At 66.8% G+C, this 49,035-nt stretch carries 51 protein-coding genes, 3 tRNA genes and 2 rRNA genes (1 of these 56 only partly in view); 34 read left to right on the top strand and 22 right to left on the bottom strand.

Going from position 1 to position 49,035, the window contains the following annotated elements; translation table 11 throughout:
• The 3 genes from M9978_RS19720 to M9978_RS19730 all read left to right on the top strand — a co-directional run.
• Positions 1-1,902 (top strand): 23S ribosomal RNA (locus M9978_RS19720) (it extends 890 nt beyond the left edge of the window).
• Positions 1,903-2,001: 99 nt separating this feature from the next.
• Positions 2,002-2,116: ribosomal RNA gene (rrf, locus tag M9978_RS19725) — 5S ribosomal RNA — on the top strand.
• A gap of 130 nt (positions 2,117-2,246) precedes the next feature.
• Positions 2,247-2,323, top strand: a tRNA-Met gene (locus M9978_RS19730).
• A gap of 100 nt (positions 2,324-2,423) precedes the next feature.
• On the opposite strand, the gene M9978_RS19735 is transcribed toward M9978_RS19730, so the two are convergent.
• The 3 genes from M9978_RS19735 to M9978_RS19745 all read right to left on the bottom strand — a co-directional run bounded on the left by M9978_RS19735 (position 2,424) and on the right by M9978_RS19745 (position 3,908).
• Positions 2,424-2,921 carry a Dps family protein gene (locus M9978_RS19735; protein WP_254296255.1) on the bottom strand — a complete coding sequence of 166 codons (498 nt, stop codon included), beginning with the start codon at positions 2,919-2,921 and terminating at the stop codon, positions 2,424-2,426.
• A gap of 96 nt (positions 2,922-3,017) precedes the next feature.
• Positions 3,018-3,584: a TMEM165/GDT1 family protein gene (locus tag M9978_RS19740; protein ID WP_254296256.1), complete on the bottom strand. Its 567-nt coding sequence runs from the start codon at positions 3,582-3,584 to the stop codon at positions 3,018-3,020.
• Positions 3,585-3,590: 6 nt separating this feature from the next.
• On the bottom strand, positions 3,591-3,908 hold the full coding sequence (locus M9978_RS19745; RefSeq protein WP_254296257.1) for a hypothetical protein: 318 nt from the start codon (positions 3,906-3,908) through the stop codon (positions 3,591-3,593).
• 168 nt (positions 3,909-4,076) lie between these two features.
• On the opposite strand from M9978_RS19745, the gene rpmG reads away from it, so the two are divergent.
• Positions 4,077-4,244 carry a 50S ribosomal protein L33 gene (rpmG, locus tag M9978_RS19750; protein ID WP_066571778.1) on the top strand — a complete coding sequence of 56 codons (168 nt, stop codon included), beginning with the start codon at positions 4,077-4,079 and terminating at the stop codon, positions 4,242-4,244.
• A gap of 85 nt (positions 4,245-4,329) precedes the next feature.
• On the opposite strand, the gene M9978_RS19755 is transcribed toward rpmG, so the two are convergent.
• Positions 4,330-4,692, bottom strand: coding sequence for a response regulator (locus M9978_RS19755; RefSeq protein WP_254296258.1), 363 nt, complete (start codon positions 4,690-4,692; stop codon positions 4,330-4,332).
• Positions 4,693-4,731: 39 nt separating this feature from the next.
• Here M9978_RS19755 and M9978_RS19760 point away from each other — a divergent pair, with 39 nt between their 5' ends.
• From M9978_RS19760 to M9978_RS19775, 4 genes are all read left to right on the top strand, one after another.
• The gene (locus M9978_RS19760; RefSeq protein ID WP_254296259.1) at positions 4,732-5,004 is read left to right on the top strand and encodes a DUF3572 domain-containing protein; all 273 of its coding nucleotides are present in this window, start codon (positions 4,732-4,734) and stop codon (positions 5,002-5,004) included.
• The gene (locus tag M9978_RS19765; protein WP_254296260.1) at positions 5,001-5,645 is read left to right on the top strand and encodes an HAD family hydrolase; all 645 of its coding nucleotides are present in this window, start codon (positions 5,001-5,003) and stop codon (positions 5,643-5,645) included. Before M9978_RS19760 ends, M9978_RS19765 begins: the two co-directional genes overlap by 4 nt.
• Positions 5,645-6,103: a RidA family protein gene (locus M9978_RS19770; RefSeq protein WP_254296261.1), complete on the top strand. Its 459-nt coding sequence runs from the start codon at positions 5,645-5,647 to the stop codon at positions 6,101-6,103. The genes M9978_RS19765 and M9978_RS19770 overlap by 1 nt, the downstream gene beginning before the upstream one ends.
• 216 nt (positions 6,104-6,319) lie before the next feature.
• Positions 6,320-7,048 (top strand): TorF family putative porin, encoded by a 729-nt coding sequence (locus M9978_RS19775; protein WP_254296262.1) that lies wholly within the window; start codon positions 6,320-6,322, stop codon positions 7,046-7,048.
• A gap of 224 nt (positions 7,049-7,272) precedes the next feature.
• Here the strand turns inward: M9978_RS19775 and M9978_RS19780 are convergent, their stop codons facing one another.
• The 4 genes from M9978_RS19780 to M9978_RS19795 form a co-directional block, all read right to left on the bottom strand.
• Positions 7,273-7,734, bottom strand: a complete 462-nt coding sequence (locus M9978_RS19780; protein WP_254296263.1) for a DUF3035 domain-containing protein — start codon at positions 7,732-7,734, stop codon at positions 7,273-7,275.
• The gene (gene lspA, locus M9978_RS19785) at positions 7,727-8,245 is read right to left on the bottom strand and encodes a signal peptidase II (RefSeq protein ID WP_254296264.1); all 519 of its coding nucleotides are present in this window, start codon (positions 8,243-8,245) and stop codon (positions 7,727-7,729) included. Before lspA ends, M9978_RS19780 begins: the two co-directional genes overlap by 8 nt.
• A gap of 8 nt (positions 8,246-8,253) precedes the next feature.
• The gene (ileS, locus tag M9978_RS19790; RefSeq protein ID WP_254296265.1) at positions 8,254-11,124 is read right to left on the bottom strand and encodes an isoleucine--tRNA ligase; all 2,871 of its coding nucleotides are present in this window, start codon (positions 11,122-11,124) and stop codon (positions 8,254-8,256) included.
• 467 nt (positions 11,125-11,591) lie between these two features.
• Positions 11,592-12,533: a bifunctional riboflavin kinase/FAD synthetase gene (locus M9978_RS19795; RefSeq protein WP_254296328.1), complete on the bottom strand. Its 942-nt coding sequence runs from the start codon at positions 12,531-12,533 to the stop codon at positions 11,592-11,594.
• Positions 12,534-12,641: 108 nt separating this feature from the next.
• Here M9978_RS19795 and M9978_RS19800 point away from each other — a divergent pair, with 108 nt between their 5' ends.
• On the top strand, positions 12,642-13,004 hold the full coding sequence (locus M9978_RS19800) for a hypothetical protein (protein ID WP_254296266.1): 363 nt from the start codon (positions 12,642-12,644) through the stop codon (positions 13,002-13,004).
• 10 nt (positions 13,005-13,014) lie between these two features.
• Here the strand turns inward: M9978_RS19800 and M9978_RS19805 are convergent.
• Positions 13,015-13,090 (bottom strand) — tRNA-Val (locus M9978_RS19805).
• 74 nt (positions 13,091-13,164) lie between these two features.
• On the opposite strand from M9978_RS19805, the gene gltX reads away from it, so the two are divergent.
• The 9 genes from gltX (at position 13,165) to M9978_RS19850 (ending at position 19,865) form a co-directional block, all read left to right on the top strand.
• Entirely contained in the window at positions 13,165-14,496 is a 1,332-nt protein-coding gene (gene gltX, locus M9978_RS19810) for a glutamate--tRNA ligase (RefSeq protein ID WP_254296268.1), read from the top strand.
• Positions 14,497-14,640: 144 nt separating this feature from the next.
• On the top strand, positions 14,641-15,303 hold the full coding sequence (locus M9978_RS19815; protein WP_254296270.1) for an energy transducer TonB: 663 nt from the start codon (positions 14,641-14,643) through the stop codon (positions 15,301-15,303).
• 55 nt (positions 15,304-15,358) lie between these two features.
• Positions 15,359-15,727: a hypothetical protein gene (locus M9978_RS19820; RefSeq protein WP_254296272.1), complete on the top strand. Its 369-nt coding sequence runs from the start codon at positions 15,359-15,361 to the stop codon at positions 15,725-15,727.
• Positions 15,728-15,756: 29 nt separating this feature from the next.
• A complete protein-coding gene (gene ribD, locus M9978_RS19825; protein ID WP_254296330.1) occupies positions 15,757-16,701 on the top strand; it encodes a bifunctional diaminohydroxyphosphoribosylaminopyrimidine deaminase/5-amino-6-(5-phosphoribosylamino)uracil reductase RibD in 945 nt (314 codons plus the stop codon).
• A 13-nt stretch (positions 16,702-16,714) separates the two neighbouring features.
• A complete protein-coding gene (locus tag M9978_RS19830; protein ID WP_254296274.1) occupies positions 16,715-17,335 on the top strand; it encodes a riboflavin synthase in 621 nt (206 codons plus the stop codon).
• Positions 17,310-18,467, top strand: a complete 1,158-nt coding sequence (gene ribB / locus M9978_RS19835) for a 3,4-dihydroxy-2-butanone-4-phosphate synthase (protein WP_254296276.1) — start codon at positions 17,310-17,312, stop codon at positions 18,465-18,467. Before M9978_RS19830 ends, ribB begins: the two co-directional genes overlap by 26 nt.
• Positions 18,467-18,886: a 6,7-dimethyl-8-ribityllumazine synthase gene (gene ribH, locus M9978_RS19840; RefSeq protein ID WP_254296277.1), complete on the top strand. Its 420-nt coding sequence runs from the start codon at positions 18,467-18,469 to the stop codon at positions 18,884-18,886. Before ribB ends, ribH begins: the two co-directional genes overlap by 1 nt.
• Positions 18,883-19,425 carry a GNAT family N-acetyltransferase gene (locus M9978_RS19845; RefSeq protein ID WP_254296278.1) on the top strand — a complete coding sequence of 181 codons (543 nt, stop codon included), beginning with the start codon at positions 18,883-18,885 and terminating at the stop codon, positions 19,423-19,425. Before ribH ends, M9978_RS19845 begins: the two co-directional genes overlap by 4 nt.
• Entirely contained in the window at positions 19,422-19,865 is a 444-nt protein-coding gene (locus M9978_RS19850; RefSeq protein WP_254296279.1) for a hypothetical protein, read from the top strand. Before M9978_RS19845 ends, M9978_RS19850 begins: the two co-directional genes overlap by 4 nt.
• On the opposite strand, the gene M9978_RS19855 is transcribed toward M9978_RS19850, so the two are convergent.
• Positions 19,850-20,941 carry an alkene reductase gene (locus M9978_RS19855; RefSeq protein ID WP_254296280.1) on the bottom strand — a complete coding sequence of 364 codons (1,092 nt, stop codon included), beginning with the start codon at positions 20,939-20,941 and terminating at the stop codon, positions 19,850-19,852. The genes M9978_RS19850 and M9978_RS19855 overlap by 16 nt on opposite strands.
• Positions 20,942-20,999: 58 nt before the next feature.
• Here M9978_RS19855 and M9978_RS19860 point away from each other — a divergent pair, with 58 nt between their 5' ends.
• The 7 genes from M9978_RS19860 (at position 21,000) to M9978_RS19890 (ending at position 29,216) form a co-directional block, all read left to right on the top strand.
• A complete protein-coding gene (locus M9978_RS19860; RefSeq protein WP_254296281.1) occupies positions 21,000-21,935 on the top strand; it encodes a DMT family transporter in 936 nt (311 codons plus the stop codon).
• Entirely contained in the window at positions 21,932-22,591 is a 660-nt protein-coding gene (locus tag M9978_RS19865) for a COQ9 family protein (RefSeq protein WP_254296282.1), read from the top strand. The genes M9978_RS19860 and M9978_RS19865 overlap by 4 nt, the downstream gene beginning before the upstream one ends.
• Positions 22,592-22,601: 10 nt before the next feature.
• Positions 22,602-25,358: an ATP-dependent DNA helicase gene (locus M9978_RS19870; protein ID WP_254296284.1), complete on the top strand. Its 2,757-nt coding sequence runs from the start codon at positions 22,602-22,604 to the stop codon at positions 25,356-25,358.
• Positions 25,355-25,897, top strand: a complete 543-nt coding sequence (locus tag M9978_RS19875; protein ID WP_254296287.1) for a SixA phosphatase family protein — start codon at positions 25,355-25,357, stop codon at positions 25,895-25,897. Before M9978_RS19870 ends, M9978_RS19875 begins: the two co-directional genes overlap by 4 nt.
• A gap of 69 nt (positions 25,898-25,966) precedes the next feature.
• Positions 25,967-26,434, top strand: coding sequence for a (2Fe-2S)-binding protein (locus M9978_RS19880; protein WP_254296288.1), 468 nt, complete (start codon positions 25,967-25,969; stop codon positions 26,432-26,434).
• Positions 26,431-28,575, top strand: a complete 2,145-nt coding sequence (locus M9978_RS19885) for a xanthine dehydrogenase family protein molybdopterin-binding subunit (RefSeq protein ID WP_254296290.1) — start codon at positions 26,431-26,433, stop codon at positions 28,573-28,575. Before M9978_RS19880 ends, M9978_RS19885 begins: the two co-directional genes overlap by 4 nt.
• Positions 28,572-29,216 carry an Isoquinoline 1-oxidoreductase subunit gene (locus tag M9978_RS19890; protein WP_254296292.1) on the top strand — a complete coding sequence of 215 codons (645 nt, stop codon included), beginning with the start codon at positions 28,572-28,574 and terminating at the stop codon, positions 29,214-29,216. Before M9978_RS19885 ends, M9978_RS19890 begins: the two co-directional genes overlap by 4 nt.
• Here M9978_RS19890 and M9978_RS19895 read toward each other — a convergent pair.
• Positions 29,213-29,725 (bottom strand): rhodanese-like domain-containing protein, encoded by a 513-nt coding sequence (locus M9978_RS19895; RefSeq protein WP_254296294.1) that lies wholly within the window; start codon positions 29,723-29,725, stop codon positions 29,213-29,215. The genes M9978_RS19890 and M9978_RS19895 overlap by 4 nt on opposite strands.
• A gap of 117 nt (positions 29,726-29,842) precedes the next feature.
• Between M9978_RS19895 and M9978_RS19900 the strand changes: the two genes are divergently transcribed.
• Both M9978_RS19900 and M9978_RS19905 read left to right on the top strand, forming a co-directional pair.
• Positions 29,843-31,243 (top strand): amino acid permease, encoded by a 1,401-nt coding sequence (locus tag M9978_RS19900; RefSeq protein WP_254296296.1) that lies wholly within the window; start codon positions 29,843-29,845, stop codon positions 31,241-31,243.
• A gap of 116 nt (positions 31,244-31,359) precedes the next feature.
• The gene (locus M9978_RS19905; protein WP_254296298.1) at positions 31,360-32,226 is read left to right on the top strand and encodes an S-methyl-5'-thioadenosine phosphorylase; all 867 of its coding nucleotides are present in this window, start codon (positions 31,360-31,362) and stop codon (positions 32,224-32,226) included.
• Here the strand turns inward: M9978_RS19905 and M9978_RS19910 are convergent.
• From M9978_RS19910 to M9978_RS19930, 5 genes are all read right to left on the bottom strand, one after another.
• Positions 32,223-34,778 carry an HWE histidine kinase domain-containing protein gene (locus M9978_RS19910; RefSeq protein ID WP_254296299.1) on the bottom strand — a complete coding sequence of 852 codons (2,556 nt, stop codon included), beginning with the start codon at positions 34,776-34,778 and terminating at the stop codon, positions 32,223-32,225. The two genes, M9978_RS19905 and M9978_RS19910, sit on opposite strands and share 4 nt — an antisense overlap.
• Entirely contained in the window at positions 34,768-35,322 is a 555-nt protein-coding gene (locus M9978_RS19915; protein WP_254296300.1) for a biliverdin-producing heme oxygenase, read from the bottom strand. Before M9978_RS19915 ends, M9978_RS19910 begins: the two co-directional genes overlap by 11 nt.
• A gap of 27 nt (positions 35,323-35,349) precedes the next feature.
• The gene (locus M9978_RS19920) at positions 35,350-35,568 is read right to left on the bottom strand and encodes a DUF1289 domain-containing protein (RefSeq protein WP_254296301.1); all 219 of its coding nucleotides are present in this window, start codon (positions 35,566-35,568) and stop codon (positions 35,350-35,352) included.
• Positions 35,565-36,983, bottom strand: a complete 1,419-nt coding sequence (locus M9978_RS19925) for a DEAD/DEAH box helicase (RefSeq protein WP_254296302.1) — start codon at positions 36,981-36,983, stop codon at positions 35,565-35,567. The genes M9978_RS19920 and M9978_RS19925 overlap by 4 nt, the downstream gene beginning before the upstream one ends.
• A 92-nt stretch (positions 36,984-37,075) precedes the next feature.
• On the bottom strand, positions 37,076-37,552 hold the full coding sequence (locus tag M9978_RS19930; RefSeq protein WP_254296303.1) for a hypothetical protein: 477 nt from the start codon (positions 37,550-37,552) through the stop codon (positions 37,076-37,078).
• Positions 37,553-37,629: 77 nt separating this feature from the next.
• On the opposite strand from M9978_RS19930, the gene M9978_RS19935 reads away from it, so the two are divergent.
• Together M9978_RS19935 and M9978_RS19940 are read left to right on the top strand one after the other, a co-directional pair.
• Positions 37,630-39,075 (top strand): FAD-binding oxidoreductase, encoded by a 1,446-nt coding sequence (locus M9978_RS19935; protein WP_254296305.1) that lies wholly within the window; start codon positions 37,630-37,632, stop codon positions 39,073-39,075.
• A 30-nt stretch (positions 39,076-39,105) separates the two neighbouring features.
• Positions 39,106-39,888, top strand: a complete 783-nt coding sequence (locus M9978_RS19940; RefSeq protein WP_254296307.1) for a SapC family protein — start codon at positions 39,106-39,108, stop codon at positions 39,886-39,888.
• Positions 39,889-40,286: 398 nt separating this feature from the next.
• Here the strand turns inward: M9978_RS19940 and M9978_RS19945 are convergent, their stop codons facing one another.
• Entirely contained in the window at positions 40,287-41,129 is an 843-nt protein-coding gene (locus tag M9978_RS19945) for an N-formylglutamate amidohydrolase (protein ID WP_254296309.1), read from the bottom strand.
• 101 nt (positions 41,130-41,230) lie between these two features.
• Between M9978_RS19945 and cpdR the strand changes: the two genes are divergently transcribed.
• Together cpdR and M9978_RS19955 are read left to right on the top strand one after the other, a co-directional pair.
• On the top strand, positions 41,231-41,608 hold the full coding sequence (gene cpdR, locus M9978_RS19950; protein WP_254296311.1) for a cell cycle two-component system response regulator CpdR: 378 nt from the start codon (positions 41,231-41,233) through the stop codon (positions 41,606-41,608).
• A gap of 76 nt (positions 41,609-41,684) precedes the next feature.
• Positions 41,685-41,759, top strand: a tRNA-Val gene (locus M9978_RS19955).
• A 150-nt stretch (positions 41,760-41,909) separates the two neighbouring features.
• Here M9978_RS19955 and M9978_RS19960 read toward each other — a convergent pair.
• The 3 genes from M9978_RS19960 to M9978_RS19970 form a co-directional block, all read right to left on the bottom strand.
• On the bottom strand, positions 41,910-42,941 hold the full coding sequence (locus M9978_RS19960) for a hypothetical protein (RefSeq protein WP_254296314.1): 1,032 nt from the start codon (positions 42,939-42,941) through the stop codon (positions 41,910-41,912).
• Positions 42,942-43,447: 506 nt separating this feature from the next.
• Complete coding sequence (locus M9978_RS19965) at positions 43,448-43,771, bottom strand: hypothetical protein (RefSeq protein ID WP_254296316.1); 324 nt, start codon at positions 43,769-43,771, stop codon at positions 43,448-43,450.
• Positions 43,772-43,878: 107 nt separating this feature from the next.
• A complete protein-coding gene (locus M9978_RS19970) occupies positions 43,879-44,406 on the bottom strand; it encodes a hypothetical protein (RefSeq protein WP_254296318.1) in 528 nt (175 codons plus the stop codon).
• Between the two features lie 597 nt (positions 44,407-45,003).
• Here M9978_RS19970 and M9978_RS19975 point away from each other — a divergent pair.
• Entirely contained in the window at positions 45,004-45,390 is a 387-nt protein-coding gene (locus M9978_RS19975; RefSeq protein WP_254296320.1) for a nuclear transport factor 2 family protein, read from the top strand.
• A gap of 46 nt (positions 45,391-45,436) precedes the next feature.
• Here M9978_RS19975 and M9978_RS19980 read toward each other — a convergent pair whose 3' ends face one another.
• Together M9978_RS19980 and M9978_RS19985 are read right to left on the bottom strand one after the other, a co-directional pair.
• A complete protein-coding gene (locus M9978_RS19980) occupies positions 45,437-45,886 on the bottom strand; it encodes a globin domain-containing protein (RefSeq protein ID WP_254296322.1) in 450 nt (149 codons plus the stop codon).
• A 54-nt stretch (positions 45,887-45,940) separates the two neighbouring features.
• Entirely contained in the window at positions 45,941-46,630 is a 690-nt protein-coding gene (locus M9978_RS19985) for an alternative oxidase (protein WP_254296324.1), read from the bottom strand.
• Positions 46,631-46,765: 135 nt separating this feature from the next.
• Between M9978_RS19985 and M9978_RS19990 the strand changes: the two genes are divergently transcribed.
• Both M9978_RS19990 and fixJ read left to right on the top strand, forming a co-directional pair.
• Complete coding sequence (locus tag M9978_RS19990) at positions 46,766-48,274, top strand: PAS domain S-box protein (protein ID WP_436977206.1); 1,509 nt, start codon at positions 46,766-46,768, stop codon at positions 48,272-48,274.
• The gene (fixJ, locus tag M9978_RS19995) at positions 48,264-48,875 is read left to right on the top strand and encodes a response regulator FixJ (protein WP_254296326.1); all 612 of its coding nucleotides are present in this window, start codon (positions 48,264-48,266) and stop codon (positions 48,873-48,875) included. The genes M9978_RS19990 and fixJ overlap by 11 nt, the downstream gene beginning before the upstream one ends.
• The last annotated feature ends 160 nt before the right edge of the window (positions 48,876-49,035 follow it).

The raw sequence follows: 49,035 nt of genomic DNA on the forward strand, positions 1-49,035 counted from the left end.
GTAGAGCACTGGATGGTTGCGGGCTGCGCGAGCGGTACCAATACTAACCAAACTCCGAATACCTAGGAGTACTATCCAGGAGACAGACGGCGGGTGCTAAGGTCCGTCGTCAAAAGGGAAACAGCCCTGACCTACAGCTAAGGTCCCCAAGTCATCACTAAGTGGGAAAGCATGTGGGAATCCCAAAACAGCCAGGAGGTTGGCTTAGAAGCAGCCATCCTTTAAAGAAAGCGTAACAGCTCACTGGTCTAAATAAGGGTTCCTGCGGCGAAAATGTAACGGGGCTAAAGTGATGCACCGAAGCTTAGGGTGTGTAGTTTACTACACGCGGTAGCGGAGCGTTCCGTAAGCCTGTGAAGCGATCTGGTAATGGGTCGTGGAGGTATCGGAAGTGCGAATGCAGACATGAGTAGCGATAAAGAGGGTGAGATGCCCTCTCGCCGAAAGACCAAGGGTTCCTGCTTAAAGCTAATCTGAGCAGGGTGAGCCGGCCCCTAAGACGAGCCCGAAGGGGGTAGTCGATGGGAACCACGTTAATATTCGTGGGCCTGGTGGTAGTGACGGATCCCGTGTGTTGTATGCCCTTATCGGATTGGGTGTGCTTCGAAGGGGTTCCAGGAAATAGCTCCACCGTATAGACCGTACCCGAAACCGACACAGGTGGTCAGGTAGAGTATACCAAGGCGCTTGAGAGAAGTGTCCTGAAGGAACTCGGCAAATTGCCTCCGTACCTTCGGAAGAAGGAGGCCCCACATTTGGGCAACCATTTGTGGGGGGCACAGGCCAGGGGGTAGCGACTGTTTAGCAAAAACACAGGGCTCTGCTAAGTCGGCTTCAAGACGACGTATAGGGCCTGACGCCTGCCCGGTGCCTGAAGGTTAAGTGGAGGGGTGCAAGCTCCGAAACGAAGCCCAGGTAAACGGCGGCCGTAACTATAACGGTCCTAAGGTAGCGAAATTCCTTGTCGGGTAAGTTCCGACCTGCACGAATGGCGTAACGACTTCCCCACTGTCTCCAGGACATGCTCAGCGAAATTGAATTCTCCGTGAAGATGCGGAGTACCCGCGGTTAGACGGAAAGACCCCGTGCACCTTTACTGCAGCTTCAGAGTGGCATTAGGAATTAATTGTGTAGCATAGGTGGGAGGCTTTGAAGCATCGGCGCCAGCTGATGTGGAGCCTACGGTGAAATACCACCCTGTTGATTTCTGATGTCTAACCTCGAACCGTTATCCGGTTCAGGGACCCTCTGTGGCGGGTAGTTTGACTGGGGCGGTCGCCTCCTAAAGAGTAACGGAGGCGTGCGAAGGTTGGCTCAAGACGGTTGGAAACCGTCTGTTAGAGTGCAATGGCATAAGCCAGCCTGACTGCGAGACTGACGAGTCGAGCAGAGACGAAAGTCGGTCATAGTGATCCGGTGGTCCCTCGTGGAAGGGCCATCGCTCAACGGATAAAAGGTACGCCGGGGATAACAGGCTGATGATTCCCAAGAGCTCATATCGACGGAATCGTTTGGCACCTCGATGTCGGCTCATCACATCCTGGGGCTGGAGCAGGTCCCAAGGGTTTGGCTGTTCGCCAATTAAAGTGGTACGTGAGCTGGGTTCAGAACGTCGCGAGACAGTTTGGTCCCTATCTGCCGTGGGCGTCGAAATTTGAGAGGAGTTGACCCTAGTACGAGAGGACCGGGTTGAACATACCTCTGGTGTACCTGTCGTTCCGCCAGGAGCGCAGCAGGGTAGCTATGTATGGACGGGATAACCGCTGAAAGCATCTAAGCGGGAAGCCTCCCTCAAGATAAGATTTCTTAGGACGGTGGTAGACCACCACCTTGATAGACTGGATGTGGAAGCGTGGTAACATGTGGAGCTAACCAGTACTAATTGTCCTATTCGCGCTTGATGAGTCCCACCATCAATGACAGCTCTGCTGATCATTGAGGTTGTTACTCGAAACCTTGGTGCACGCATCGATTTGAAACCCAATTACACCTGCTTCATTGCTTGGTGACCATAGCGTCAGTGACCCACCCGATCCCATCCCGAACTCGGCCGTGAAACCTGACTGCGCCGATGGTACTATTGCTCAAGCACTGGAAGAGTAGGTCGTCGCCAGGCATTGAAGCCGGTGTAGTTGGAAAAACCCATTCACAATGTCAGATACGCAAAACGCGCGTCGCGCTTTACGGCGCGGCGCGTTTTGCTTTTTTGAGGCGTCCGGCCTTTTGGATTGGGACGCCGCGATTGGCGCGGGGTGGAGCAGCCCGGTAGCTCGTCAGGCTCATAACCTGAAGGTCGTTGGTTCAAATCCAACCCCCGCAACCAATCCTATTCGCAAGCCGTCCCAGTGGGGCGGCTTTTTTGCGTTTTGGCTCGCACGGAAACGGCGCCACAAACCCGCGGCGCCCTGTCGTCTTCCGGAACGTCAACCCTTGCGGCTGCTCTCGAACAGGAACCAGGCGCGCTCCTCTGCCTGGTCGGTCCATTCGTCGAGAATGCCGCTGGTGGCATTGTCCTTCGCCTGGTCGACGATCTCCTTGGCCTCGCGCAGCAAGGCGACGAGCTTGAGATTGTCCTCGCGCAACTCGGCCAGCATGTCGGCGGCCGAGACGAAGTCGGCGTCATTGTCCTTGATCGTCTGATGCCGCGAGATGTCGCCGACCGAGCGCAACGTGGTGTTGCCAGTCTTGCGCACGCGCTCGGCGATCACGTCGGTCGTGGCGAGGATCTGTGCGGCCTGATCGTCGAGCATCAGGTGATAATCGCGAAAATGCGGACCGGAAACGTGCCAGTGGAAGTTCTTGGTCTTGAAATATAGCGCGAAGCTGTCCGCCAGGATGCCGTTCAGCGCCTGCGCGACGGTCTTGGTGTCGTTGCGGTTGAGGTCGGTCGGCGTCTTCAGCGCCGCATTCGGATCGGCCATCTTGTTCCCCATCGGTTGGATCGCAGTTGAAACGATCCCTTGCCAGATCGGGTCCGCGCCGGCTTGCGGGAAAATCGGATCAGAATGATCGAGCGGCTAGATCAGCTGCAGCGCGCTCACGCCGAGCACTGCGCCGCCGCCGAGCGCCAGCACGCCCACGCCGACGCGAATGCGGTGCAAGGGAAGCCGCCGCCAGCTCGCCTCGCCCATCAGTGCAGCGATCAGATTGACCGCGAAGGCCGCGACTGTCGCGCCGACCACCGCCGTCCAGGGCGAGGGGCCGCGCGCCGCAAAGGCGAAGGTGAAGAATTGCGTGGTATCGCCGAGCGCGAGGATGAAGATGCCGAGGAACGCGGTCAGCCACGACCCCAGCCGCCATCGCTCGAGCCGATCAGGCGCCTTGAGCCGCCACAGGGCGCCCGATGCGGCGAAGATCAGCGCCAGTGCGATCAGCAACTGCTTGGCATTGGGCGTCAGCATGGGCGCGATCAGCGCGCCGCCGGCACCCGCGATGGCATTGCCCGCGGCATGCGCGAACAGGGCGGCGAGCGCGATCGTGAACGGTTTGCCGTAACGGTCCGCCAGAATCGCCACGAGCCAGGGCGAACGGTCGCCGATCTGCGCCAGCAATGCCGCGACGAAGGCGGGAACCAGCGCTTCCAAACGGGGTCAGCCGGCGATGCGCAGGCTGCAGGCGGCGGCCGCGAACACCGCGCCGCTGCGGGCATCGTCGCCGCATCGCACCGCGTCGCGCAGCAGCGCCAGGCCGCTGCTTACCGCAGGACCGCGCTCGCCGCGCCCAAGCGCTGCTTCGAGTGCATGGACGACCGGCGAGACCGCGCCGAAGCCGTTCGCAGCGGCCAGCCGCCGAATCGCATCGAGATCAGCCGCCAGTTGCGCCGCGTGCACGCGCGCCGCGCCCGCATCGAGCGCATCGATTCGCTGGCTCAGTTGCGCCATCACCGCTTCTTTCGTGCCGTTCGCCATCGCGACCTCCCCGAAATCCGCGTGCAGCGTGCGCCTGTCATGGTTAACGCACCCCTAATCGTGCCCGAGCCTTGACATTGGCGCCCTTGCGGGGCATGCGCCCTTCCCTGACAGCGGCCTGCCAGCGCGCGGCCGCTTTATTGTTTTACGAATTGCAGGAACCGGGCGATGGCCAAGCCGACTACCGTCAAGATCAAGCTCGTCAGCACGGCTGACACTGGCTTCTTCTATGTCACCAAGAAGAACCCGCGCACGCAGACCGAGAAGCTGAGCTTCCGCAAGTACGACCCCGTCGTGCGCAAGCATGTCGAGTTCAAGGAAGCGAAGATCAAGTAAGCTTCGCGGGAGCGAAGGTTACGCCGTTCCCGCGAAAGCGGGGACCCAAGGCCGCGAGCGATCCGCTCCGCGGCCTTTCGCATGTCTAGAGCAGCGCCTGCACCTCTTCCACGAAGCGCATCACCGAGATGGGCTTGGTGACATAGGCATTGGCGCCCGCGGCGCGGATGCGCGCCTCGTCCTCCTGCCCGGCATAGGCGGTCACCGCCATGATCGGCACCGACCGCAGCGCCGGATCGCCCTTCATCCGGCTGATGATGTCGAGACCCGAGATATGGGGCAGCTGGATGTCGGTGATCAACAGATCGGGGTTGAACGCCCGCGCCGTCGCCACCGCCTCGCGCCCGTCACGGACCGGTGAGGTTTCATAGCCATGGGCGCGCAGCAGGTCGCAGAAAAGCTTGAGGTTGAGTTCGTTGTCCTCGACAACCAGCACCCTTTTTGCCACGCGCACCTTTCGATCAACAGGACAGTGACGCTCTAGGCGATGCAGGCGGATGAGACAAATGCGACGCCGATGACCTTGGCGCTGGCTGCGCTGGGCTGGACGGTGTCCGATCCGGTGCGTGCGCGGCGGCTGCTCGACGTCACCGGGCTGGACCCGGACGATCTGCGCGCGCGGGCGAGCGATCCGGCGGTGCTGAGTGCGGTGCTGCGCTTCCTCGAATCGCACGAGCCGGACCTGATCGCGTGCGCCGAGGCGATCGGCTGCAAACCGGCGGCGCTGGTCGCGGCCCACGCTGCGCTGGAGCGCGAATGAAACCGCTGCTGATCACCGATTGCGACGAAGTGCTGCTGCACATGGTGCGGCATTTCGGCGTGTGGCTCGACGAAGCGCACGACATCGAGTTCGATCTGTCAAATCACGACTGGAGCCGCGCGATGCGGCCGCGTGATGAACGCGCCCTGACGCCAGAGGCGATGTGGGGCTATCTCGACGGCTTCTTTCCGGCGGAAATGGCGCGGCAGACGCTGGTGCCGCATGCACGTGAGGCGCTTGCCGCACTGGCCGAGGTCGCGGACATCGTCGTGCTGACCAATTTGCAGGATCATTGCCAGAGCCATCGCGTCGCGCAGCTCGCCGAGCATGGCATCGTCCACCGCGTCGAATGCAACCAGGGCGGCAAGGGGCGGCCGGTCGCCCGACTCGCGCAGGAACATGGTGCGAGCGTCGTGGTATTCGTCGATGACTTGCCGCAGCATCACGAATCGGTCGCGCGCGCCGCGCCACAGGTGCACCGGCTGCACATGGTGTCCGAACCGGCGATGGCACCGCACGTCCCGCCCGCGCCGCACGCGCATGCCCGAATCGACGACTGGCGTGATGCGCGGGCGTGGATCGAGGCGCGCTTTGCCGCCGGTCAGCCTGCCACTGAACTCGAAACCCTGGGAGACTCCTGATGTCCGACGTCCACGCCAAGCTCGCCGAACTCGGTCTGATCCTGCCAGAGGCCGCGGCACCGGTCGCCGCCTATGTTCCCACGGTCGAGGCCGGCGGGCTGCTGCACATTTCCGGGCAGCTGCCGTTCAAGGACGGCGTCGTGATGACCGGTCGCCTCGGCGAGGACCGCGACCTTGCCTACGGCCAGGAGGCGGCACAGCGTTGCGGACTGATGCTCGCCGCGCAGATCGACAAGGCGCTGGGCGGGTTCGATCGCATGGTGCGGATCGTCAAGCTGGGCGTGTTCGTCAACTCGACGCCTGACTTCACCGATCAGCCGCTGGTCGCGAACGGCGCGTCCGAGCTGATGGAGCAGCTGTTCGGCGAAGCCGGGCGCCATGCCCGCAGCGCGGTCGGCGTAACGGTGCTACCGCGCGGCGCGGCGGTCGAGATCGACGCGATCGTCGCGATCCGCTGACCGTCGCAATTGTGACAATGCTGTTGCGCCACCGCAACAGCATTTCAGCTAAAACCATGCCGCAGCGCGAAAGGTAATTGTGCAGCGCAGCGAGTTGGTGCAATTAATCCATATCGACGTGGGACCAGCCGGGCCGGGGCGTTCGCCTTAGAGCCAATCGGCATATCCGTCGCTGCAGGATGGGACCGAAATCGCACGCAAGACGAAAGGGATCCCATGCGTATCACCAAGCTCACCCTCGGCGCGCTCATGCTCGCCGGTACCGCCGCCCCCGCGTTCGCGCAGGAAGCCGAAGCGCCTGCCGATCCGATCACGATCACCGGCAGCGCCACCGTCGTCAGCGACTATCGTTTCCGCGGCTTTTCGCAGTCGAACGAGGAAGCGGCGATCCAGGGCGGCTTCACCGTCGCGCATGACAGCGGCCTGTACATTGGCACCTGGGGCTCGAGCATCGGCTTCAACAACGGCACCGAGATCGACGTGTTCGCCGGTTTCGCCAAGGAAGTCGCGTCGGGCCTGACCGCCGATGTCGGCGCGACGCTGTACCTCTATCCCGGTTCGACCGACACCTCGGTGATCGAGCCCTATTTCGCGCTGACCGGCACCGTCGGTCCGGCGACGATCAAGGGCATGGTTGCCTGGGCGCCCGGCGGCCAGGACTCTCTCGGCGACGCCAGCGCGGTGTACACCTCGGCCGACCTCGCGGTCGCGATCCCCGAGACGCCGCTCAAGCTGAAGGCGCATGTCGGCCATTCGTGGAGCGACAGCTTCCTCGGCGGCTATGACGGCAACGGCAAGGTGCTCGACTATTCGGTCGGCGCGGAAGTCACCTGGAAGGTGCTGACGCTGGGCGTGTCCTATGTGAACACCAACGAGCGCAACCCGTTCAAGGAAGCGTTCGGCGCCGACGGCGCGGTGCTGTTCTCCCTCGGCGCGGCGTTCTAAGCCGGCTGTCAGCGACAAAGACGGGCCGCGAAACTCCGGTTTCGCGGCCCTTTTCTTTGTCGTCGCGGGAAGCGGCGTCCAACTGCAAAAGCCGACGGGCGATGCGGTTCGCACGAGCCGACGGCATTTCGTCCGACCGTTATCAAAGAGCGGCGAACGATGTCCGCCGGGACGGTCAAGCAGGCGAAATCCTACATTGCAACCGCCGCGGCGTCCTTTTTAAGTCAATTCTGCGGGGTCGGCGAGGGGGCCGGCGCCGGGGCGGGGGCGCTGCCCGCGCCGGTCTGCGCGTCGCGGCCGTCGCCCTGCGGTGCGGCGACGATGTCGCGGGTGGTGCTGCCCTTGTCGACGACATTGGTATCGGGGCTGCCTGCCGAGGAGCGGATGCCGGCATCAGCCGCGCTGGCACCACCGGCCGACTGGACCGCGGCCGCTTCCGAAGCGCTGCGCGGGGCCGAGCCGCCGAACAGCGCGTCGAGCGCCTGCTGCGACGGGCCGCCCGAATCCTGCGGACGCGGCGCGCCGGGCTGGGGCGGGCGCAGCGCGAAATCGGGCGGGATCACCAGCGGCGCCTGACGCGCGACGGCGAATTCGTCGGGCCGCTTGCGGTCGAGCAGGCCGCCCTGACAGCCGGCGAGCAGGATCGCCGAGCCGCTCATGGCGGCAATCAGCACAGTCTTACGCATTTGCATTCTCCACAGGGGCAGCTTCCGGCTTTTGCTTCTCACGCACGAACAGCGCCCGGATGAGCAGGATCACGACGCCGATGGTAATCGCAGCATCGGCGACATTGAAGACCAAAAAAGGGCGCCATTCGCCGAAGTGCAGATCGGCATAGTCGACGACATAGCCAAAGCGCATGCGATCGACGATGTTGCCGAGCGCGCCGCCCAGCACGAGGCTGAGCGCGAGCATGTCGTGCCTGTTCTTCTCGCGCACCATCCACCAGGCGACGCCCGCGGCGATCACGCCGGTGAGGCCGACCAGCAGCCAGCGCATCGTCGCGGTTTCGGCGGGCAGCAGGCCCAGCGACACGCCGATATTCTGCACGAAGCGCAGGTCGAAGAACGGCAGCACTTCGCGGACCGCGCCGGGATAGGACAGGCCGAGGCCATCGACGATCCACGCCTTGATCGCCTGATCGGCGATGAAGATCAGCGCGGCGAGCGCGAAACCGAGCGAACGAGTGCGAGTCATGGAATCCATCAAGAAACAACGTCGTCGCAGCGGTGGCACAGCGCGCCGTCGGCTTCAACCTCGGGCAGCAGCCGCCAGCAGCGGCCGCATTTGGCGTGATCGGTGCGGGTGACCGCGACCTCGCCTTCCGCGAGCTTGACGTCGGCGACGATGAACACTTCGGCCAGCTCGGCGGCAGGGCGCAGCATCTCGGGCACGGTGACGTTCGCCTCGAGGCTCGAGCGGATCGTCTTTTCGCGGCGATAGGGCTCGATCGCCTCGGTCACCTTCTCGCGCAGCGCGCGGATATCGGCCCATTCGGTCGAGATCGCGTCGTCGCCGGGCAGTGCCGGCAGCTGCGGCCATTCGAGGAAATGGACCGAGCTGTCCTCGGACGGATAGCGCGCCTGCCACACTTCCTCGGCGGTGAAGGCGAGGATCGGCGCGGCGTAGCGGACCAGCGCGTGGAACAGGATGTCGAGCACCGTGCGGTAGGCGCGGCGCTTGGCGCTGTCCGGCGCGTCGCAATAGAGGCAGTCCTTGCGGATATCGAAGAAGAAGGCCGACAGGTCCTCGTTCATGAAATCGCTGAGCGCGCGGGCATAGCGGTTGAACTCGAACGCCTCCGTCGCCGCCTTCAGCTCGACGTCGAGCGCGCCGAGCTTGTGGAGGACGTACAGCTCGAGCTCGGGCATCTTGCCGACCGCGATCTTCTCGGTATCGCTGAAGCCGTCGAGCGCGCCGAGCAGGTAGCGGAAGGTATTGCGGATCTTGCGATAGGCGTCGCCGGTGCCGCCCAGCACTTCCTTGCCGATGCGGACATCGTCGAAATAGTCGGTCTGCGCGACCCACAGGCGCAGGATGTCGGCGCCGGATTCGTTGATGATCTTGAGCGGATCGACGACATTGCCGAGCGACTTGGACATCTTTCGACCCTGCCCGTCGAGCGCGAAGCCGTGGGTGAGGACGGCGTCATAGGGCGCGCGGCCGCGGGTGCCGGCGCTCTCCAGCAGCGAGGACTGGAACCAGCCGCGATGCTGGTCGGACCCTTCGAGATAGAGGTTGGCGCGCGCGCCCTCGCCATAGCGTTGCTCGACGACGAAGCTGTGCGTCGAGCCGCTGTCGAACCACACGTCGAGGATGTCGTTGACCACCTCATAGTCGGCCAGCGCATAGTCGGGACCGAGCAGCGCTTGATGGTCGGCGCCGAACCACGCATCGGCGCCGCCCTGACGGAAGGCGTCGAGGATGCGCGCATTGACGCCCGCGTCGCGCAGATAATCGCCGCTCTGGCGGTTGACATAGAGCGGGATCGGCACGCCCCAGGCGCGCTGGCGGCTGATCACCCAGTCGGGGCGGCCTTCGACCATCGAGCGGATGCGGTTGATCGACCGCTCGGGCACCCAGCGCGTGCGCTCGATCGCGTCGAGCGCGAGGCCGCGTAGCGTCGGGGCGTTGTGCGGGGCGAGCGGCATGAAGCCCGCAAAATCGGCGGCCCCGGCGGCGGATTCGTCCTCGGCCGCGGCGACGGCGCCGGCGGGGCGGTCCATCGGGATGAACCATTGCGGGGTGCAGCGGAAGATGATCTTGGCCTTGGACCGCCAGCTGTGCGGATAGCTGTGCGCGAAATCGTCCGAGGCGGCGAGCAGGCCGCCCGCTTCGCGCAGGTCCGAGCAGATCGGGCCGTCCGAAGCCACGAACTTCTTGTTGATGACCGAGCCTTGGCCGCCGAGCCACAGCCAGTCGGGGCGGTACATGCCGGCGTCATCGACCGCGAAGACCGGGTCGATGCCATGCGCCTTGCACAGCAGGAAATCGTCCTCGCCATGGTCGGGCGACATATGGACAAGGCCGGTGCCGGCGTCGGTGGTGACGAACTCGCCGGGGAGGAAGGGGCGGGGTTTCGCGAAAAAGCCGCCGAGATGGTGCATCGGGTGGCGGGCGACGGCGCCTTCAAGCGCGCTGCCCTCGTAGTGCCCGAGAATTTCGCTGCTGATCACCGTCGGCCCGGGAATAAATCCCAAGCGTTGAAGCAGCGAAGTGCGCAGAGTGCCTGCGTAGAGAATTGTTAGGGTTTTGCCCCCGACCAAGTCAAAGCGCTCTGCCTGATAAACAATGTCAGGCCCATAGCTCAGCGCTTGGTTCACCGGGATCGTCCACGGTGTGGTCGTCCAGATCACCGCATGCGCGCCGACCAGCTCGGGGGCGTTGGGCGCGTGCGTGATCTCGAACGCGACGTCGATCTGAGTCGATACGACATCCTCATATTCGACCTCGGCCTCGGCCAGAGCGGTCTTTTCGACCGGGGACCACATCACCGGCTTCGCGCCGCGATAGAGCTGGCCGCTCTCCGCGAATTTGAGCAATTCGCCCGCGATCGTCGCCTCGGCGTCGAACTTCATGGTGAGATAGGGATCGTCCCAGTCGCCCATCACGCCCAGCCGCTCGAACTGCTCGCGCTGCACGCCGACCCATTTGGCCGCATAGGCGCGGCATTCGGCGCGGAATTCGGCGGCGGGCACCTCGTCCTTGCTCTGCTTCTTGGCGCGGTAGGCTTCCTCGATCTTCCATTCGATCGGCAGGCCGTGACAGTCCCAGCCGGGCACATAGGGCGCGTCCTTGCCGAGCAGCGACTGCGACCGCACGATGATGTCCTTGAGGATCTTGTTCATCGCATGACCCATGTGAATGTCGCCATTCGCATAGGGCGGGCCGTCATGCAGGATGAAGCGCTCGCGGCCCTTCCGCTGCTCGCGTAGCCGGTCATACACGCCGATCTTCGCCCAGCGTTCGAGGATCGCCGGTTCCTTGGCGGCGAGGCCCGCCTTCATCGGGAAGTCGGTCTTCGGGAGGAAGACGGTGTCGCGGTAGTCGCGCTGGGCGTTGGTGTCGTCGGTCATTTGGCGGCGGGGATTAGCTGGTGTGGGGCGGTGGGGGAAGGTCGATTCGCGCCGGGCGTGGCGGGGACGCGGTTGACGAAGTTGACAGTCCGAGCGGGGTGCCGGGCGGAAGCGACCGCGAAGCGACGGGTTCGGGCCGGGAAAGCGACGTGTTTGCGACGGTGACGCGACACCTGCGCGACGCGGACGCGACAGTCACGCGCCACCGGCGCGACAGGTGCGCGACGGTCATGCGACGGGTTCAGGCGGCTTCGCGACGGGCGCGCGACGCCAGTGCGACAGGGTGGATTTGGGCTGGGCTCCATCGGCTCGACTGGAGCAGACGAAATCCAACATTGGAAGTACTCACGTCGTCACCCCGGCCTTGTGCCGGGGTCCACGGCGCCTCGGTCGATGCCGCGCCGGCTCCTGTTCAACGCGTGCCGCCCGGTGGACCCCGGCACAAGGCCGGGGTGACGGCAAATGGCCTAAACCCGCAACACCGCCCGCGCCGCGTCGCAATCGGCGGCGATCTGGGCCTTGAGCGCGTCGAGCGAGTCGAATTTGGCCTCGTCGCGCAGGAATTCGATCAGCTCGACCTCGATCGTGCGGCCGTAGAGATCGCCGGTGAAGTCGAAGAAATAGGGTTCGAGCAGCTCGACCGGCGGCTCGATCGTCGGGCGGATGCCGAGGCTGGCGACGCCGTCGACGGTCTGGCCCCCATAGGAATTGTTGGCGTGCAGCCGGCCGCGCACGGCATAGATGCCGTAGCGCGGGCGGAGATAATTGCCGAGGCGCAGATTGGCGGTGGGATAGCCGAGCTCGCGCCCGAGTTGCGCGCCGGGTTCGACCGTGCCCTGGATGGTGAACGGGCGGGTGAGCAAGGCGGCGGCGGCGCGCGGCTTGCCGGCCTGAAGCGCCTCGCGGATGCGGCTGGACGAGATCGGACCTTCGCCATCGCTGACCGGGGCGACGGTGTCGGCGGAAAAACCGAGCTCGCCGCCCAGCGCCGCGAGCGCCGTGACATCGCCGCCGCGATCCTTGCCGAAGGTGAAATCGGCGCCGGTGACCACGCCGGCGGCGCCGATCCGCCGGACCAGCCGTTCCGCCGCGAACTCGCGCGCGGTGAGGCTGGCGAGTGCCGAATCGAAGCCGAACACCAGCATCGCGTCGGCGCGGGCCGCTTCGAACAATCGCTGGCGCTGGTCGAGCGTGGTCAGGCGGAAGGGCGGCGTGGCCGGCTGGAAATAGCGCATCGGGTGCGGGTCGAAGGTCGCGACGATCGCAGGCCGGCCCTCGGCATGGGCGCGCGTGACGGCGCGGCTCACCACCGCCTGGTGGCCCGCGTGAAACCCGTCGAAATTACCCAGCGCCACGATCCCGCCGCGAAGTTGCGCCGGAACCTCGGCCGCCCCGTCGAGCCGCTCCATGCGGGCGCCATAGCTGGCGAACCCCTGTGTTTCAAACAGTCGCTGCACGCTTGCGAAGCCATGAGCACAGGCGCATGATCGTGCGGCGTTCCTTAGGGGAGGAAACCAATGCGTACCATCATCGCGCTCGCCGCGCTGACCCTTGCCGCCGCGCCCGCGCTGGCGGAGGACTGGGACTTCGTGCTGATCAACGGCGCGGGCAAGCCGATCAAGACGATCGAACTCGCGCCCGCCGGCAGCGGCAACTGGATCCCCAACAAGGTCGATCCCGAGATGAAGCGCGAAGGCACGACCAAGGCGGGCGGGCGCACCACGGTGCATTTCGACAAGGCCACCGGCCAGTGCCGCTATGACATCAAGGCGACGTTCGAGGACGCGACCAGCCAGATCTGGACCGCGGCGAACATCTGCGACAACAGCTTCATCACGGTGAAGCTGGCGGGCGACAAGGCGACGATCAGCGCGAGCTGAGATTGGTCCATGGTGGGCGCTGACGGGTTCGAACCGCCGACCTACTCGGTGTAAACGAGCCGCTCTACCAGCTGAGCTAAGCGCCCTTCCCTTTGGACGGGAGCTGGCCGATAGCCCGCGGAGCGTTTCGCGTGAAGCCGAAATCGGCTAGCGGGCGCGGATGACCGTCGTCACCCGCTTCGCGCCGAGCCCTACCGGGCGGCTTCATATCGGCAATATCCGCACCGCTCTGCACAACTGGATGTGGGCGAAAAAGGCGGGCGGGACCTTCCTGTTGCGGATCGACGACACCGATGCCGAACGGTCGCGCGAGGAATATGTCGAGTCGATCCGGGCGGACCTTGATTGGCTGGGGCTGACGCCCGCGGGCGAGGCGCGCCAGTCGGCGCGCTTCGGCCTTTATGAAACGCGGTTTGCCGAGCTGGTCGCGGCGGGGCGGGTTTATCCGGCCTATGAGACGCAGCAGGAGCTGGAGCTGCGGCGCAAGGTGCTGCTCGGGCGCGGGCTGCCGCCGGTCTATGACCGCGCGGCGCTGAAGCTGAGCGAGGCCGAGCGCGCGACGCTGGAAGCAGACGGCGTGCGGCCGCACTGGCGGTTCAGGCTGGATCATGCCGCGGCGATCGAATGGACCGATCTGATCCGCGGGCCGCAGAAGTTCGACCCCGGGACGATGAGCGATCCGGTGGTGCGGCGCGCGGACGGGTCGTGGCTGTATCTGCTGCCCTCGGTGATCGACGATATCGACATGGGCATCACGCATGTCGTGCGCGGCGAGGACCATGTCTCGAACACCGCGGCGCAGTTGCAGATGTTCGCGGCGCTGGGGGCCGAGCCGCCGGCATTCGCGCACGAGGCGCTGCTGACCGGGAGCGAGGGCAAATTGTCGAAGCGGCTGGGGTCGCTGGGGGCCGATCATTTCCGCGAGGCGGGGATCGAGCCGCAGGCGATCGTCGCGCTGCTGGCGCGGTTGGGGACGAGCGATCCGGTGGAGCCGCTGGCCGACGCCGCGCCGCTGATCGCGAGCTTCGACTTCGCGCGGTTCGGGCGCGCGCCGGCGCGATTCGACGAGGCCGAGCTGGCGCAGGTCAATGCGCGGATCGTGCACCAGCTTGGGTTCGAGGCGGTGGCGGAGCGGCTGCCGGCGGGAATGGACGCGGCGGGCTGGGACGCGATCCGGCCCAACCTGTCGAGCATCGCCGAGGCAGCGGACTGGTGGCAGGTGGTCGAGGGACCGGTTGTGGCTGCGGCGGATGTCGAGGATGCCGAGTTCCTGCGCGCGGCCGCTGACGTGGCTGCGACGCTCGATTGGGCGGGCGATCCCTGGCACGCGCTGACCAGCGCGCTGAAGGAAAGCACCGGGCGCAAGGGCAAGGCGCTGTTCCTGCCGCTGCGGCGCGCGCTGACCGGGCGCGACCATGGGCCAGACATGGCGGCGCTGCTGCCGCTGATCGGGCGCGAGCGGGCAATCGAGAGACTGGCGCGCGGCGGATAGCGGCGGGCGCGCTTCGCGCGCGCCCACCCCCGCCCCCTCCCTCGCACGGAGGGGAGCCATGCATCGAATCCAGCTTTTCGCGTTGAATGATATGGTGTAACATTACTCTCATCCGGCTCGAACCGGAGCGATAGGAGAGTGCCCATGTACGCCAATCGATATGACCATTCCCGCGCGTCGCGGCCGGTCAGCGCCGGCGCCGCGCTGCTCATCAACGGAGCGCTGATCGCCGGGCTGATGTTCGCCGCGCCCGAGATCATCCCCGACGACAAGCCCGACATCTTCACCGGCACCGCCGTCCCGATCGATCCGCCGCCCGATCCCGAGCCACAGCCGGAAAAAAAGCGGATCGCCAAGACGCCGACCGCCCGGCCGCTCCACCAGCCCGAGCCGCGCGTGCCAACGCCGCCGACCGGGCCGGTGTTGGGTGCGACGCGCGACCCGGTGCCGCCGAGCTATGACCCGCCGGTCGGTCCGAGCGGCGCGGGCACGGTGGTGATCGATCCGCCGCCGCCGCCGGTGCTGGTCGATGCGACGGTCGACTCGCGCTACGCCGGCAGCTTCCAGCCCGACTATCCCGGCCCGGAGCTGCGCCAGGAGAAGGAGGGGCTGGTCAAGGTCCGCGTGCTGATCGGCGTCGATGGCCGGATCAAGGCGATCGAGCAGCTGGCGAGCCCCACGCCCGGTTTCTTCGAGACGACGCGGCGGCACGCGCTGAGCAAATGGCGGTTCAGGCCGGCGACGCGCGACGGCATCCCGGTGGAGAGCTGGAAGGTGATGACCGTGCGGTTCCGGATCACCACCTGACGCCGGCTAGGCCCCTCCCTTGCCGGGAGGGGCTAAAGGTCTAGCCCCGGACGGCTTGCGCCCCTATCTGGACGCGATGAAGGTTCTGAAGTTCCTGTCCCCGCTGCGGGCGGTGCGCGATCTGCGCGGGTTCCTGAAGCTGCGCCACCGTTATGAGCTCGGGTTCATGCTCGCCGCCTTCTTCGTGACCGTGCTGATCGTCGCGGCGCTGTTCAAGGACAGCTATTTCGAGAAGCAGTACAAGCGCGAGATCATCTTCGTGCAGAACTGGCGCGCCGACCGCACGCTCAACGAGATCATCGCGCAGCAGAAGATCGACGAGGCCAAGCGGCTCAAGCGAGAGGCCGAGTTCAAGAAGAAGGCCGACGAACGTCAGCGCCAGTGGAAGAAGATCGATGACGGGTTGAAGGAGTGGGGCATCTGATCGCCTCGACTCCCGACGATCTGCGCTGGATGGCGGCGGCGCTGGCGCTCGCCGAGCGCGGGCGCGGACGCACGGCGCCCAATCCCAATGTCGGCTGCGTGATCGTGAAGGATGGCGTCGTTGCCGGACGCGGCTGGACTCAGCCGGGCGGGCGCCCGCATGCCGAGGCGATGGCCTTGGCGCAGGCCGGTGGGGCGGCGCGCGGCGCGACTGCCTATGTGACGCTGGAGCCGTGCGCGCACGGGTCGGCGCGCGGCCCGGATTGCAGCGGAGCGCTGGCGCAGGCGGGCATCGCGCGCGCGGTGGTCGCGCTGACCGACCCCGATCCGCGCACCAACGGCAAGGGCATCGCACGGCTGCGTGCCGCCGGGGTCGAGCTCGAGACCGGCGTGCTCGAGGCGGAAGCGCGGCGGTCGATGGCGGGATTCCTGACGCGACGTGCGCTCGGGCGGCCGCAAGTGACGCTCAAGCTCGGCCTGTCGCTCGACGGCTGTATCGCGCTGGCCAATGGCGAGAGCCGCTGGATCACCGGGCCACAGGCGCGCGCGCACGCGCATCTCGAACGCGCGCGGCACGAGGCGATCCTGATCGGGCGCGGCACGCTCAGGGCCGATGCGCCGACGCTCGACGTGCGGCTGGCGGGGCTCGAGGCGCGCAGCCCGCGCCGCATCCTGCTGTCGCTGCACCCCGAATCGGGCTGGACCAGCATTCCCGCGCCGGTGAACATCGCCTCGCTCGCCGGGGTCGATCACCTGCTGGTCGAGGGCGGGGCGCAGGCGGCAGCCTCGTTCCTGCGCGCCGATCTGGTCGACCGGCTGCTGCTCTACCGTGCGCCGGTGCTGCTGGGGGGCAAGCCGGGGCTCGCCGGTCTTGACCTGACGTCACTGTCAGACGCGCATGGCCGCTGGCGGCTGCTCGATTCGCGCATGCTTGGCAGCGACCGCGTCGAGGTCTACGAGCGCGCCAGAAGCTAGAGTCGGGCGGCATATGTTCACCGGAATCGTAACGGACGTCGGCAGCATCACCTCGGTCGAGGACCGGGGCGACCTGCGCGTGCGCGTCGCGACCGCCTATGACACCGCCAGCGTGGATATGGGCGCCTCGATCGCCTGTTCGGGCGTGTGCCTGACGGTGGTGGACAAGGGCCCCGGCTGGTTCGCGGTCGACGTGTCGGGCGAGACCGTTTCGCGCACCGCCGAGCAATGGGGCGCGGGCCGCAAGCTCAACCTCGAACGCGCATTGAAGCTCGGCGACGAGCTGGGCGGGCATATCGTCACCGGCCATGTCGACGGGGTCGGTACGGTGCTCGGCATCTGTCCCGAGGGCGAGTCGAAGCGGATCGGCTTTGCCGTGCCCGCCGCGCTTGCGCCGTTCATCGCGCCCAAGGGCTCGATCACGATCGACGGCGTGTCGCTGACGGTCAACGACGTCGCCGACCAGGCCGACGGCACCGCGCATTTTTCGATCAATCTCATTCCGCATACCCAGGCCGTGACCACCTTGGGCGATCTCGCCCAGGGGCAGGCCGTCAACCTCGAGATCGACGTCCTCGCGCGCTATCTCCAACGCATGGAGGCCTATCGTGGCCACGTCCAACAAAAGCCCTGACGTCGCGCGGCTGCGCCACGCTTTCCTCTCCTCGCCCGAGGAGATCATCGACGAGGCCCGCAACGGCCGCATGTTCATCCTGGTCGATGACGAGGACCGCGAGAATGAAGGCGACCTCGTCATCCCGGCGCAGATGGCGACGCCCGACGCGATCAACTTCATGGCCAAGCACGGCCGCGGACTGATCTGCCTCGCCATGACCAAGGCGCGAGTCGACCAGCTCGGGCTGCAGCCGATGACGCGGCGCAACGGGACGAGCATGGGCACGGCGTTCACCGTCTCGATCGAGGCCAAGGAAGGCGTCACCACCGGCATCTCCGCCGCCGACCGCGCGCGCACCGTCGCCGTCGCGGTCGATTCGTCGAAGGGGCCGGCGGACATCGTGTCGCCGGGCCATGTCTTTCCGCTGGTCGCGCGCGAGGGCGGCGTGCTGCTGCGCGCCGGCCATACCGAGGCAGCAGTGGACGTGTCGCGGCTGGCCGGGCTCAACCCGTCGGGCGTGATCTGCGAGATCATGAAGGACGACGGGACGATGGCGCGGCTCGACGATCTCGTCGCCTTCGCCCAGCTGCACAACCTCAAGATCGGCACGATCCGCGACCTGATCGCCTATCGCCGCCGCCACGACCATCTGGTCGAACGCCGCGCGGAGTCGAGCTTCACCAGCCGCTGGGGCGGTGAGTGGCGCGTGATGACCTTCTGGAACAAGGCGTCGGGCACCGAGCAGATCGCGATGATGAAGGGCCGCGTGGACCCCGACAAGCCGACGCTGGTGCGGATGCACGCCATGTCGCCCTTTGCCGACGTGTTCGGCGAGGACAGCGACCGCGGCCGGCTGTTGCAGCGCTCGATGGAGATCATCGGTGAAGAGGGCGCCGGCGTGATCGTCGTGGTCAACAAGCCGCGGCCCGACGGCTTCACCATGGCGGTCGAACGTCAGGCCGGCAAGCGTACCGACGCCGACATGGACGAGCTGCGCGACTATGGCAGCGGCGCGATGATCCTGACGGAACTCGGTGTCGAGGAGATGGTGCTGTTGACCAACACGCATCACACGCTGGTCGGGCTCGACGGCTATGGCCTGTCGATCGTCGGCGAGCGGCCGATCGACGGGCTGGGGGGTGCCGCCTGATGGCACGGGTGCTGATCGTCGAGGCGCGTTTCTACGAGCATCTCAATGACATGCTGCTCGCCGGCGCGCGCGCGGCGATCGAGGCGGCGGGGCATGTTCACGAGACGGTGACGGTGCCGGGCGCGCTCGAGCTGCCCGGCGCGATTTCGCTGGCGGTGGAGAGCGGGCGCTATGACGCGTTCGTCGCGATCGGCGTGGTGATCCGCGGCGAGACCTATCATTTCGAGATCGTCTCCAACGAGAGCGCGCGCGGCATCATGGCGCTGACGATGGACGGCATTGCGATCGGCAACGGCATCCTGACCACCGAGGACGAGGCGCAGGCGATTCGCCGCGCCGATCCCGCCCAGCTCGACAAGGGCGGCGGGGCTGCCGAGGCGGCGCTGGCCATGCTCGCGCTGCGGGAAAAATTTGGGTGAACGGGCCGGTTCTCTTCACCGAGCGGCTGCTGTTGCGCCGCCCGATGGCAGAGGACCTGGATGCGTGGGCGGCGTTCGACGCCGATCCGGTGGCGATGACTCATCTGGGCGGGGTGATCGAGCGCAGCGTCGCGTGGCGGCAATTGTGCGCGATGTCGGGCGCGTGGGACATTCGCGGCTTCGCGATGTTCAGTGTGATCGAGCGCGCGACCGGCAAATGGGTCGGGCGGCTGGGGCCATGGCAGCCGGAGGGCTGGCCCGGAACCGAGGTCGGCTGGGGCGTGGCGCGCGCGTTCGAGGGCACCGGCTATGCCTATGAGGCGACGGTCGCGGCGATGGACTATGCCGTCGATGTGCTGCGCTGGGAGACGGTGATCCACACGATCGCGCCCGACAATGTGCGCTCGTGGAAGCTCGCGCAACGGCTGGGGTCTTACAAGATGGGGCCGGTGACGCTGCCTGCCCCGCTCCAGCACGAGCAGGTCGATGCCTGGGGGCAGACCGCAGCCGAGTGGCGCGCGAACCGGAGTGCGCGGTGACCGACGCGCCCCCAACCCGCTATCGCGTGGTCGAACGCGGGCGGCGGCTGGTGGTGATCGATACGCTGACCGGGCAGCCGGCGACGCGCGAGCTGGCGGCGCACGAGAGCAAGGCGGTGGCGCCGGCAACGCGGCCGGTCGAGGCGAGCGCGCCGAGCGCAGTCGATGACCGCAGCGGTCATGCCGTGCTCACGACCTCGCGCTTCTACGACCTCAAGGCGCCGCGCCGGATCGTGATGACTCCGGCGTTCAACGAGCGCTTCGGCAAGGCCGCGCGCGGCTGGCTGATCGCAATCGTCGTCATCGGGACGGTGGCGACGTTGTTTTTCCCGATGCTGTGGCTGCTGGTCGCGGTGGCGCTGATCCAGCCCAAGCTGCGCGGCGGGCTCCGGTCATGGATCACCGCGCGGCTGGACGAGGCGGATCAGGCGGCCTCCTGACTGCGCAAGACCGGGTAATCGACATAGCCTTCGCGGCCCTGGCTGTACCAGCTGGCCATGTCCGAATCGTTGAGCGGCGCGCCGGTGCGCAGCCGTTCGGGCAGGTCGGGATTGGCGAGGAAGGCGCGGCCGAAGCTCACCGCATCGGCGACGCCGCTGTCGAGCGCGGCCTGCGCCGCGTCGCGGGTGAAATAATCCGAATTGACCACCAGCGCGCGGGTGAAGACCTGACGGATCGCGGGGCTGAGCCGGGGCACGTCGGTCTTGCCGAAGCTGCCGTCGGGGCCGGGTTCGCGCAGCTCGAGGAACGCGATACCGAGTTCGGACAGGCGGCGGGCGGCGGGGACGAACACGGCGTGCGGGTCGCTGTCGTCGACGCCTTGGGACTCGCCATTGGGCGAGAGGCGCACGGCGGTGCGATCGGCGCCGGCGACCGAGATCACGCGCTGCGTCACCTCGTCGAGCAGGCGAATGCGGTTCTCGACGCTACCGCCATAAAGATCGGTGCGCAGGTTGGCGCCGTCGCGCAGGAACTGGTCGATGAGGTAGCCATTGGCGGCGTGGATCTGGACGCCGTCGAACCCGGCGGCGAGCGCATTTTCGGTGGCGCGGGCGTAGCTGTCGATCACGCCGGGCAGATCGTCGAGGTCGAGCGCGCGCGCCTGTTCATAGGGCTGGCGGCCGTCATAGCTGTGCACCTTGCCGGGGCTGGTGGTCGCCGAAGACGACACCGGCTGCTCGCCGGTGACCGAGCTGTGGACCTGCCGGCCCATATGCCAGAGCTGCGCGACGATGCGGCCGCCGGCTTCGTGCACGGCCTGCGTCACCGGCTTCCAGCCCGTCACTTGCTCGGCGCTCCACAGGCCAGGGGCGAACGGCCAGCCAAGGCCCTGACGGCTGATGCCGGTGGCTTCGGTGATGATGAGGCCGGCGCTGGCACGTTGCGCATAATATTCGGCCATCACCGGCGTCGGCACCGCGTCGCGGTCCGCGCGGCCGCGGGTCAGCGGCGCCATCAGGATGCGGTTGGGCGCCGAAATCGCGCCGAGATGGATGGAATCGAACAGGTCGGGCATGGAAAATTCTTCCCCCAATCGGGTTGCATATTGCAACACATAGGTGGCTAAGGACGCGATGCACGAGGCGGCCGCCCCAACAAAAACTGCGCCTGCGCCAAGCGCGACTGCGCTGCCCTTCGCCGCGCTGATCCTCGGCAATATCGCGCTGGCGTTCGGGCCGTGGTTCGTGCGCGCGGCGGATGTCGGGCCGGTGGCGGCGGGATTCTGGCGGCTGGCGCTGGGCGTGCCGGTGCTGCTGGCGATCGTCGTGGGCCTCGAAGGCAATCCGCTCCGGCGAGCGCGCGGGCTGGGGCCGATCCTGCTGTTTGCGGGGATCGCCTTCGCGGCGGACCTGGCGGCGTGGCATCTCGGCATTCTCCAGACGACGCTGGCCAATGCGACGCTGTTCGGCAATTCGGCGACGCTGATGTTCCCGGTCTGGGGATTCCTGGTGGCGCGCGCCTGGCCGACGCGGCAGCAGGGGATCGCGCTGGCATTGGCGGCGGCGGGTGCGGGGCTGCTGCTCGGGCGGTCGTACAGCCTGTCGCCCGACCATCTGCTCGGCGACCTGCTGTGCCTGCTCGCGGGGGTGCTCTATACGGTCTATTTCATCCTGATGGCGCGTGCGCGCGAGGCGATGACGCCGCTATCGGCGCTGGCGGCGTCGAGCATCGCCGGGATCGTGCCGTTGCTGATCTTCGCCTGGGCGCTGGGCGAGCAGATCTGGCCGCAGCAATGGGGCGTGCTGATCGGGCTGGCGCTGGTCAGCCAGGTCGTCGGACAGGGGCTGATGATCTACGCGCTGGGGCACCTCTCGCCGCTGGTGGTGGGGATCGCGCTGCTGTCACAGCCGGTGATCGCGGGAACGGTCGGCTGGATCGTCTATGACGAGCGGCTGGGCGTGCCGGACTTGATCGGCGCCGCGCTGGTCGCGGTCGCGCTGGTGCTGGTGCGCCGCGAAGGCAAGCCGCCGGTTGCAAGTGCGCCGCATGAGGCTAAACCGGGAACATGACCGCCGTTGCCGACATGACGCTGGACGAGCTGCGCGAGGCGCTCAGCCCCCATCTCGCGCCCAATGCGGCGTTCGACGGGTGGGGGGCGAAGACCGTCGAAACCGCGGCGGACGCGATCGGCGCCGACCGCGACGTGGCGAAGCTCGCGGTGCCGGGCGACGCAGCCGGCATGATCGACCTGTGGTTTGCGCAGATCGACCGGCGCATGGCCGCGGCGCTGCCGCCCGAAACGCTGGCAGCCATGAAGATCCGCGAAAAGATCACCGCGCTGGTCGAGGCGCGGCTGGACGCGTTGGCGCCCGACCGCGAGGCGCTGCGGCGCGCGGTGGCGATCCTGGCGATGCCGCAAAATGCGGCGCGCGCGGCGAGGCTCGGCTGGCGCTCGACGGATGTCATGTGGCGGCTCGCCGGGGACATGGCGACGGATTACAACCACTATACCAAGCGCGCGATGCTCGCCGGCATCTATGCCGCGACGATCGCGGTGTTGCTGCAGGACCAGAGCGAGGGGCAGGCCGAGACGCGCGCCTTCCTCGCGCGGCGGATCGACAACATCATGGAATTCGAAAAGGCCAAGGCCAAGCTGGCGGGCCGCAGCGATCATCGCTTCAGCCTGTCGCGCTTCGTCGGACGGCTGCGCTATCACGCCCGATGATTCCGGGCTGGTGAGCGCGCTCCCCTACCCCGCCCTCCACGCCAGCCATGGCGGCATCTGGATCGCCACCGAAGACGGCGTGCGCAGCGTCGGGCGCGGCGAGGCGGTGCGGCTGGCGGCGGATACGCCGATGCTGCTGCTCAACGCGCCGCTGGCGGCGCAGCGGCTGGGCTATCCCGAATTGTCGGGGCTGGACCTGCTCGAGCTGTTCGCCTTCCTACATCCCGCGCGCTTCATGGTGCCGACACCGCGTGGCCTCGCCAAGACGCTGGGGCTGATCGAACCGGCGAGCGATGCGCAGGTCGCGCCGTTCCTGCGCGAGGCGGCGGCGGCGATGCTGGCGATCACGCAGCTTGATGCGCGCGAGCGCGGCGGCGACTGGCCCGAGCGCGAAGGCGCGTGGCATGCCGCGCAATCGCTCGCGAGGTTGCGCTGGAGCTGGGCGCCGGTGGTGACTCAAGCTATCGCCAAGCCCGAAAAGGCCGAGCGCTGGCTGTTTTCGCGCCTGCCCGAATGGACCGAAGGCGCGCCGCGCACCCCGCCGCGCACCGTGTCGCTCGAAGCCGAGGAAGTGCGCGAGCGGCTCGACGCACTGACCGGGCATGGCGCCGAGGCGCGCGAAGGGCAGCGGCTCTATGCCGAGGCGGCGGCGAGTGCGTTCGCGCCGCGGACGATGCGCGATTCGCCCAATCTGGTGCTGGCCGAGGCCGGGACCGGGATCGGCAAGACGCTCGGCTATTTCGCGCCGGCCTCGCTCTGGGCGGCGAAGGCGGACGGGGCGGTGTGGGTGTCGACCTTCACCAAGGCGCTGCAACGGCAATTAAGCCACGAGGGTGAGCGACTGTTCGCCGATCCCGAGCTGCGCAAGAAGCGCATCGTCACGCGCAAGGGGCGCGAGAATTATGTCTGCCTGCTCAACCTCGAGGATGCACTGCAAGGCGGGTTCGCGGGACGCGCGGCAGTGCTGGCGCAGCTGGTGGCGCGCTGGGCGGCGTATAGCGCGGATGGCGACATGGTCGGCGGCGACCTGCCCGGCTGGCTGCCGGTGCTGTTCCGCCGCAACGGCTCGACCGCGCTGACCGACCGGCGCGGCGAGTGCGTCTATGCCGGCTGTCCGCATTACCGCAAATGCTTCATCGAGCGCGCGGCGCGGGCGAGCGCGGACGCCGATCTGGTGATCGCCAACCATGCGCTGGTGATGGTCAATGCGGCGCGGGGCCGGGAGTCGCAGACGCGGCCGACGCGCTATGTGTTCGACGAGGGGCATCATCTGTTCGATGCGGCCGACGCGATGTTCGGCGTGGCACTTTCGGGGCAGGAGACGATCGAGCTGCGGCGCTGGGTGACCGGGCCGGAGAGCGGATCGCGCGGGCGGCGGCGCGGCCTCGCGGCGCGGCTGTCCGATGTCGCAAGCTATGACGAGGCTGGCGCGCAGGCGATCGCCGAGGCGGTCGATGCGGCGCGGGCGCTGCCCTCGGACGGCTGGTTGCAGCGCGTGGCGGAAGGGCAACCGTTCGGGCCGATCGAGCATCTGCTCGGTGCGGTGCGCGGGCTCGTCTATGCGCGCGATAGCGACGGCTCGGGCGAGGCGGGCTATGGGATCGAGACCGAGCTGGCCGAACCCGATCCGGCGTTGATCGACGCGACCATGCCCGCCGCGGCGGCGCTCGAACGGCTGTTGCGGCCGATGATGGCGCTCGGGCGGCGGCTGGAGGCGGTGCTCGACGAAGGCCCCGACTGGATGGACGGGCAGGCGCGGGCGCGGATCGAGGGGGCGATTGCCTCCTTGGGCTGGCGTGCCGAGACGGTGGCGGCGTGGCTGTCGCTGATCGCGCGCATCGGCGGCCCGGCGACCGAGGAGTTCGTCGACTGGCTGGCGGTCGAGCGCATCGAAGGCCGCGAGATCGATATCGGCATCCATCGCCGCTGGCTCGATCCCAGCAAGCCGTTCGCCGAGACGGTGCTCAAGCCCGCGCATGGCGCGCTGGTCACCTCGGCGACGTTACGCGCGGGCGGTGACTGGGACGTGGCCGAGGCGCGCAGCGGGGCGCAGCATCTGCTGCATCCGGCGGCACGGTTCGAGGCGGCGTCGCCATTCGACTATGCCGGGCGGTCCGAGGTGATCGTGGTCACCGACGTGAAGCGCGGCGACATGGCGGCGCTGGCGGGCGCCTATGGCCGGCTGATCGTCGCGGCGCAGGGCGGGACGCTGGGGCTGTTCACCGCGATCCGGCGGTTGCGCGCGGTGCATGCGCGGATCGCCGACCGCTTGGCGCGCGAAGGTCTGCCGCTTTACGCGCAGCATGTCGATCCGATCGATACCGGGACGTTGGTCGACATCTTCCGCGACGATCCGCGTGCCTCGCTGATCGGCACCGACGCCTTGCGGGACGGTGTCGACGTGCCCGGCCATTCGCTCCGGCTGGTGGTGATGGAAGGCGTTCCCTGGGCCAAGCCGAGCGTGCTGCACGCCGCGCGGCGGCTGGCGGGCGGGGGCAGCGCCTATGATGATCGCATCGTGCGGGCGCGGCTGGCGCAGGCGTTCGGACGGCTGATCCGGCGTGCGGACGATTCGGGCGCGTTCGTGCTGCTGTCGGCGGCGATGCCGTCGCGGCTGCTCGGCGCGTTCCCGCCGGGCACGCCGGTGTCGCGCATCACGCTCGACGAGGCGGTTTCCCGCGTGGAACGTCTTTCTTCTGTCGCGGGCTTGGGGCAGAAGGCCGCCGCGCCCGCCCCATCCTGGCCTGCCGATCCGGAGTTCCGATGAAGACGCTGACGTTGCTGCGCCACGCCAAGTCGAGCTGGGACGATCCCGTGGCGCGCGATTTCGACCGGCCGTTGAATGCGCGCGGGCAGAAGGCTGCGGTGACGGTCGGGCGGCATATGCGTGGCGAGCGGCTCGCCTTCGACCATGTCGTCGCCTCGCCCGCGGTGCGGATCGTCGAGACGGTCGAGCAGGTCGAGGCCGGTTATGGCAGCGAATTGGCGCCGGCGTGGGACCGGCGCGTCTATCTCGCCTCGGCGTCGAGCCTGCTCGATGTCGTGCACGAGCTGCCGGAGGGGGCCGAGAGCGCGCTGCTGATCGGGCATAATCCGGGGCTGGAGGATCTGATCCTGCTGCTGATCCCCGACCGCGCGGGCGACCTGCTGCGCGATTCGGTCGAAGAGAAGTTCCCGACCGCAGCGCTGGCGGTGATGACCTTTGATGTCGAGCGCTGGGACGCGGTGAAGGCCGGCGGGGGCGCGCTGGTAAGCTTCACCCGGCCGCGTGATCTCGATCCAGCGCTCGGCCCTACCGCGGACTGATAATCCGTTTCGCGGAACAACCAATCTCGGTTATCGTTTCGCCCGTGACCTCTTGCGGAGGGCGTTTTCATGACCACCAGTTTTCAGCTCAACGGCAAGCCTGCCGCGTTCGACGGCGATCCCGAGACCCCCTTGCTGTGGGTGTTGCGTGATCATCTCGGGCTCACCGGCACCAAATATGGCTGCGGCGTCGCGCAGTGCGGCGCGTGCACCGTGCATCTCGACGGCAAGAACCGGCGCTCGTGCGTGACCCCGGTGGGGATGGTCGCGGGCAAGGCCGTGACGACGATCGAGGGCGTCGCGGGCAAGACCGCCGAGGCGGTTAAGGCCGCCTGGGTCGCGATCGACGTGCCGCAATGCGGCTTCTGCCAGTCGGGGCAGGTGATGTCCGCGATCGGGCTGCTGACCGCCAAGCCCAGGCCGAGCGATACCGATATCGACAACGCCATGGCCGGCAATATCTGCCGCTGCGCGACCTATGTCCGCATTCGGCAGGCGATCAAGGACGCCGCCGGCGTGAAGGGAGCACGGGCATGACCGCCGTCGCGAACCGCCGCGCCTTTCTCGCCGGGACGGGCGGACTGACGATCGGATTGACGCTGCCGCTGGGCGGCGCGCGGGCGCAGGCGATGAGCGCGCCGCTCCAGCCCAACGCGTTCGTGCGCGTCGGCACCGACGGGCTCGTCACGGTGATCCACAAGCATGTCGAGTTCGGCCAGGGGCCGGCGACCGGGGTGACGACGATCATCGCCGACGAGATGGATGCGGCGTGGGACCAGATGCGCATCGCCTTCGCGCCGGCCAACGACCCGCTCTACAAGAACCTCGCCTTCGGTACGATGGGCGTCGGCGGATCGAGCGCGATCCGCGAGAGCTGGATGCAGATGCGCATGGCGGGCGCGGCGGCGCGTGCGATGCTGGTCGAGGCGGCGGCGAAGCGCTGGGGCGTGCCGGCGAGCGCGGTGAGCGTGGCGAACGGGGTGGTGAGCTCGGGCAAGCGCAAGGCGGGCTTTGGCGAGCTGGCGGCCGACGCGGCGGTGCTGCCGGTGCCGCAGAACCCGACGCTCAAGACGCCCGACAAGTTCGTCTATATCGGCAAGACCTTCGCCAAGGTCGACAGCAAGCCCAAGACTGACGGCTCGGCGCTGTTCACGCAGGATGTGCGGCTGCCCGGCATGGTCCATGCCGCGGTGCGCCGTCCGCCCGCGTTCGGCGCGACGGTGAAGAAGGTCGAGGCCGGGGCGGCCAAGGCGATTCCCGGCGTGATCGACGTCAAGCCGATCCCGAGCGGCGTCGCGGTCTATGCGCGCGACACCTGGGCTGCGCAGCGCGGCGCGGCGGCGCTCGAGGTCGACTGGGATCTGAGCAAGGCCGAGACACGCTCCTCGGCGCAGATGTTCGCCGAATATAGCGCGGCGGCGCGCACGCCGGGCAGGCAGGTCGAGGCATCGGGCGATGCCGCGGCGGCACTGGCGGCGGCGGCGAGGAAGATCGATGCGACCTTCTATTTCCCCTTCCTCGCCCACGGTCCGATGGAGACGATGGACTATGTCATCGCGAAAAAGGGCGAGGGGATCGCGGTGCATGCCGGGAGCCAGTTCCAGGTCGGCGAGATGCGCGCGATCTGCGGCGTGGCGGGCGTGCCGTTCGAGAAGAGCGAGCTGATCCAGCATTATGCCGGCGGCAGCTTCGGTCGCCGCGCGACGCCGGTGATGTTCGACGGGACCGAGGCGGCGGCGTGCGCGCGCGCCTATGGCTTCGCCGCGCCGGTCAAGGTGGTGGCGAGCCGCGAGAACGACCTGACCGGCGGCTATTACCGCCCGATGACGGTGCATCGCGTGCAGGCCGGGCTGGATGGCGCGGGCAGCATCGCCGGATGGGATCAGGTGATCGTCGCCAAGTCGATCATGAAGGGCACGCCGTTCGAGGCGATGGGGATCAAGGACGGCGTCGACGGCAATATGGTCGAAGGCGCCAACGACACCAGCCAGTACAAGATCGGCAATTTCCGGCTCGGCCAGCATCTGATGGATACGAAGGTGCCGGTGCTGTGGTGGCGATCGGTCGGGCACACGCACACCGCCTTCGTCAAGGAGACGGTGATCGACGAATTGCTGACGATGGCGGGCCAGGATCCGGTCGACGGGCGGCTGGCGCTGCTCAAGCACGAGCGCGCGGCAGGCGTGCTGCGCAAGGCCGCCGAGATATCCGGCTTCGGCAAGCGGGCGGTGAAGAAGGGCCGCGCGCTGGGCGTGGCGGTGCATGAGAGCTTCGACTCCTATGTCGCGCAGGTCGCCGAGGTGTCGGTCGGCGCCGATGGGCTGCCCAAGGTGCACAAGGTGTGGTGCGCGGTCGATTGCGGGATCGCGGTCAACCCCGATATCATCCGTGCGCAGATGGAGGGCGGGATCGGCTATGGCCTCGGCCATGCGCTCTATGGCGAGATCACGCTGGGCGAAGGCGGTCAGGTGCAGGAGACCAATTTCGACAAATACCGTTCGCTGCGCATCGGCGAGATGCCCGATGTCGAGGTGGCGATCATCGACAGCCAGGAAAAGCCGACCGGCGTGGGCGAGCCGGGCGTGCCGCCGATCGCGCCGGCGGTGGCCAATGCGTGGCGCAAGCTGACGGGGAAGGCGGTGCGAAGACTTCCGTTCGCGCATGGAGATAATTCATGAAGGGCCGGGGCATGAACCCGCGGAATTTGGGTTTCGCCGCGCTCGCCGTGTCGGCGGTCGCGCTGCCCGCCGCCGTCGTCGCCTCGGGGCAATCGGTGCCGCCCGCGACGTTGCAGCCCGCCAGCACATTCGCCTCGATCGCCGATCCGGGCGCGCGCTCGGCGGCGATCTTCACCGAGATGGGCAAGGTGCTGACGCATCCGCGCTGCCTCAATTGCCACCCGCGCACCGACCGTCCGACGCAAGGCGACGCAATGGCGCTGCACGAGCCGCCGGTGACGCGCGGCAACGCCAAGGGCGAGGGCGCACCGGGGCTGCAATGCTCGACCTGCCACGGCCCGCGCAACGTCGCCTTCGCCAACGGCACGGGCAGCATTCCGGGGCATCCGCTGTGGCATTTGGCGCCCGCCTCGATGGCGTGGCAGGGCAAGTCGCTGCGAGAGATTTGCGAGCAGCTCAAGGACCGGACACGCAACGGCGGCAAGACGCTGGCGCAGATCCACGAGCATAATGCGAGCGATACTTTGGTCGGCTGGGGCTGGAATCCGGGGCCGGGGCGGACGCCCGCGCCGGGGACGCAGGCGCAGTTCGGCGCGCTGACCAAGGCGTGGATCGATTCAGGGGCGAAGTGCCCGGCTTAGGCGGTGATCCACTCCACCTTCGGATCGTTGAAGTCGATCACGTCGGCGAGTTCCCACACGTTGGAATAGCCATAGCCGACGAGGTTGATGAAGGTCTGGATATTGAGCGCGAGCGCTACGGCCTTCATCGGCACAGGACGGACGCGATTCGAGAAATTGTTGTTGCAGTAAATCAGGATCGGGCGGGCCGGGTTTTTGCCGATCGTCCCGGCCAGCGACTCGGCGTTGAAATCGGGCAGCGGCAGGTTGACCGCTCCCCGGATATGCCCCTCGCGGAAGGCGGTTTCGGAGCGGGCGTCGAGCAGCAGCGTGCTGCGCGACGCGGCCTGCCGCTTGAACTGCGCGAACGGCAGCAGCCGTTTCGCGCGCAGCTGGCGGACATCGGCGGTGAGGCGGGTGAAGCCCGCATAGTCGATCTGCGGGTTGAGGCCGTCGGTCGCCTTGACCTGCGCGAGCGCGGGCGCGGCGGCGGTAACCCCGAGGGTGGCGAAGAAGGCGCGGCGGTGCATGACACTCTCCATTGCCGTGGCGTAACGAAGCTGCGCCTCGCTGGCTGAGCGCTGGATGAACCGTTGACGCGAAGGCAGCGGCGAGCGCACCACTGGCGTCTGGCAATGGGGGCGAGGATGGCCAACGGACTGTTTCGGACAAAGGCGGTGAAGACGGCGGCCGAGCATGCGCCCGAGCATCGGCTGGCGGCGACATTGAGCTGGCCGCATTTGATCGCGCTTGGCGTCGGCGCGATCGTCGGCACCGGCATCCTGACGCTGATCGGGGTCGGTGCGGGCAAGGCGGGACCGGCGGTGATCCTGTCTTTCGTCATCGCCGGGGCGATCTGCGCCGCTGCTGCTTTGGCTTATGCCGAGATGGCGACGATGATGCCCGCCTCGGGCAGCGCCTATACCTATAGCTATGCCGTGCTCGGTGAGATCGTCGCCTGGGTGGTGGGGTGGAGCCTGATCCTCGAATATTCGCTGGTGGTGAGCGCGGTCGCGGTCGGCTGGTCGGGCTATGCCGCGCCGTTGCTGCAAGCGTGGTTCGGCGTGCCGATGGAGCTGATGGCCGGGCCGCATGCCGATGGCATCGTCAATTTGCCCGCGATCTTCATCATCGCCGTGGTCGCGGCGCTGCTGTCGTTCGGCACCAAGGAGAGCGCGACGCTCAATGCGGGACTTGTGGTGGTCAAGATCATCGCGCTGGCGGTGTTCGTCGCGGTGGCGCTGCCCTCGCTCGACAGTGCCAATTTCGAGCCGTTCATGCCGTTCGGCTTCGCCAAGAGCGTGTCGCCTGACGGGGTCGAGCGCGGGGTAATGGCGGCGGCCGCGATCATCTTCTTCGCCTTTTACGGCTTCGACGCGATCTCGACCGCGGCGGAAGAGACGAAAAATCCCGGCCGAGACCTGTCGATCGGCATCGTCGGATCGATGATCGCGTGCGTCGCGATCTACATGCTGGTCGCGGTGGCGGCGGTCGGCGCGGCGCCATTCGCGAGCTTCGCCAACAGCCCCGAGCCGCTGGCGCTGATCCTGCGCGAGCTGGGACAGCCGGGTTTCTCGACCTTCCTTGCCGTCAGCGCGATCATCGCCTTGCCGACCGTGCTGCTCGGCTTTCTGTTCGGGCAGAGCCGCATCTTCTTCACGATGGCGCGAGACGGGATGCTGCCGGTGGCGCTGGCCAAGGTGTCGTCGCGCGGATCGCCGGTGCGGATCACGGTGTTCACCGCGGTGATCGTCGCGATCATCGCCGGGTTGCTGCCGATCGAAGAGATCGCGGCGCTCGCCAATGCCGGGACGCTGCTCGCCTTCGCCGCGGTGGCCGTATGCATGATGGTGCTGCGCCGCCGCGCGCCGGACGCGCCACGCGTGTTCCGAACGCCGCTCTATGCGCTGGTCGGGGCGGTCGCGGTGCTGGGCTGCGGCTATCTGTTCCTGAGCCTGCCGAGCAAGACCCAGCTCTATTTCCTGATCTGGAACGCGCTCGGCGTTGTCATCTACTTCGCCTATGCCCGGCGCCGGATTACACTTTGATTCAGCTTCGCTGAATCGCCGCACCGGCCCGCTCCCCCACCCGGCCACCCATAAGATACACTGAGTGGGTGGCCGGGTGGGGGAGCGGGCCGGCGCGGCCAACGAACGAGGATGATATGAGCGGCTGGCATATCGGGGTCATCGGCGGATCGGGACTGTACGGGGTTGAGGGGATCGAGGGCGGCGAATGGGTGAGCGTAACCTCACCCTGGGGTGAGCCGTCTGACGAAATCTTCACCGGGCGGCTTGGGGCCGCGCGCGTGTCGTTCCTGCCGCGGCACGGGCGCGGGCACCGCATCTCGCCCGAGGCGCTCAACGCCCGAGCCAATATCGACTGCCTCAAGCGGCTCGGCGTCACCGACGTGCTGGCGGTATCGTCGGTCGGCGGGCTGACCGAGGCGCGCGCGCCGGGGACGTTCAGCATGGTCGACCAGTTCATCGACCGCACAAAGGGACGCCCGTCGAGTTTCTTCGGCACCGGCATGGTCGCGCATGTCTCGATGGCCGATCCGGTATGCCCGCGCTTGTCCGCGCTCGCCGCCGATGCGGCGGAGGCGGCAGGCGCGAGCGTGCATCGCGGCGGGACCTATCTCGCGATGGAGGGGCCGCAATTCTCGACGCGCGCGGAGAGCCATCTCTATCGCAGCTGGGGTTGCGACGTGATCGGCATGACCGCGATGCCCGAGGCCAAGCTCGCGCGCGAGGCTGAGCTGCCCTATGCGCTGGTCGGCATGGTCACGGACTATGATTGCTGGCGCGAGGAGGAGGACGCGGTCGATGTCGCGCAGATCATCGCGCAATTGTCGGCCAATGCCGAAAAGGCGCGGGCGATGGTGGTGAATCTGCTGCGTGCGCTGCCCGAGACGCGCGAGGCGTCGCCGATCGACACCTGCCTCGATACCGCGCTGATCACCGCGCCGAATGTCCGCGATCCGGCGCTGCTGGCCAAGCTCGACGCAGTGGCCGGACGCGCGCTGGGTTAGCTCAGCATCTCCGCGAGCGCCCTCGCGACATTCTCGATCGTATAAGGTTTTTGCACCACCGGGCGGCCGCGGTGCTGGTCGGGGAATTGCGCCTGCTCGCCATAGCCGGTGGCGAACATGAAGGGCACGTCGCGGCCGAGCAACGCGTCGGCAATCGGGAAGCTGTTGCCGTTGCCGAGGTTGATGTCGAGGATCGCGACGGTCGGCGGCGACGCGGCGATCAGGTCGAGCGCGGCATCGACCGAGGCGGCGGTGACGACGTCGTCGGCGCCGAGCCGCGTCGCGATATCCTCGGCGTCGAGCGCGATGATCAGGCTGTCCTCGACCAGCAGCAGCCGCTGGCCGGCGAGCAGGTCGGCAGGCGGCTCCTCGCGGTGCCCGGGGCTGGTACGGGCGAAGCGGATCGCCGGTCCGTTCGGGTCGCGCGGCTCGGACACATGACGCGCGGGAATGCAGAAATCGGCCTCGAAGCCAGCCTTCTCGTAGCGCACGCGTGCTTCACCGCCGAGGTCATAAGGCACCGAGCGTTCGATGATCGTGGTGCCGAAGCCCTTGCGTGACGGCTTGCGCACGGCCGGCCCGCCGACATCGCGCCAGTGGATTTCGAGGTCGCCGCGCTCGGTGCGCGCCCAGCCTAGCCGTACCGAGCCTTCCGGCACCGACAGGCTGCCATATTTGGTCGAGTTGGTGACCAGTTCGTGCAGGATCAGCGCCATCGTCGAATAGGCCTGCGGATTGAGCAGCACCGGCTCGCCCTCGCCGACCAGCCGCTCGCCATCCTCGATGAACGCGGCCGCCTCGGCATCGATCAGCGCTTGAAGCGAGGCGGGGCCCCAATGATCCTCGGTGATCTGGTTGTGCGCGCGGGCGAGTGCATGGATGCGGCCATCGACCACCTTCACGAAGGATTTGACCGCCGCGTCGCTCGGCTGTGACTGGCGGATCAGCCCGCGGATCAGGCCGAGGATGTTGCGCACGCGATGGTTGAGCTCGGCGATGAGCAGCTCCTGCCGCGCGCTCGCCTGCTGGCGCTCGGCCGACGCTTCGTCGGAGAGTCGCAGCACCACTTCGATCAGCGTCGCGCGCAGCGTCTCGGCGACGCGCAGCTCGGATGCGGTGAAGGGCTGCGAGCGGCCGCGCACGAGCTCCTTCCATTCTTCGAAGCTCTCGCGCGGGGTCAGGCGCGGGCCGTTGGGGCCATATTCGACCGGCTTGTGCGGATCGCCGGCCCAGCGCACCGAGCGCACCAGTTCCGAGCGGAACAGCACGACATAATCGCGCGGGGATCGCGAGATCGGGATGGCGAGCAGGCCGGCGGTGCCGTCGGCGAACTTTTCCGCATCGGCGATCAGCGTTCCGATATGGTCGGTCGCATAGACCTTGCCCGCCGCGGTCGCGTTGAGCGCGCGCACGATGCGGCGGAAATCCTCGGTCGGCGGGGTGATGCCCGAAAAGGCGTAATTGCCGGCCAGCCACACGCCGACGCCATCGGCCGGAATCGCGTGGGTCAGGATGTCGGCGAGCCAGTCGGGATCGCGCAGCAGCGTCTCGTCCGATGCCACCGCGCCCAATAGCTGGTCGGAGATATCGCGCGCGCGGCGTTCGAACTCGACGGTCTGCTGGCGCTCACGGCTTTCGAGCCGCATCGAGAACATCTGGCTGAACAATTCGGTGACCGATCGCCGCTCGAAGCTCGGGCAGCGCGGCGAATAATGGTGGCAGGCGAACAGGCCCCACAGCTTGCCGTCGACGAGGATCGAGATCGACATCGATGCGCCGACGCCCATGTTCTTCAAATATTCGATGTGAATCGGCGAGACCGAGCGCAGCAGCGAGAGCGACAGGTCGAGCGGCTCGCCCGCAGCGTCGAGCTGCGGTTCGATCGGCACCGGCACGGCGTCCACATCGGCGATCACGCGCAGCAGGTTGCGCGTGTAGAGGATGCGCGCCTGCGCCGGGATGTCGCTCGCCGGATAGTGCAGACCGAGGAAGCGGCCAATTCCGGGCTTGCACGCTTCGGCCACGACCTCGCCGGAGCCGTCGGTCGCGAAGCGATAGACCATCACCCGGTCGAACCCGACCAGCGCGCGGACCTGACGCGCGCCCTCGCGGAAGAAAGTGGCGAGATCGCCGCACTGGTCGAGCCGCGCGATCATCGAGCGCACCATGCCGGTGACGTCGCCATGCTCGCCGCTCGTCGGCTCGGCCTCGATCACGACGTTGCCGCCGGACAGATGGACGGCGATGTCGAACCGGGTGTCCGCCTCGGTCAGCCGGATCCCGAACAGCCGCTCGACCGAATCCGGCCCGCGCAGCAGTGCGGTGCGGTTGCGCAATTCGTGGATCGCGCCGGGCAGCAACACCTCGTGGATCGGCTTGCCGATGACGTCGGCCGGCGCCTGACCCAGATATTGGTCGAGATTGGCGGATGCGCGCGCCACCATCCAGTCGGCGGTCAGCGCGAGCAGGAACCCGACGGGCTGGATCGAACCCAGAATGTGAATCGGCTCACGGTCGCAATTGGTGAGGTCGACGGTTCGGCTATCGGCCAAGCTGGGTCCCTTCCTGCCGGGCGCCCGCTTCGAACAGGGCGAACACGCTGCGGGCGCCATCGCTGGCAGCCGTCCGTTGCTCGTCCGAAATCAACAACTTGTCCAGTATCTCGATCAACGTCCGCCACATTCCCGCATCGCTGGAGCCGATGAAGGCGCGGGGAAAATCGGCAGGAACCGATCGCGCGAGCATCCTGCCGCCCAGGCGTGATCCCTCCAGAACGTAGATCGCGCCCAAAATTTCCTCACGGCTGCGAAATAAAGGGCGGCTGGCCGTGTCCGGCGGGGTCACGCCGAGCGCGTCGAGGTCGGCGAGCAGCGATTGCGAGCGGCGGCGCGCGGGCCAGTCGGGGACGATGTCATGCGGCCCGGCACCGTCGATCGCGGCTTCGACCGGCAGGAAGCCATGGGCCTGAGCGCGCAGAAAGCCCGAATAGCCTTCGCGCGTCGTCAGATCGAAGGCGGAGAAGGCGCGATCGACTCGCTCGTGGTCGGCGGCGGTGGCGGCGCGCAGGGCGTGGCGGGCGTCGGGGGAATCGGTCATCGCATCGGCTGTCGGCGCGGTATCAAGTCAGCGCAAGGGGGCAGCGGCCCAGTGCCCGATCCGCGCGAGGATTTCGCGCCGTCGCTCGTCGCTTGCGAGCGACCATTCGGCGATCTCGCCCAGCGTGCGGCCACAGCCTTCGCACAGCCCGTCACGGCGCATGCGGCAGATGCTGACGCAGGGGCTGGCGACGGCGGGCAACGGGGTGAAGTCGAGGAAATCCTCGTCTTCAGGCGCTGGACTCACGCCGGAATCGTGAACTGCAGGAAGTCGGGAACGGGGCCGTTCCAGCCCTCGTCGGGACCCCCATCCTCGTTGGCGCCACGCTGGTCGCGGCTGCGGTCGCGGCGGGGGCGTTCCTCGGCGCGTGGCGTGCGCGGGTCGGCGGGCCGCGGCTCACGGCGAGGCTCCTCGCGGGCTTCGCGCGGCGCTTCGGGCTTCGCTTCCGCCTTGGACTCGGGCTTCGGCTTTTCGGCCTTGGGCTTTTCGTTCCTGGCCTTGCGGCCGCGCGGCTTCTTCGCTTCCTCCGGCTCGCCGGCCGGCAGCTCGCCGAAGCGCTCGATCTTGGTGCCCTGCAGCTTCTCGATATTCTCGATCGCCTCAGCGTCCGCGCTCGAAACCAAGGTATAGGCGGTGCCGGTCGCGCCAGCGCGGCCGGTGCGGCCGATGCGGTGGACATAATCGTCCGGGTGCCACGGCGCGTCGAAGTTGAAGACGTGGCTCACGCCCTTGATGTCGAGCCCACGGGCCGCGACGTCGGACGCCACCAGGATGTTGACGTCGCCCGCCTTGAACCGGTCGAGCTCGGCGATGCGCGACGACTGGTCCATGTCGCCATGGATCTCGGCCGAGCGGTAACCGTGCTGCTTGAGGCTCTTGTTGAGTTCGCGCACCGTCGTCTTGCGGTTGCAGAAGATGATCGCGGTGCGCACATCCTCGCGCTCGAGCAGCTTGCGCAGCGTTTCGCGCTTGGCGGCGGCGCTGTTCCCGACTGGCACGAGCCGCTGGGTGATGTTGGTGTTGGTCGAGGCGGGGCGCGCGACCTCGATCGTCTTGGGGTTCGACAGGAACTTGTCGGCCAGCTTCTTGATCGGCGGCGGCATCGTCGCCGAGAACAGCAACGTCTGGCGGTTCGCGGGCAGCTTGGTGCAGATATTCTCGATATCGGGAATGAACCCCATGTCGAGCATGCGGTCGGCCTCGTCGATCACCAGCAGATTGCAGCCGGTCAGCAGGATCTTGCCGCGCTCGAACAGGTCCATCAGCCGGCCGGGCGTCGCGATGAGGACGTCGACGCCCTTCTCCAGCGCCTTGACCTGATCGCCCATCTGCACGCCGCCGATGAGGAGGGCCATGCTGAGCTTGTGGTTCTTGCCGTATTTCTCGAAATTCTCGGCGACCTGCGCGGCCAGCTCGCGCGTCGGCTCGAGGATCAGGCTGCGCGGCATCCGCGCGCGGCTGCGGCCTTCGGACAGGATGTCGATCATCGGCAGCACGAAGCTGGCCGTCTTGCCGGTGCCGGTCTGGGCAATGCCGATCAGGTCGCGCATCATCAGCACCGACGGGATCGCCTGGCGCTGAATCGCCGTCGGTTCCGAATAGCCGGACGCTTCGACCGTCTTCAGCAATTCGTCGGAGAGGCCGAGATCGGCAAAGCTCATCAAGTTGTCCGGAATAAGCGGGCGCAAGCCCGGCCACAGTTAGCGCGGCGCATTGAGGAAATAGCGCGCAAAGTCAAGGAAAGTTGGTGTTCTTACCGCTCGGGGATGAGCGTGCGGAACGACTTGATCTGGCATTCGCCGCCGGCGCGCGAGCGGAAGGTGTCGCGCTTGGCGCAGACCATGCCGTCCTTGGTCGGCTTGACATAGAAGCCCGAATAGAAATCGAGCGCGGGGCATTCCTTGCCCAGCTTGGCGCGGATGCGCTTGCCGCCCGCCATCACCAGATCGACGCTGTCGGAACGCGTGATCGCGGCGCCGGCCAGCCGGTTCATCTGCACACACTTGTCCGAGTCCTTTTCGACCCAGGCGATCGGCGGGAGCGGCGCAGCGGGGGCGGAGATGCGGCGGATCGCATCGGGGCGGGGGACGCGGATGACGATATGCTGCTGGATCCGCACCTGCGCGACTCGCATGCCATTGAGCGACGCCGGCGCGCTCGTCCGGCCCGGATCGGGCAGGGCAGCGGGCGGCAGCAGCAACGCGGCAGCGACGACGAGCAGGTTCACCATGTCATGTTGCCAATAGCGGCGACGCTTGAACAGTGCATGAATTGTAGGCGGTGCCGCGTCATGATAGCCCGCGCCGCATGAGCGATGCACAGCGGCAACTGGTCGAGGCGGTGACCGCGCGGTTCGGGCCGAAGGCGGCGGTGACCGACCGCGACGCCATCGCGCCCTGGCTGGGCGACTGGCGCGGGCGCTATCATGGCGAGGCGGCGGCGATCCTGCAGCCGGGTTCGACGGACGAGGTCGCTGCGATCGTGACCCTGGCGGCTAAGCTCGGCGTGGCGCTGGTGCCGCAGGGCGGCAATACGTCGATGGTCGGCGGCGCGACGCCGCCTGCCGACGGATCGGCGCTGATCCTGTCGCTGCGGCGGATGAACCGCGTGCGGCGGCTGGCCGCGGCGGAAAATCTGGCTGAGGTCGAGGCTGGGGTGATCCTCGCCGACCTGCACGACGCGGCGCTGGCGCAGGGGCGCCGCTTTCCGCTGACGCTCGGCGCCAAGGGCAGCGCAACGGTGGGCGGGCTGGTCTCGACCAATGCCGGAGGGACGCAGGTGCTGCGCTTCGGCACGATGCGCGGGCTGGTGCTGGGGCTGGAGGCGGTGCTGCCCGACGGATCGGTCCATGACGGGCTGGCCGCGCTCAAGAAGGACAATCGCGGCTACGACCTCAATCAGCTGCTGATCGGCGCGGAGGGGACGCTCGGCGTGGTGACCGCCGCGAGTTTGCGGCTCGTCCCTGCGGTGATGGCGCGCGCGGTGGCGTGGGCCGGGGTCGAGTCGCCGCATGCCGCGCTCGAACTGTTGCGCTCGATGGAGGGCGCGGCGGAGGCGATCGAGAGCTTCGAGATCGTCCCGGCGCATTCGCTTGCCCTGGTGTTGCAGCATATTCCGGGCACGCGTGCGCCATTGGCCGGTGCGCATCCCTGGCATGTGCTGATCGAAGCCGTCGCCACCGGTGCGGACGCCGAGCCACCCGCCGCCTTGCTCGAGCGGCTGCTCGCGGCGGCATTCGAACGCGCACTGGCGCGTGACGCGGCGATCGCGGCGAGCGAGGCGCAAGCCGAGGCGTTCTGGCGGATTCGCGACTCGATCTCCGAAGCCGAGCGCGCCAGCGGCCCGGCGTTGCAGCACGACATTTCGGTGCCCGTGGCGGGCATGCCGGATTTCATGATCGACGGCGCGAAGGCGGTCGAAGCGGCGTTCCCGGGCACGAGCGCCGGCGCATTCGGGCATCTCGGCGACGGCAATGTGCATTTCCACGTCCGCGCGCCCGCGGACAGTCCGGTGGACTGGGCGGCGCGCCATTCCGGCGTGATCAGCCCGTTCGTGCATGACCTCGTCGTCGCGGCGGGCGGCTCGATCTCGGCGGAACATGGCATCGGTCAGATGAAGCGTGACGAACTGGCGCGTTTGTCTTCGCCCGCGCGAATGCATGCGCTAAAGGCGATCAAGCGCGCCTTCGATCCGGGCAATCTGTTCAATCCGGGCAAGCTCGTTTCCCTTGCGCCGGACGGTGCGGATCAATAGACGGCGCCAATTCGAATTCAGGAGATTTCCATGGCCAGCGCGCCGCAAGCTCAGGGGCTTCCGCTCTTCTACAACGACCTGCAGCCGCTTTCGAGCGATCTGCACGCCAATTACAAGATTCGCCGCGCCGAGACGGCGCCGTTCCTCGCCAAGCAGCATGCGGTGCCGCTGACGGTCGAGGAATTTCCGCTGGTGCAGCGTTACCTGCCGATCGTGTTCTCGATGGGCGACGAACCGGTGCCGCTCGGGCTGATGGGCCTCAACGAGGGCATCAACGTCTTTTTCGACGCCGACGGCAAGTTCCGCGAGAACGAGCCCTTCTACATCCCGGCCTATATCCGCCGCTATCCCTACATGCTGGCGCGGCTGCGCCCGGATGCGGAAGAACTGTCGCTGTGCTTCGACCCGACCTCCGACTCGATCGGTGATTTCGAGGAAGGCGAGGCGCTGTTCGAGGACGGCAAGCCGAGCGAGCTGGTCCAGCAGGTGCTCAAGTTCAACGAGGACTTCGAGATCGCCGGGCAGAAGACCAACGCGTTCATGAAGGAGCTCAAGGAGCTCGGCCTGCTGATGGACGGCGAAGTCTCGATCCAGCCCGATGGCGCGGCGCAGCCGTACATCTATCGCGGCTTCCAGATGATCGACGAGAACAAGCTCAACGAAATGCGCGGCGACCAGCTGCGCAAGATCGTCCAGAACGGCATGCTGCCGCTGATCTATGCGCACCTCTTCTCGCTCAACCTGATGCGCGAAATTTTCGGGCGTCAGATGCAGCAGGGTGCGGTCGCGCAGCAGGAACAGCCTGCGGCCTGATTCTTTTCGAGCGATTGCGAACCGCCGGTACGCGCCCCACATGGGTCGCGTGCCGGCGGTTTTGCATTTTACGCCTGCGAATGAAGGTCTTGCCGGTCATTTCCACTCGACTCGTCGCATTTCGAGATGTGGCCTTGAAGACACGGTCAAGCTTTCCTATATGTTGTTTAGTACGGTTTCGTGTCCCCCCTTTCGCGGGACCGTGCGGCACGCCCTCGGGCGTGTCTCCTCCCTGAACCTTGGCCGCCCGGTGGTAACACCGGGCGGTTTTTTCTTGGGCGCTTTTGAAGGTTGCGGCACCGGCCCGCTCCCCCACCCGGCCACCCAACGCCAGTATCCTATGGGTGGCCGGGTGGGGGAGCGGGCCGGTGCCGCTTCCGCATTAGCGGAAAACGATTCTATTCCGCCGCCGCGGCCAGCGGCAGCGCTTCGTCCGCGACCGCATCGATGATCCGCCGCAGCAGCGCGGCGGCGGCGTCGAAGCCCGGGCCGGGCTGGTCGCGCTTGCGGTCGAGGTAGAGCGTGCGGTCGACCTCGATCTGCAGCGCATGGATGTTGCGGCCGAGATCGGCGTGGCGGTCGAGCACATGGCCGCCGGCATAGGGCGTGTTGACCGCAGTGCGGATCCGCGCGGCATGGGCGACGCCCTCGATCCGGCTGACGAACCGGCTCGCCGCCGAGCGCCCGAACCGGTCGCCGATCACGATGCGCGCGCCGCCGCTGGCGAGCGGGGGCATCGAATGGATGTCGAGCAGCACCGCGACCCCGAACCGCGCCTGCGCCGCGGCGAGCGCGTCGGCGATCAGGGCGTGAAACGGGCGGTGATCGCGCACGATGCGCTCGCGCACTTCCTCGTCGGCGAAGCGCCGCCGCCACAGCTCCGCCCCGCCCGCGCGACGCGGCACGAGGCCGAGTCCGCTGCGCAGCTTGAGCGACTGCGCGCCCTCCGGCACCGGCTCGGCGCCGTCGTCGACGCGCGAATCGCGCTCATGCTCGGCGCGGTTGAGGTCGATCCACGCCCGCGCGCGATTCGCCACGATCAGCGTCTCCCCGCCATGCGCGGCGAGCGCGAGCGTATCGGCGTGGCGGTCCTCGAGCGGGAGCAGCGTGGGCAGCGGCACGCGCAGCGCGGCGCGCAGCGGCAGCGGATAGTCGCGCCCGGCATGCGGCACGGAAAGGACCACCGGCGACACCGGCTCGGCCGGACCGTGACGGGTGAAGGGCGGGGCGCCGGAACTCACGCCGCGACCCTATGCGGCGGACTGCGCGCGCGCAACGCACGCGTGGCTGGAAAATCTTAAGCCCTTGGCGCATAGAATAGCGGCTGGACGACGGGGTGGCGATGATCAGGATTCTTCTGGCCGAGGACGACCGGGTGATGCGCGAGTATCTGACGCGTGCGCTCGAGCGCTCGGGCTATGCCGTGTCCGCGGTCGACCGCGGCACCGCGGCGCTGCCGCTGATCCAGACCGAACGCTTCGACCTGCTGCTGACCGACATCGTCATGCCCGAGATGGATGGGATCGAACTGGCGCAGAAGGCCGGCGAGATCGCGCCCGACATGCGCGTGATGTTCATCACCGGCTTTGCCGCGGTGACGCTGCGCGCCGGCAAGCAGGTGCCCGACGCGCGCGTGCTGTCCAAACCGTTCCACCTGCGTGACCTGGTGCTGGAGGTCGACCGGCTGTTCGAGATGGAGCGGGTGCCGAGCCGCAACTAAGTTTTTAGGCGCGGCTTGCATGGGGGACGGCCCCCCGCTAAAGCGCCGCTTCCCGAGATTCGCCGCAAGGCGCAGTGGGCGTGTAGCTCAGTGGTAGAGCACTGTGTTGACATCGCAGGGGTCGCAAGTTCAATCCTTGCCACGCCCACCATCATAAAAGCCCGCTAGCCCAATGGGTTAGCGGGCTTTTCAAATGCTCGGAGGTAGGATTGCTTTCGAAAGCGGTCCGGTGTGACTCCGGTGTATCGGTCGAACATAGCTGGAACGAAATAGGTTCGTGGCGAATGTTGAAGCCCGGCGGTCAGTATGCCAAGCGGTCATTGTCCCCTACCGCAATGGGCGTTTGGGCGGTTACCAGCTCAAGGTCGATCCAGTCGCCTGTCTGCGCGACTTTCGTGATGACCGATTGTGCAGGTATGAACCTATGCTCGACCAGCTGACCCAAGCGCTTGCCCGGGAGTGAGCCGATGACAGTTTGGGGGATGCCTTCGACATTCAGCGAAAGGCTGCTGTCTTGGAAACTCCAGTCTTGCACACCGTCATTGATCCACGCTTTGAGGACTCCATTATCCCAATATAGTCCGGCAAATGCTCCCCCGACGTCCGAGCTGCTGAGACTGATGTGATGATCATCGTCATCGCGTATCAGCGCCAGCGCCTCATTGAGCGAGAGATCAGAAACTTCCAAGATTTTGGCCGCGGTGGCATCGATCCATGCGTCGCCCCCAGAAGCGTTCGCTCGGAATAATACGGCTTCCCGGCGAGCATGCCGTTCGGCCAGCTTGGCAACTTGGTCCTGCAAGTCTTCAAGGCTAGCGCTCTCGACCTGATCAACACCCCATTTCAGATCATCACCAAGCATCTTCACGTCGGCGATGAAGCTGAACCCAACGTTCCAACGCAACTTCGCGAGTCCGATCGCGACCAACCTAGCCGGATGCACAGATCCTGAGACGGAATGAATGCCAGCATCGGCAGCGGTCCGCACCGCGGCGCCTGCCGCATTCAGATCTTCGATCGAGCAGAACTCGTCGGCTGCCTGCAAGATTTCGCTGATCAAACCGGAGGAGAGTGGCTCGCATTTGTCTCGCACATTGATCACATACCGGAAATCAACGCCCGTCTCGATCAGTGCGGCCGCGCGGATGTGCACGTCATATGCATGCGTGCGGGCATCCGCGATCTCGAAAGGAGCCAGTTGATCAAGGTTTTGCCTGGTCGCGTTGGCCTGCACAACGAGGCCCTCGAGGGCACTAAAAACCTCGGAGACCGCCCCCGATCCGACATTGGTATCGCGTGGTCGAATGGAAGAAGTCGCATTCGCAAGTTCCATGGTCCTGAACCCCTCTCTGATGGTCGGCTTATCGCTACCGGCGATCTGCTAAGCATGCGTTGTTGATAAATTGGGACTGGTCGCTTAGCCGAAGCCTAAGGTGTCCGGCCCGTCGTGCCCGCTGCTGCGGCCTCAAATTTCCTCCGAACCCAGAGGACGACCTTCAAGGCCCTGGAGCCGCTCGTTGTTCATTCAGGGGTGAAAAGTCAGCGAAGATGATGTCCTCCGCAAGTTCATTGAGAACGCGTTGTGGCGAGATGACGCTGCCAGCGCTCTGATAAAAAGGCATCTGTGTCAGTGCTCGACGGCGCGATTGACCAAGCCCTCTCGGGAGATTCCTCTGCGTCGAGAGGAGGCCAATCAACGCAGTGTTCGGCACTGCTGAGTTGCCGGTCCAAGATGCCGCGTCGATCTATCGAACGGTTACGATCAGAGCCTGATCTGCCCGTCTGATACGAGCCCCTACTCGGCCGCTTTTTCGCTGTCAGCAGTCGTAGGCGTCACTGTCATGAGCGTTCCGCGATCCAGAACGCGGCCAATTTGCTAGTCTCAAGAGACTGTTGTGGGTTCGGTTTTCGAGACGGGACAACCGGCTCGACCACAGTGCCACCTGAAGTGCGTTCGGTTGGATGCGCTGGCTTCAGCTCACCATCCATGAGGAGGATGCCGATCTCGGTCGCGGTAGCTCGGCCGTCGAAACCGGCCCGATAGGCTGCATCGATCATCTCCTGGACAGTCATCGTCCCTGCTTCGGCCAGATCTCGTACGAGCCGCTGCAATATCGGATCGTGCTCGAACTTGAATGCCTTCATCTCGTATACCGTTGTCACCGCCGTGCTCCATCAGAGTTGCCGCCTCCATGCCGGCCTCAGCTTAGAATGCGGCGCGACGCCTGAAGCTATTGCCGAGCGGGGAACCCACTCGGCAATGCCAGCATTCAGGCGGCCCTTGCCAATTCAGGCAGTCGAAACTCATCGCCGCGTTGCCGTTGTTCGGCCTGGATCTCGAGCAACCGGTCGTAGGCTCGGATCATGGCCGGTCGTGCTGCCTTGAAGTTGCGCGCGGGTGCTTTTTGCAGGCGACGCAGACGCAACTCATCGTCAAACTGGTAGGCGCCGAGTTTGAAGCTGTCAGGAACCAGGCGAGCACGACTGTCACGCTTGGATAGCCAGAGCATGCAGTTCTCCATGATGTGGACCTGACCCCCGGCCGCGGCGACAAGCCCGATCTGTGGCACGTTGGGCTCCTCATGCATGAAGTGGATCCAGATGACGGGACGTTGGGTTGTGCGGACGCGGTTGGTGAACTGCATCAATCGGAGCGCATTTGGCTCGCTGCCGGCAATCAGAAGATCGACCTTGTCGATGAATTCGTCGTGCCGTCCTGGTTGACCGGATAGGAGTTGCGCGAAGGCACCCATGTATTGCGCGACCGCCTCCTGTTGGCGTTGCAGTTCTTCGATCATATAACTTCCTTCCTGTTCGAGCCTATTTTCCCCACGCACGGCGGGGCACTGCACTGGATCGGAAAACGGCTTCTCACGCATTGCGCAGACGCGCAGAGGGCGTCCTTGGGGCAGTTGCTACCCAAGGATTGAAGTCAGTTCCGGAAAGAATGGAGGAACGGAAAATTGCCGCTTCCAAGCGGATGGCGTTTACGAACTATTAGTGTCCGAGCCGGTAGGCTCCGCCGGGGCGAGCTTGAAGCTGCATACCTTTTCCCTTCAACCTATTCTCTCAACAACAACGTTGTTGAAGAGCGCGCGAGCGCGTTGCGCTGCGCCCGCAGGCGGCAGCGCCCGGGGGACCATGCCGATCAGGCAGGGTGGCTTCCTTGGCCGTGCGCGTCCGCTAGCTGCCGGTCAACAAAGAGGTCATCGCAGACATTTGCACCGTATTGGCCATTCCGAAAGTGCCGCGGGCTTGGGGGAACCGTGCATCGATCGCGTTCCGGTCAGTGCCCGGCTCACAAGACAAGGCGTTCGGGTTGGACAAGGCGAGCCTGTTCTGATCGACATGACGCCGCCTTTGCGGGTACAGCGCCGTGTAGTAGCTGCCTCCCGATGCATACCGGAGCCGAACTCGACATCCGCCTGCAGCGCGCCGCCTTCAATCGGGCACTGGCAGCCGGCGACCTTCCTGCGATCGGGCCGATCCTTGCATCGACCGCGATACTGGTCGCCGGCACTGACAGCGCGGCGCTGTCAGGCCGTGCCGCCCAGCTCGCGGCTTGGAAACGCGAGTTCGCGGCGCCCAGCCGCTCGATCTATGTCCGCACACCGCATACGATCACGGTCTCCCCGGTAAAGCCGATCGCCTTCGAGCAGGGAGACTGGACCGGAACGACGCTGGGCGGCGTTCATCAAGCTGGCGGCATCTATACGGCCAAGTGGCGGAAGCGGGATGCCGTATGGCGCATCGAGGCCGAGCTGTTCCTGACGCTTTCGTGAAATCAAGCTGCGGCTTCGCGCCTCCCGCACATCGCCGCGGATCGCGTCATGCGGCTGTGGCGCTTTCATAAGCTCGCGCCTCGGCCGTGATCAGTATGTCGGCGAGCATCCAATAGGCCTCACCCCACGCGGCCAGCACCTCGTCTGTAGCTACGTCGTCGCCCAGCACCTCGCGGATCGCGGGCAGCAGCGCGGCGGCGACATGCGGATAGTGCTCGGCCTTCACACCCGTCTGGACGTGGCGCAGCACCATGCGCTCGACCGTCGACCCGAGGTTTTGCAGCCTGTCGATGTTTTTCGCATAAGCGAGGATCGCGCCAGCAAGGCGGCGGGGCTGCTCGCCGCTGACCTGCGCGGCGCGGTCGAACAACGCCTCGATCTCAGAATTTCCGAACAGGCGCCGGTACATGGCCGTGGTTATGGCGACACCGTGCTTTTCCAGCGCGGGAGCGGTAGCTTTGACGATGGCCAGGGCGTCGAGCGAGAGCGTGCGCATTGAATTCTACTCCGGCAAACGGATGGGGCGCGGTTGACCGCGCCCCGGGAGCGGTCAGGCCGCCTTCTTCCAGATCGGCTCGAGCGCGACGTGCGGCGGGCAATCGGCGACCGGGCCGCTCGGCAGGCCGGAGAGCTCGTTGGCGAAGCCGTGGTTGACGTCGCGGTGGTGCGCCTCGTCGGCGCGGACCACCAGCACGACATCGCGCAGCGTCGCGTCGTCGGGCAGGTTCCAGTAATCCTTGGCGGTCTGCGGCGCGGGCACGTTCGGGCTGCGGCCCTCGTCGATCTCGGCTAGGTAGTGCGTGTAGCTGATGACCGCTTCTTCCTCGAAATAGCCGACGACGCGGTGCGCGGTCTTCGAGCTGACGAGGTAGAGGCCGAAGAAGAACAGGTAGAACACCCACTGCACGCCGATGATCACCGCGCGCTCGAACCAGGTCGGCTTCGAGATTTCGATGAACGTCATCAGGTGCATGCGCTCGTTCTCGGCCTCGTCCATCAGCGTCCTGATCCAGCCCTTGTCGTCACAGATGCGGCGCAGGCAGGACAAATGCGTGATTGTCGCGCCGACCATGCCCGGGACCGCCGCGACCGTTTCCAGCACCACGGCGCGGTGGCCATAGCGCTCGGCAAAGAAGGTGTCGGCGGTCCAGCGCAACAGCTTGGTGAAGCCGAATGCGATGCGGTCGGACAGCCCCTTGGGCTGATGATGGACGCCAAGGTCGATATAGGGTGGGATCATCGGTCGTCTCCGGTTCGGTCTGCGTTTCGTGTGACGCCGGACTAGGGCGATGGCGGACGCGCCGAAATTCGGATCATGTCCCTACGTAGTTTTCCGGAGGTGGCGTTCGGCGCGGCGAACCGGCATGAGAGGGGCGTGAACCCGCCGCGCCTGCCCCTGCGCCATACGATCATTCCGTCGCCGCCGCTGCTGGTGACGCTGGCGCTGGCGGCGCTCGCCGTCGCGCTGGGCGCGGGGGTGCGGATCGCCTTCGCGGCCGAGCTGGGGCAGCGCGCGACCTATATCTTCTTCGTACCCGCTGTCGTGCTGGCCAGTGCCTTGAGCGGCTTGCGCGCGGGCGTGGTGGCGAGCATCGCGGGCGCCGCTGTCGGCCTGTGGTGCGACCGCATGATCGGGCCGGTTGCGGCGGGCAGCTGGATCGCGTCCGGCGCGTTCGTCGCGATCGGCTGCGCGATTGCGCTCGGCGGCGAGTGGTTTCAGCGCGCCCGCGCCGAGGCCGAGCGCGTGACCGAGGGGCTGGCGCGGCGCGAGGCACATCTGCGCTCGCTGCTCGACACCGTGCCCGACGCGATCGTGGTGATCGACGAGGGCGGGCTGATCCGCGACTTCAGCCCTGCGGCGACGCGCATGTTCGGCTGGGAGGCGGACGAGGTGCATGGGCGCAACGTCAGCCTGTTGATGCCCGACCCCTATCGCAGCGCGCATGACGGCTATCTCGCGCGCTATTACGATACCGGCGAAAAGCGCATCATCGGCAAGGGCCGCGTCGTGGTCGGCGCGCGCAGGGACGGCTCGACCTTTCCACTGGAGTTGGCGGTGGGCGAGATGCGCGTCGGCGGCCAGCGCCATTTCACCGGCTTCATACGCGACCTGACCGAGCGCCAGCAGGCCGAGGCGCGGCTGCAGGAATTGCAGGCCGAACTGGTGCACGTCTCGCGCCTCACCGCGCTGGGCGAGATGGCATCGGCGCTAGCGCATGAGCTTAACCAGCCGCTGTCGGCCATCGCCAACTATCTGAAGGGCAGTCGCATGCTGCTCGCGCGCGACAACGTGCCGCTAGATCGGATCGGCGACGCAATCGAGCGCGCCGGCGAACAGGCGTTGCGCGCGGGCGATATCATCCGCCGGCTGCGCGAATTCGTCGCGCGTGGCGAGACCGAGCGCGCGGTCGAAAGCCTGCCCAAGCTGGTCGAGGAAGCGAGCGCGCTCGCGCTGGTCGGGGTCAAGGAACATGGCATTCGCGTGCGCTATGATTTCAGCCCGGAGGTCGATCTGGTGCTGGCGGACAAGGTGCAGATTCAGCAGGTGCTGCTCAACCTGGTGCGCAACGCGGTCGATGCGATGACGGCGGCAACAAGTCCGCTGCGGGAACTCACCATCACGATCGCGCCAGCGGAGGACGACATGGCGGAGGTTATCGTCGCCGATACCGGGCCAGGGATCGATCCGGAAGTAGCCGACCGCCTGTTCCAGCCCTTTGTCACCACCAAGCGCACCGGCATGGGCGTCGGCCTGTCGATCTCTCGCACGATCGTCGAGGCGCATGGCGGACGCATCTGCGCGCGCGCGCGCGAGGGTGGCGGGGCGGTATTCGAACTGACGCTCCGCCGCGTGGGGCAAGAGGAGCTATATGATGACGAGTGACCCGATCGTCTATGTGATCGACGACGACGAGGCGGCGCGGCATTCGCTCGAATTCCTGCTCGACTGCGCTGAGATCCGCGTGCGCGCTTTCCCTTCCGCAGACGCGTTTCTGGCAGCTTCTCCGCCGCTCGCTGGCGCATGCATCGTCACTGACGTGCGCATGCCCGGACGCAGCGGGATCGAGCTGGTCGAGGAGATGAAGCGGCGCTGCGCCAGCGTGCCGGTGATCGTCATCACCGGCCATGCCGATGTCCCGCTGGCGATCCAGGCGATGCATGCCGGGGTCGCCGACTTCATCGAAAAACCGTTCGATGACGAAATCATGCTGGCCGCGATCCGCAAGGCGCTGGCGGCGCAGGCCGGCGACGACGCGGCGCGCGGCGAACGCCAGGCGGTCCTCGAGCGCATCGCCGCACTGAGCGGCCGCGAGCGCGAGGTGATGGAGGGGCTGGCGCGCGGCGATGCGAACAAGGCGATTGCCTTCGACCTCGGGATCAGCGCACGCACGGTCGAGGTCTATCGCGCCAACGTCATGCTCAAGATGCAGGCGAGGACGTTGTCCGATCTGGTGCGAATGGTCACAGTCGCTCGCTTGCCCTAGCAAGGGCGCGCTTACCCATGGCGGCTAAGCGCCCCATTGCACGAACCCGCTTCGCGGGAGAGTCGCGTTGGGCGAGGTAGCGCGATACTCATAAGCTTTGGGCGGATGGCATAGCGGTCAGACCATGGATGTTCCTTCAGGAAGAGGAACTTGTCATGGC

Origin of the sequence: Sphingomonas tagetis (assembly GCF_024211275.1) — a bacterium.
GTDB classification, from domain to species: Bacteria; Pseudomonadota; Alphaproteobacteria; order Sphingomonadales; family Sphingomonadaceae; genus Sphingomonas; species Sphingomonas tagetis.

Excerpts from the sequence above, each read along its gene's own strand:
- M9978_RS19735 (WP_254296255.1), bottom strand. The coding sequence starts at position 2,921 with ATGGCCGATCCGAATGCGGCGCTGAAGACGCCGACCGACCTCAACCGC.
- M9978_RS19745 (WP_254296257.1), bottom strand. The coding sequence starts at position 3,908 with ATGGCGAACGGCACGAAAGAAGCGGTGATGGCGCAACTGAGCCAGCGA.
- rpmG (WP_066571778.1), top strand. The coding sequence starts at position 4,077 with ATGGCCAAGCCGACTACCGTCAAGATCAAGCTCGTCAGCACGGCTGAC.
- M9978_RS19760 (WP_254296259.1), top strand. The coding sequence starts at position 4,732 with ATGCAGGCGGATGAGACAAATGCGACGCCGATGACCTTGGCGCTGGCT.
- M9978_RS19765 (WP_254296260.1), top strand. The coding sequence starts at position 5,001 with ATGAAACCGCTGCTGATCACCGATTGCGACGAAGTGCTGCTGCACATG.
- M9978_RS19770 (WP_254296261.1), top strand. The coding sequence starts at position 5,645 with ATGTCCGACGTCCACGCCAAGCTCGCCGAACTCGGTCTGATCCTGCCA.
- M9978_RS19775 (WP_254296262.1), top strand. The coding sequence starts at position 6,320 with ATGCGTATCACCAAGCTCACCCTCGGCGCGCTCATGCTCGCCGGTACC.
- M9978_RS19780 (WP_254296263.1), bottom strand. The coding sequence starts at position 7,734 with ATGCGTAAGACTGTGCTGATTGCCGCCATGAGCGGCTCGGCGATCCTG.
- lspA (WP_254296264.1), bottom strand. The coding sequence starts at position 8,245 with ATGACTCGCACTCGTTCGCTCGGTTTCGCGCTCGCCGCGCTGATCTTC.
- ileS (WP_254296265.1), bottom strand. The coding sequence starts at position 11,124 with ATGACCGACGACACCAACGCCCAGCGCGACTACCGCGACACCGTCTTC.
- M9978_RS19795 (WP_254296328.1), bottom strand. The coding sequence starts at position 12,533 with ATGGAGCGGCTCGACGGGGCGGCCGAGGTTCCGGCGCAACTTCGCGGC.
- M9978_RS19800 (WP_254296266.1), top strand. The coding sequence starts at position 12,642 with ATGCGTACCATCATCGCGCTCGCCGCGCTGACCCTTGCCGCCGCGCCC.
- gltX (WP_254296268.1), top strand. The coding sequence starts at position 13,165 with ATGACCGTCGTCACCCGCTTCGCGCCGAGCCCTACCGGGCGGCTTCAT.
- M9978_RS19815 (WP_254296270.1), top strand. The coding sequence starts at position 14,641 with ATGTACGCCAATCGATATGACCATTCCCGCGCGTCGCGGCCGGTCAGC.
- ribD (WP_254296330.1), top strand. The coding sequence starts at position 15,757 with ATGGCGGCGGCGCTGGCGCTCGCCGAGCGCGGGCGCGGACGCACGGCG.
- M9978_RS19830 (WP_254296274.1), top strand. The coding sequence starts at position 16,715 with ATGTTCACCGGAATCGTAACGGACGTCGGCAGCATCACCTCGGTCGAG.
- ribH (WP_254296277.1), top strand. The coding sequence starts at position 18,467 with ATGGCACGGGTGCTGATCGTCGAGGCGCGTTTCTACGAGCATCTCAAT.
- M9978_RS19855 (WP_254296280.1), bottom strand. The coding sequence starts at position 20,941 with ATGCCCGACCTGTTCGATTCCATCCATCTCGGCGCGATTTCGGCGCCC.
- M9978_RS19860 (WP_254296281.1), top strand. The coding sequence starts at position 21,000 with ATGCACGAGGCGGCCGCCCCAACAAAAACTGCGCCTGCGCCAAGCGCG.
- M9978_RS19865 (WP_254296282.1), top strand. The coding sequence starts at position 21,932 with ATGACCGCCGTTGCCGACATGACGCTGGACGAGCTGCGCGAGGCGCTC.
- M9978_RS19875 (WP_254296287.1), top strand. The coding sequence starts at position 25,355 with ATGAAGACGCTGACGTTGCTGCGCCACGCCAAGTCGAGCTGGGACGAT.
- M9978_RS19880 (WP_254296288.1), top strand. The coding sequence starts at position 25,967 with ATGACCACCAGTTTTCAGCTCAACGGCAAGCCTGCCGCGTTCGACGGC.
- M9978_RS19885 (WP_254296290.1), top strand. The coding sequence starts at position 26,431 with ATGACCGCCGTCGCGAACCGCCGCGCCTTTCTCGCCGGGACGGGCGGA.
- M9978_RS19890 (WP_254296292.1), top strand. The coding sequence starts at position 28,572 with ATGAAGGGCCGGGGCATGAACCCGCGGAATTTGGGTTTCGCCGCGCTC.
- M9978_RS19895 (WP_254296294.1), bottom strand. The coding sequence starts at position 29,725 with ATGCACCGCCGCGCCTTCTTCGCCACCCTCGGGGTTACCGCCGCCGCG.
- M9978_RS19900 (WP_254296296.1), top strand. The coding sequence starts at position 29,843 with ATGGCCAACGGACTGTTTCGGACAAAGGCGGTGAAGACGGCGGCCGAG.
- M9978_RS19905 (WP_254296298.1), top strand. The coding sequence starts at position 31,360 with ATGAGCGGCTGGCATATCGGGGTCATCGGCGGATCGGGACTGTACGGG.
- M9978_RS19915 (WP_254296300.1), bottom strand. The coding sequence starts at position 35,322 with ATGACCGATTCCCCCGACGCCCGCCACGCCCTGCGCGCCGCCACCGCC.
- M9978_RS19925 (WP_254296302.1), bottom strand. The coding sequence starts at position 36,983 with ATGAGCTTTGCCGATCTCGGCCTCTCCGACGAATTGCTGAAGACGGTC.
- M9978_RS19930 (WP_254296303.1), bottom strand. The coding sequence starts at position 37,552 with ATGGTGAACCTGCTCGTCGTCGCTGCCGCGTTGCTGCTGCCGCCCGCT.
- M9978_RS19935 (WP_254296305.1), top strand. The coding sequence starts at position 37,630 with ATGAGCGATGCACAGCGGCAACTGGTCGAGGCGGTGACCGCGCGGTTC.
- M9978_RS19940 (WP_254296307.1), top strand. The coding sequence starts at position 39,106 with ATGGCCAGCGCGCCGCAAGCTCAGGGGCTTCCGCTCTTCTACAACGAC.
- cpdR (WP_254296311.1), top strand. The coding sequence starts at position 41,231 with ATGATCAGGATTCTTCTGGCCGAGGACGACCGGGTGATGCGCGAGTAT.
- M9978_RS19960 (WP_254296314.1), bottom strand. The coding sequence starts at position 42,941 with ATGGAACTTGCGAATGCGACTTCTTCCATTCGACCACGCGATACCAAT.
- M9978_RS19970 (WP_254296318.1), bottom strand. The coding sequence starts at position 44,406 with ATGATCGAAGAACTGCAACGCCAACAGGAGGCGGTCGCGCAATACATG.
- M9978_RS19975 (WP_254296320.1), top strand. The coding sequence starts at position 45,004 with ATGCATACCGGAGCCGAACTCGACATCCGCCTGCAGCGCGCCGCCTTC.
- M9978_RS19980 (WP_254296322.1), bottom strand. The coding sequence starts at position 45,886 with ATGCGCACGCTCTCGCTCGACGCCCTGGCCATCGTCAAAGCTACCGCT.
- M9978_RS19985 (WP_254296324.1), bottom strand. The coding sequence starts at position 46,630 with ATGATCCCACCCTATATCGACCTTGGCGTCCATCATCAGCCCAAGGGG.
- fixJ (WP_254296326.1), top strand. The coding sequence starts at position 48,264 with ATGACGAGTGACCCGATCGTCTATGTGATCGACGACGACGAGGCGGCG.